The sequence below is a fragment of the Pseudomonas sp. P1_A1 genome (assembly GCF_056406935.1).
Map to the genome: position 1 here is coordinate 32332 of NZ_JBFTZE010000013.1, position 56399 is coordinate 88730.

General features: G+C 59.1%; 56 protein-coding genes, 4 tRNA genes and 1 pseudogene (1 of these 61 running past the window's edge). 25 read left to right on the plus strand and 36 right to left on the minus strand.

From position 1 onward, the window contains the following. The first annotated feature begins 88 nt into the window (after positions 1-88). The 4 genes from acs (at position 89) to AC1D2Q_RS19410 (ending at position 6560) form a co-directional block, all read left to right on the plus strand. Complete coding sequence (gene acs / locus AC1D2Q_RS19395) at positions 89-2026, plus strand: acetate--CoA ligase (RefSeq protein ID WP_477814228.1); 1938 nt, start codon at positions 89-91, stop codon at positions 2024-2026. A gap of 163 nt (positions 2027-2189) precedes the next feature. After that, a complete protein-coding gene (locus tag AC1D2Q_RS19400; RefSeq protein ID WP_477814229.1) occupies positions 2190-3206 on the plus strand; it encodes a class I SAM-dependent rRNA methyltransferase in 1017 nt (338 codons plus the stop codon). Between the two features lie 61 nt (positions 3207-3267). Continuing rightward, positions 3268-6264: a DUF748 domain-containing protein gene (locus AC1D2Q_RS19405; RefSeq protein ID WP_477814230.1), complete on the plus strand. Its 2997-nt coding sequence runs from the start codon at positions 3268-3270 to the stop codon at positions 6262-6264. Continuing rightward, entirely contained in the window at positions 6264-6560 is a 297-nt protein-coding gene (locus tag AC1D2Q_RS19410; protein WP_019582868.1) for a DUF2845 domain-containing protein, read from the plus strand. Before AC1D2Q_RS19405 ends, AC1D2Q_RS19410 begins: the two co-directional genes overlap by 1 nt. A 173-nt stretch (positions 6561-6733) precedes the next feature. Here the strand turns inward: AC1D2Q_RS19410 and AC1D2Q_RS19415 are convergent, their stop codons facing one another. Further along, entirely contained in the window at positions 6734-7090 is a 357-nt protein-coding gene (locus AC1D2Q_RS19415; RefSeq protein ID WP_477814231.1) for a BON domain-containing protein, read from the minus strand. Between the two features lie 322 nt (positions 7091-7412). Continuing rightward, entirely contained in the window at positions 7413-7823 is a 411-nt protein-coding gene (locus tag AC1D2Q_RS19420) for a pilin (protein WP_477814232.1), read from the minus strand. 226 nt (positions 7824-8049) lie between these two features. Here AC1D2Q_RS19420 and pilB point away from each other — a divergent pair, with 226 nt between their 5' ends. Genes pilB through yacG form a run of 5 tightly spaced genes read left to right on the plus strand, consistent with a single transcriptional unit; the run spans position 8050 to position 12661 of the window. Further along, positions 8050-9750, plus strand: a complete 1701-nt coding sequence (gene pilB, locus AC1D2Q_RS19425; RefSeq protein WP_477814233.1) for a type IV-A pilus assembly ATPase PilB — start codon at positions 8050-8052, stop codon at positions 9748-9750. 2 nt (positions 9751-9752) lie between these two features. Beyond that, the gene (locus AC1D2Q_RS19430; RefSeq protein WP_477814234.1) at positions 9753-10970 is read left to right on the plus strand and encodes a type II secretion system F family protein; all 1218 of its coding nucleotides are present in this window, start codon (positions 9753-9755) and stop codon (positions 10968-10970) included. 1 nt (position 10971) lies between these two features. Then, positions 10972-11844 (plus strand): prepilin peptidase, encoded by an 873-nt coding sequence (locus AC1D2Q_RS19435; protein ID WP_477814235.1) that lies wholly within the window; start codon positions 10972-10974, stop codon positions 11842-11844. Continuing rightward, the gene (coaE, locus tag AC1D2Q_RS19440; RefSeq protein ID WP_026346004.1) at positions 11841-12464 is read left to right on the plus strand and encodes a dephospho-CoA kinase; all 624 of its coding nucleotides are present in this window, start codon (positions 11841-11843) and stop codon (positions 12462-12464) included. The genes AC1D2Q_RS19435 and coaE overlap by 4 nt, the downstream gene beginning before the upstream one ends. After that, a complete protein-coding gene (gene yacG, locus AC1D2Q_RS19445) occupies positions 12461-12661 on the plus strand; it encodes a DNA gyrase inhibitor YacG (RefSeq protein ID WP_477814236.1) in 201 nt (66 codons plus the stop codon). The genes coaE and yacG overlap by 4 nt, the downstream gene beginning before the upstream one ends. A 9-nt stretch (positions 12662-12670) precedes the next feature. Here yacG and AC1D2Q_RS19450 read toward each other — a convergent pair whose 3' ends face one another. Both AC1D2Q_RS19450 and AC1D2Q_RS19455 read right to left on the minus strand, forming a co-directional pair. Next, a complete protein-coding gene (locus AC1D2Q_RS19450) occupies positions 12671-12886 on the minus strand; it encodes a hypothetical protein (RefSeq protein WP_477814237.1) in 216 nt (71 codons plus the stop codon). A gap of 63 nt (positions 12887-12949) precedes the next feature. Further along, a complete protein-coding gene (locus AC1D2Q_RS19455; RefSeq protein WP_477814238.1) occupies positions 12950-13639 on the minus strand; it encodes an energy-coupling factor ABC transporter permease in 690 nt (229 codons plus the stop codon). Between the two features lie 339 nt (positions 13640-13978). On the opposite strand from AC1D2Q_RS19455, the gene AC1D2Q_RS19460 reads away from it, so the two are divergent. After that, a complete protein-coding gene (locus AC1D2Q_RS19460) occupies positions 13979-15082 on the plus strand; it encodes an AI-2E family transporter (RefSeq protein ID WP_477814312.1) in 1104 nt (367 codons plus the stop codon). 22 nt (positions 15083-15104) lie between these two features. Continuing rightward, positions 15105-15539 carry an ion channel gene (locus AC1D2Q_RS19465; RefSeq protein ID WP_477814239.1) on the plus strand — a complete coding sequence of 145 codons (435 nt, stop codon included), beginning with the start codon at positions 15105-15107 and terminating at the stop codon, positions 15537-15539. A 26-nt stretch (positions 15540-15565) separates the two neighbouring features. On the opposite strand, the gene AC1D2Q_RS19470 is transcribed toward AC1D2Q_RS19465, so the two are convergent. Next, on the minus strand, positions 15566-16033 hold the full coding sequence (locus AC1D2Q_RS19470; RefSeq protein WP_477814240.1) for an FAD/FMN-containing dehydrogenase: 468 nt from the start codon (positions 16031-16033) through the stop codon (positions 15566-15568). A gap of 128 nt (positions 16034-16161) precedes the next feature. On the opposite strand from AC1D2Q_RS19470, the gene AC1D2Q_RS19475 reads away from it, so the two are divergent. From AC1D2Q_RS19475 to AC1D2Q_RS19490, 4 genes are all read left to right on the plus strand, one after another. Further along, a complete protein-coding gene (locus AC1D2Q_RS19475) occupies positions 16162-16788 on the plus strand; it encodes a DUF1780 domain-containing protein (protein WP_007938395.1) in 627 nt (208 codons plus the stop codon). 161 nt (positions 16789-16949) lie between these two features. Beyond that, positions 16950-17123, plus strand: coding sequence for a DUF3094 domain-containing protein (locus tag AC1D2Q_RS19480; protein ID WP_032830895.1), 174 nt, complete (start codon positions 16950-16952; stop codon positions 17121-17123). A gap of 60 nt (positions 17124-17183) precedes the next feature. After that, entirely contained in the window at positions 17184-18482 is a 1299-nt protein-coding gene (locus tag AC1D2Q_RS19485; protein ID WP_477814241.1) for an NAD(P)/FAD-dependent oxidoreductase, read from the plus strand. Between the two features lie 340 nt (positions 18483-18822). Continuing rightward, positions 18823-19224 (plus strand): HvfA family oxazolone/thioamide-modified RiPP metallophore, encoded by a 402-nt coding sequence (locus tag AC1D2Q_RS19490; RefSeq protein WP_138866324.1) that lies wholly within the window; start codon positions 18823-18825, stop codon positions 19222-19224. A 62-nt stretch (positions 19225-19286) separates the two neighbouring features. Here the strand turns inward: AC1D2Q_RS19490 and AC1D2Q_RS19495 are convergent, their stop codons facing one another. From AC1D2Q_RS19495 to rluD, 9 genes and pseudogenes are all read right to left on the minus strand, one after another. After that, positions 19287-20150 carry a methyl-accepting chemotaxis protein gene (locus AC1D2Q_RS19495; RefSeq protein ID WP_477814313.1) on the minus strand — a complete coding sequence of 288 codons (864 nt, stop codon included), beginning with the start codon at positions 20148-20150 and terminating at the stop codon, positions 19287-19289. Then, positions 20142-20912, minus strand: a pseudogene (locus tag AC1D2Q_RS19500) (MCP four helix bundle domain-containing protein); the annotation flags it as partial. The gene AC1D2Q_RS19495 and the pseudogene AC1D2Q_RS19500, both read right to left, overlap by 9 nt. A 150-nt stretch (positions 20913-21062) precedes the next feature. Continuing rightward, positions 21063-21139, minus strand: a tRNA-Pro gene (locus AC1D2Q_RS19505). A 95-nt stretch (positions 21140-21234) separates the two neighbouring features. After that, positions 21235-21310, minus strand: a tRNA-Lys gene (locus AC1D2Q_RS19510). A 5-nt stretch (positions 21311-21315) separates the two neighbouring features. Further along, positions 21316-21392: transfer RNA gene (locus AC1D2Q_RS19515), tRNA-Pro, on the minus strand. Positions 21393-21401: 9 nt separating this feature from the next. After that, positions 21402-21477, minus strand: a tRNA-Asn gene (locus tag AC1D2Q_RS19520). A 317-nt stretch (positions 21478-21794) separates the two neighbouring features. Then, positions 21795-24359: an ATP-dependent chaperone ClpB gene (clpB, locus tag AC1D2Q_RS19525; protein WP_477814242.1), complete on the minus strand. Its 2565-nt coding sequence runs from the start codon at positions 24357-24359 to the stop codon at positions 21795-21797. 130 nt (positions 24360-24489) lie between these two features. Continuing rightward, positions 24490-25212, minus strand: coding sequence for a peptidoglycan editing factor PgeF (gene pgeF, locus AC1D2Q_RS19530; protein WP_305410183.1), 723 nt, complete (start codon positions 25210-25212; stop codon positions 24490-24492). Next, the gene (gene rluD, locus AC1D2Q_RS19535) at positions 25209-26171 is read right to left on the minus strand and encodes a 23S rRNA pseudouridine(1911/1915/1917) synthase RluD (RefSeq protein ID WP_007901932.1); all 963 of its coding nucleotides are present in this window, start codon (positions 26169-26171) and stop codon (positions 25209-25211) included. The genes pgeF and rluD overlap by 4 nt, the downstream gene beginning before the upstream one ends. A 151-nt stretch (positions 26172-26322) precedes the next feature. Here rluD and AC1D2Q_RS19540 point away from each other — a divergent pair, with 151 nt between their 5' ends. From AC1D2Q_RS19540 to AC1D2Q_RS19555, 4 genes are all read left to right on the plus strand, one after another. Continuing rightward, positions 26323-27339, plus strand: a complete 1017-nt coding sequence (locus AC1D2Q_RS19540) for an outer membrane protein assembly factor BamD (protein ID WP_477814243.1) — start codon at positions 26323-26325, stop codon at positions 27337-27339. 136 nt (positions 27340-27475) lie between these two features. After that, positions 27476-27709 (plus strand): PP0621 family protein, encoded by a 234-nt coding sequence (locus AC1D2Q_RS19545; protein ID WP_019581254.1) that lies wholly within the window; start codon positions 27476-27478, stop codon positions 27707-27709. Beyond that, entirely contained in the window at positions 27699-29288 is a 1590-nt protein-coding gene (locus tag AC1D2Q_RS19550; RefSeq protein WP_477814244.1) for a sensor histidine kinase, read from the plus strand. Before AC1D2Q_RS19545 ends, AC1D2Q_RS19550 begins: the two co-directional genes overlap by 11 nt. Then, positions 29285-30631 carry a sigma-54-dependent transcriptional regulator gene (locus tag AC1D2Q_RS19555; protein WP_477814245.1) on the plus strand — a complete coding sequence of 449 codons (1347 nt, stop codon included), beginning with the start codon at positions 29285-29287 and terminating at the stop codon, positions 30629-30631. The genes AC1D2Q_RS19550 and AC1D2Q_RS19555 overlap by 4 nt, the downstream gene beginning before the upstream one ends. A 126-nt stretch (positions 30632-30757) precedes the next feature. Here AC1D2Q_RS19555 and thiO read toward each other — a convergent pair whose 3' ends face one another. The 7 genes from thiO to AC1D2Q_RS19590 are packed head-to-tail and all read right to left on the minus strand — an operon-like array spanning position 30758 to position 37559. Beyond that, a complete protein-coding gene (thiO, locus tag AC1D2Q_RS19560; RefSeq protein WP_477814246.1) occupies positions 30758-31858 on the minus strand; it encodes a glycine oxidase ThiO in 1101 nt (366 codons plus the stop codon). A gap of 56 nt (positions 31859-31914) precedes the next feature. Further along, a complete protein-coding gene (locus tag AC1D2Q_RS19565; RefSeq protein ID WP_019581258.1) occupies positions 31915-32316 on the minus strand; it encodes a type IV pilin protein in 402 nt (133 codons plus the stop codon). A gap of 13 nt (positions 32317-32329) precedes the next feature. Next, a complete protein-coding gene (locus AC1D2Q_RS19570) occupies positions 32330-35452 on the minus strand; it encodes a pilus assembly protein (protein ID WP_477814247.1) in 3123 nt (1040 codons plus the stop codon). Then, positions 35439-35918 carry a pilus assembly PilX family protein gene (locus AC1D2Q_RS19575; RefSeq protein ID WP_086945905.1) on the minus strand — a complete coding sequence of 160 codons (480 nt, stop codon included), beginning with the start codon at positions 35916-35918 and terminating at the stop codon, positions 35439-35441. Before AC1D2Q_RS19575 ends, AC1D2Q_RS19570 begins: the two co-directional genes overlap by 14 nt. An 11-nt stretch (positions 35919-35929) precedes the next feature. Continuing rightward, the gene (locus tag AC1D2Q_RS19580) at positions 35930-36643 is read right to left on the minus strand and encodes a PilW family protein (protein ID WP_018925892.1); all 714 of its coding nucleotides are present in this window, start codon (positions 36641-36643) and stop codon (positions 35930-35932) included. Continuing rightward, on the minus strand, positions 36640-37089 hold the full coding sequence (gene pilV / locus AC1D2Q_RS19585) for a type IV pilus modification protein PilV (protein ID WP_477814248.1): 450 nt from the start codon (positions 37087-37089) through the stop codon (positions 36640-36642). The genes AC1D2Q_RS19580 and pilV overlap by 4 nt, the downstream gene beginning before the upstream one ends. Next, entirely contained in the window at positions 37086-37559 is a 474-nt protein-coding gene (locus AC1D2Q_RS19590; protein WP_477814249.1) for a GspH/FimT family pseudopilin, read from the minus strand. Before AC1D2Q_RS19590 ends, pilV begins: the two co-directional genes overlap by 4 nt. A gap of 131 nt (positions 37560-37690) precedes the next feature. On the opposite strand from AC1D2Q_RS19590, the gene AC1D2Q_RS19595 reads away from it, so the two are divergent. Next, positions 37691-38248: a GspH/FimT family pseudopilin gene (locus AC1D2Q_RS19595; protein WP_477814250.1), complete on the plus strand. Its 558-nt coding sequence runs from the start codon at positions 37691-37693 to the stop codon at positions 38246-38248. On the opposite strand, the gene ispH is transcribed toward AC1D2Q_RS19595, so the two are convergent. The 6 genes from ispH to murJ all read right to left on the minus strand — a co-directional run bounded on the left by ispH (position 38217) and on the right by murJ (position 45655). Next, positions 38217-39164 (minus strand): 4-hydroxy-3-methylbut-2-enyl diphosphate reductase, encoded by a 948-nt coding sequence (ispH, locus tag AC1D2Q_RS19600; protein WP_018925888.1) that lies wholly within the window; start codon positions 39162-39164, stop codon positions 38217-38219. The genes AC1D2Q_RS19595 and ispH overlap by 32 nt on opposite strands. Before the next feature lie 90 nt (positions 39165-39254). Then, entirely contained in the window at positions 39255-39692 is a 438-nt protein-coding gene (gene fkpB, locus AC1D2Q_RS19605; RefSeq protein ID WP_177318289.1) for an FKBP-type peptidyl-prolyl cis-trans isomerase, read from the minus strand. 7 nt (positions 39693-39699) lie between these two features. Continuing rightward, positions 39700-40212: a signal peptidase II gene (lspA, locus tag AC1D2Q_RS19610; RefSeq protein ID WP_019581266.1), complete on the minus strand. Its 513-nt coding sequence runs from the start codon at positions 40210-40212 to the stop codon at positions 39700-39702. Beyond that, positions 40205-43036, minus strand: coding sequence for an isoleucine--tRNA ligase (gene ileS / locus AC1D2Q_RS19615; RefSeq protein ID WP_019581267.1), 2832 nt, complete (start codon positions 43034-43036; stop codon positions 40205-40207). The genes lspA and ileS overlap by 8 nt, the downstream gene beginning before the upstream one ends. Next, the gene (gene ribF, locus AC1D2Q_RS19620; RefSeq protein WP_305410191.1) at positions 43037-43987 is read right to left on the minus strand and encodes a bifunctional riboflavin kinase/FAD synthetase; all 951 of its coding nucleotides are present in this window, start codon (positions 43985-43987) and stop codon (positions 43037-43039) included. 129 nt (positions 43988-44116) lie between these two features. Next, positions 44117-45655: a murein biosynthesis integral membrane protein MurJ gene (murJ, locus tag AC1D2Q_RS19625; RefSeq protein WP_477814251.1), complete on the minus strand. Its 1539-nt coding sequence runs from the start codon at positions 45653-45655 to the stop codon at positions 44117-44119. A 387-nt stretch (positions 45656-46042) separates the two neighbouring features. On the opposite strand from murJ, the gene rpsT reads away from it, so the two are divergent. Then, positions 46043-46321 carry a 30S ribosomal protein S20 gene (gene rpsT, locus AC1D2Q_RS19630; protein WP_007901883.1) on the plus strand — a complete coding sequence of 93 codons (279 nt, stop codon included), beginning with the start codon at positions 46043-46045 and terminating at the stop codon, positions 46319-46321. Positions 46322-46442: 121 nt separating this feature from the next. Here rpsT and AC1D2Q_RS19635 read toward each other — a convergent pair whose 3' ends face one another. From AC1D2Q_RS19635 to rplU, 5 genes are all read right to left on the minus strand, one after another. Further along, entirely contained in the window at positions 46443-46907 is a 465-nt protein-coding gene (locus AC1D2Q_RS19635; protein ID WP_007938427.1) for a CreA family protein, read from the minus strand. Positions 46908-46919: 12 nt separating this feature from the next. Then, entirely contained in the window at positions 46920-48038 is a 1119-nt protein-coding gene (gene proB / locus AC1D2Q_RS19640; RefSeq protein WP_477814314.1) for a glutamate 5-kinase, read from the minus strand. Between the two features lie 137 nt (positions 48039-48175). After that, positions 48176-49399, minus strand: a complete 1224-nt coding sequence (gene cgtA, locus AC1D2Q_RS19645; protein ID WP_018925882.1) for an Obg family GTPase CgtA — start codon at positions 49397-49399, stop codon at positions 48176-48178. A gap of 195 nt (positions 49400-49594) precedes the next feature. Further along, positions 49595-49852 carry a 50S ribosomal protein L27 gene (rpmA, locus tag AC1D2Q_RS19650; protein WP_003228360.1) on the minus strand — a complete coding sequence of 86 codons (258 nt, stop codon included), beginning with the start codon at positions 49850-49852 and terminating at the stop codon, positions 49595-49597. A gap of 33 nt (positions 49853-49885) precedes the next feature. Next, the gene (gene rplU / locus AC1D2Q_RS19655) at positions 49886-50200 is read right to left on the minus strand and encodes a 50S ribosomal protein L21 (protein ID WP_007901869.1); all 315 of its coding nucleotides are present in this window, start codon (positions 50198-50200) and stop codon (positions 49886-49888) included. A 240-nt stretch (positions 50201-50440) separates the two neighbouring features. On the opposite strand from rplU, the gene AC1D2Q_RS19660 reads away from it, so the two are divergent. From AC1D2Q_RS19660 to AC1D2Q_RS19670, 3 genes are all read left to right on the plus strand, one after another. Further along, positions 50441-51409, plus strand: a complete 969-nt coding sequence (locus tag AC1D2Q_RS19660) for a polyprenyl synthetase family protein (protein WP_019581270.1) — start codon at positions 50441-50443, stop codon at positions 51407-51409. A 157-nt stretch (positions 51410-51566) separates the two neighbouring features. Beyond that, entirely contained in the window at positions 51567-51908 is a 342-nt protein-coding gene (locus tag AC1D2Q_RS19665; RefSeq protein WP_007938431.1) for a zinc ribbon domain-containing protein YjdM, read from the plus strand. 207 nt (positions 51909-52115) lie between these two features. Beyond that, positions 52116-52373, plus strand: a complete 258-nt coding sequence (locus tag AC1D2Q_RS19670; protein ID WP_018925879.1) for a PA4570 family protein — start codon at positions 52116-52118, stop codon at positions 52371-52373. Positions 52374-52434: 61 nt separating this feature from the next. Here the strand turns inward: AC1D2Q_RS19670 and AC1D2Q_RS19675 are convergent, their stop codons facing one another. The 3 genes from AC1D2Q_RS19675 to AC1D2Q_RS19685 all read right to left on the minus strand — a co-directional run bounded on the left by AC1D2Q_RS19675 (position 52435) and on the right by AC1D2Q_RS19685 (position 54097). Next, positions 52435-53052, minus strand: coding sequence for an FKBP-type peptidyl-prolyl cis-trans isomerase (locus AC1D2Q_RS19675; protein ID WP_007938433.1), 618 nt, complete (start codon positions 53050-53052; stop codon positions 52435-52437). Positions 53053-53181: 129 nt separating this feature from the next. Beyond that, positions 53182-53475 carry a DUF6482 family protein gene (locus tag AC1D2Q_RS19680; protein WP_477814252.1) on the minus strand — a complete coding sequence of 98 codons (294 nt, stop codon included), beginning with the start codon at positions 53473-53475 and terminating at the stop codon, positions 53182-53184. 133 nt (positions 53476-53608) lie between these two features. Then, positions 53609-54097, minus strand: a complete 489-nt coding sequence (locus tag AC1D2Q_RS19685; protein WP_007938436.1) for a TIGR00645 family protein — start codon at positions 54095-54097, stop codon at positions 53609-53611. 160 nt (positions 54098-54257) lie between these two features. Between AC1D2Q_RS19685 and AC1D2Q_RS19690 the strand changes: the two genes are divergently transcribed. Next, entirely contained in the window at positions 54258-56087 is a 1830-nt protein-coding gene (locus tag AC1D2Q_RS19690; protein WP_477814253.1) for a hypothetical protein, read from the plus strand. Positions 56088-56093: 6 nt separating this feature from the next. On the opposite strand, the gene AC1D2Q_RS19695 is transcribed toward AC1D2Q_RS19690, so the two are convergent. After that, on the minus strand, positions 56094-56399 hold the 3' portion of the coding sequence (locus AC1D2Q_RS19695; RefSeq protein ID WP_019581273.1) for a PA4575 family protein. The gene runs 36 nt beyond the window's last position; 306 of the gene's 342 nt are visible here — the last part of the coding sequence; the start codon falls outside the window, past its right edge — the gene reads right to left on this strand; its stop codon occupies positions 56094-56096.

Below are 56399 nucleotides of genomic sequence, written 5' to 3' on the forward strand. Positions count from 1 at the left end.
ACCAGGATCAAAAGATCGCAGCCTTCGGCAGCTCCTACACGGGGTCGCGCAGCTTCCTCTTGTCGCAAAACAAGAATAAGGAACCGTCATGTTCGATATCAGCACGTTCCCCAAGGCCGATGCCGTCCGCCGGGCTGCACAGTTGAGTCAGGACGACTATAAACGCCTGTACCGTGAATCCATTGAACATCCCAGCACCTTCTGGGCCGAACAGGCCACACGGTTCCTCGACTGGAGCACACCGTGGCAAACCGTCCAGCGTTACGACCTGAAAACCGGTGAAGCGAGCTGGTTCGCCGGCGGGAAGTTAAACGTCAGCTATAACTGCATCGACCGTCACCTGGAAAAGCGTGGCGATCAAACCGCGATCATCTGGGAAGGCGATGACCCCGCCGAATCCACGCAAATTACCTACAAAAAACTCCATCACAACGTCTGTCGACTGGCCAACGTGCTCAAAAGCCGTGGCGTGAAGAAAGGCGACCGCGTGTGCATCTACATGCCGATGATCCCCGAAGCCGCCTACGCCATGCTCGCCTGTGCGCGGATCGGCGCGATTCATTCGGTGGTGTTCGGCGGATTCTCCCCGGACTCACTGCGTGACCGGATCCTCGACGCCGACTGCCGCACCGTAATCACCGCCGATGAAGGCGTGCGCGGCGGTAAATTCGTGCCGCTCAAACAGAACGTCGACAAGGCCCTGCAAAGTTGCCCGCACGTCAGCAGCGTGATCGTGGTAGAGCACACCCAAAACCCGGTGAATTGGGTTGAAGACCGCGACCTCTGGTATCACCAGGCCCTGCGCGATGTCGGTGATGATTGCCCGCCAGAGCCGATGGACGCCGAAGACCCGCTGTTTATCCTCTACACCTCCGGCAGCACCGGCAAACCCAAAGGCGTGCTGCACACCACCGGCGGCTACTTGCTGCAAGCGGCGATGACCTTCAAATACGTGCTCGACTATCGCGACGGTGAAGTCTTCTGGTGCACCGCCGATGTCGGCTGGGTCACCGGCCACAGCTACATCGTCTACGGGCCGTTGGCCAACGGCGCGACCACGCTGATCTTCGAAGGCGTACCGAGCTATCCCAGCACCTCGCGCTTCTGGCAGGTGATCGACAAGCACCACGTGAACATCTTCTACACCGCCCCGACCGCCCTGCGCGCGTTGATGCGTGAAGGCCCCGGGCCATTGAAGGAAACATCCCGCGAGAGCCTGCGATTACTCGGCACCGTCGGTGAACCCATCAACCCGGAAGCCTGGGAGTGGTACTTCAATACCGTCGGCGAACAGCGTTGCCCGATTGTCGATACCTGGTGGCAGACTGAAACCGGCGGCATCATGCTCAGCCCGCTGGTCAGCACTCAACGGGTCAAACCCGGTTGTGCCACCCAACCGATGTTCGGCGTACAACCAGTGTTGCTTGATGAACACGGCAAGGAAATCAAAGGCGCCGGCAGTGGCGTGCTGGCGATCAAATCCAGCTGGCCGGCGCAGATCCGCAGCGTCTACGGCGATCCGAAACGGATGGTCGAAACCTACTTCAAGCCCTACCCCGGCTACTACTTCACTGGCGATGGCGCACGCCGCGACGAGGACGGCGATTACTGGATCACCGGGCGTATCGACGACGTCATCAACGTCTCCGGGCACCGCGTCGGTACGGCCGAAGTGGAGAGCGCCCTGGTGCTGCACGACAGCATTGCCGAGGCCGCCGTGGTCGGTTACCCCCACGACATCAAAGGCCAGGGTATCTATGCCTTTGTCACCCCCATGAATGGCATCGACCCCAACGATGATCTGAAGAAAGAACTGCTGGCCCACGTCATCAAGGAAATCGGCAGCTTCGCCAAACCGGACTTGATCCAGTGGGCCCCGGCCCTGCCGAAAACCCGTTCGGGCAAGATCATGCGACGGATCCTGCGCAAGATCGCCTGCAACGAACTGGACAGTCTCGGCGACACCTCGACCCTCGCCGACCCGAGCGTGGTGCAGGGCTTGATCGACAAACGCCTGAACCTGTAAATCACTCGTGCATCCGCCGTTTTCGGCGGTGGTGGTCAAGGCGTAGCATTGGCCATCGAGCGCTAGCCCCCTCTCATGATCGTTCCCATACAGAGCGTGGGAACGATCAGCCCATAGCTGTTAAACTCCCGCGCCCCCAATTCCCTCCAGCAAGGCGCCCAGCATGTCTTCCTTGAATCAGGCGCTGTGCGCCGCCCTTGATCGTCGCCAGGACCTGCTCGCCGAGCTGCATCAGCAAGGCACCGATTGCTATCGCCTGTTCCACGGCAGCCAGGAAGGTGCCGGCGGGTTGACCATCGACCGCTATGGCCCGCAACTGCTGGTGCAAAGCTTTCATCAGTCACTAGAGCGTGACGCCCTGCTGCAATTGCACGAAATCGTCAATCAACAGCTGGGCCTCGATAGCCTGCTGGTCTACAACGACCGCTCCCGCGGCAATTCGCGCATCGACCGCGAAGACACCGTCTACCGCGCCGATGAAGCCGCCCTGCAAGATTTGATCGGCCACGAATGGGGGCTGAACTACCGGGTTCGCGGGCGCCACGCCGGCCAGGACCCATTGCTGTTTCTCGACCTGCGCAACGCCCGTGGCTGGGTCAAGGCGCACAGCAAAAACAAAAGTGTGTTGAACCTGTTTGCCTACACCTGTGGCGTCGGTCTCTGCGCTGCGGCCGGTGGTGCCAGCGAGGTGTRCAACCTGGACTTTGCCGAAGGCAACCTGGCGGTCGGCCGCGAGAACGGTCTGCTCAACCCGCAATTGCCGACCATGGCGTTCATCCAGTCCGATTACTTCCCGGCGATTCGTCAATTGGCCGGCCTGCCGATCAGCCAGCGTCGCGGGCAAAAACTGCCGAGCTATCAGCGCCTGGAGCCGCGTCAATACGATCTGGTGCTGCTCGATCCACCGGCCTGGGCCAAGAGTGCTTTCGGCACGGTCGACCTGTTGCGCGACTACCAGAGCCTGCTCAAACCGGCGCTGCTGACCACTGCCGACGATGGCGTGTTGATCTGCTGCAACAACCTGGCGAAGGTCAGCATGGACGATTGGCGCGAACAGGTGCTGCGCTGCGCAGAGAAGGCCGGGCGCCCGGTGCGTGAGTGGACAGCGCTGACACCCGGCAGCGACTTTCCGTCGATGGATCAACAACCGCCGCTGAAAACGCTGATCCTGCAGCTCTGAAAATCCACACTAATAATCAGACAATTCCTATAAAGCGTGATTGCTTCGGAACCGCAAACGCATGCCATACTCCAAGGCACTCCGATTCCGACAGATGAAGCCACACATGCCCAAAGGATTGACTCGCGCTATCGGCGCCTTGTTAACAGCCCTGGCTCTATACAGCCTGTTGGGGTTTCTGATTTTGCCGGGCATCGCGTTGCGAGTTGCCAACCAGCAATTGGCCAACTACGCCACGACGCCCGCGACGATTCAGCGAATCGAACTCAACCCGTTCAGCCTTGAAGTGACTCTTTGGGGTTTGGTCATCGGCGAGCCGGGCAAGGAACAAGTGGGCTTCGAACGCCTGTACGCCAACCTGCAGATCGACAGTCTGTGGACCAAGGCGCTGCACCTGTCCGATATCGAACTGGACAAATCCAAGACCGAAATCCGCTTTAGCAAGGACGGCACGCTCAACCTGCTCGGGCTGTTCAAAATCCCCGCCAGCGAACCGACCCCGGTCGACCCGAACGCCAAACCCTTCCCGCTGCGGGTGGAGCGGATCAAACTGGCCGGCGGCTACGTGCACTTCGAAGATGCCCGGCCCAGCGAGCCGATCGAATTCCTCTACGACAAACTCGATTTCGAGCTGAAGAACCTCAGCACCCTGCCCGACGACAACGCCGACATGACCCTGGTCGCGGTCGGCCCGGCTGGCGGGCAGATCGACTGGACCGGCAATTTCAGCCTGACCCCGATCGCCTCTGAAGGTAAGCTGAAAATCACCGATGGCAAGATGAAATCTTTCTGGCCCTACGTGCGCGATGCTGTGCCACTGGTCCTGGAAAACGGCGTCCTGAACCTGAGCACCGACTACAAACTCAATCTGAACAAGGGCACTGAACTGCTGCTGAGCAACGTCGCCGTCAGCATCGCGCCTTTCGCCATCAAGGCTCCGGACGGCCGACCGCTGGCGAAGCTCGAACGGCTGGACATTAGCGACACCACCGTGGACCTGGCCAAGCAGCAAGTGGTGGTCGGCAAGATCCGCAGCCAGAAACTGGAAACCTGGGCCGCCCTCGAAGCCGATGGGCAACTCGATTGGCAAAAACTGTTCGCCAGCCAGCCGTCCAAACAGGCGGCCAAAGCCAACGCCGAACCCACCAGCACACCCGCGGCAGCCGATTCACCGAAGCCCGAACCGACTGCGCCGAGCAAGCCCTGGCAGGTACTGCTCAAAGACGTGCAACTGCGTAATTATCAGGTGCACCTGGCCGACCGCAAGGCACAACCCGCCGTAGCGCTGGAGCTCGGCCCGCTGAACCTGGACCTGCAGAATTTCGACAGCCTCAATGGCTCCCCTTTCAACCTCAAGCTCGATACGGGCGTGGGCAAGCAAGGCAAGATCATGGCGGACGGCACGGTCAATCTGGCCCCGATCAGCGCCAAACTGAACGTGCAGACCAGGGATATCGACCTGCGCGTCGCCCAGTCCTACATCAACCCGTTCATTCGCCTCGAACTGCGCAGCGGCATGCTGGGCAGTGATCTGGCGGTCGACCTGAAGAGCACCGAGCCGCTGGCGTTCAGCGTCACAGGTAAAGCCCAGATCGATCAGTTGCATACCCTCGACACCCTGAAAACCCGCGACTTCCTCAAGTGGCAGCAGTTGGTGCTCGAAGGCCTGAACTATCAGCACGGCGACAGCCTGTCGATCGATAAGGTCAACCTGTTCCAGCCCTATGCGCGCTTCATGATCAACGATGATCGCACCACCAACATCGATGACCTGCTGATCCCGCAACCGGCCGACTCCGGCGCCGCACCGACCAAAACCGCCGCAGCCAAACCGGCAGCCGGAAAAGAAAAACCGCTGGGCATCCACATCGGCGGCATTGCCATCAATGACGGTTCGGCAAACTTCGCCGACTTCAGCCTGACGCCGAACTTCGCCACGGCCGTCCAACAACTGAACGGGAACATCGGCACCATCGACAGCCGCCACGTAAAACCGGCCAGCGTCGACGTCAAAGGCAAGGTCGACCGCTATGCGCCGGTGACCATCAAGGGCTCGGTCAACCCGTTCGACCCGATGGCCAGCCTGGACATCGCCACCAGTTTCAAACGGGTGGAACTGACCACCCTGACGCCCTATTCCGGCAAGTTCGCCGGTTACCGCATCCGCAAGGGCCGGCTCAATCTGGATCTGCATTACAAGATCACCAATGGTCAGCTCCTGGCCGAAAACAAAGTGGTGGTCGAGCAGCTGCAACTGGGTGAAAAAGTCGACAGTCCGGATGCAGTAAGCCTGCCGCTGAAACTGGCGATTGCCCTGCTCAAGGATGTCGATGGGAAGATTTCCATCGAACTGCCGGTGAGCGGCGACCTGAACAACCCACAGTTCAGCATCATGCCGATCATCTGGCAGACCCTGCGCAATCTGATCGTGAAGGCGGCCGCGGCGCCGTTCAAAATGATTGGCGGGCTGGTCAGCGGCGGTGGTTCAGAGGACCTGGGTACCGTGGCGTTTGCACCAGGTTCAAGTGACTTGAACAAGGAAGCCGAAGCGACATTGATCAAACTGTCCCAGGCGCTCAAGGAACGTCCGGCCCTGCGCCTGGAAATCGAAGGCACTGCCGCCAAGAGCAGCGACGGCCCGCTGCTCGCCGAGCAACGCCTGGAACGGGAATACCAGTACAACTACTACAAAATGCTCCAGCGCCGCGGTGACAAAGTGCCGGCCCAGGCCTCCATGCTGGAAGTGCCGGACAGCGAGAAAGGCCCGCTGCTCGAAGGAATCTACCGCACGCGCCTCAAGATCCAGCCGCCCGCGGAATGGAAGGATCTGGGCAAGGAAGAACGCAACAAAAAAATGCGTGAAAGCGTGATCGGTTTCTGGAGCTCCAGCGAGGTTCTGTTGCGTCAGCTGGGCCAGGAACGGGCCAGCAGCATCAAGGACTATCTGGTGGACAAAGGACAGTTGGCCGATGACCGTGTGTACTTCATCGACGCCAACCTCGGTGAGGCCGAAAGCGATGGCCGCGTGGTGACGGCCATGCATCTGGATGCCGAGTGATGGGCGCGCAATGGCTTATGAGCCTGGCCCTGGTATTGGCTGCCGGCCAAGCCGCGGCGGCCGATACCCTGCGCTGCGGCAGTCAATTGATCAGCGTCGGGGACAGGTCCAGCGAAGTACTGCAAAAATGCGGAGAGCCCGTCGCCCGCGACCTGCTTGGCTACAAGCGCAGCGCCAATCGACGGGAAGAGTTTCAGGTCGAGGAATGGACCTACGGGCCCAACAGCGGGATGTACCAGTACCTGCGCTTTGAAGGAAACCGGTTGGTTCAAATCACCAGCAAACGCGGTAACTGAACTCGCTCCCACAGTTTTTTGCGTTGCTCCCAATAGAACAGGCCCCGACACGAATGTCGGGGCCTGTAACGGCCACGTCCATATGGCCTTTCGCATGAACTCTCAAAAAGCGACAGACGTATGACCTGGCCCGCCTGCCGCATCTTCTCCCGGTCCAGGCGAGAAGCCTTGCCTTACTCGGCTTTCAGGCCATCAGCGGACACCGCTTTGACGCCTTTGATTTTCTTGGCGATAGCCACGGCGGTTGCTTTCTGAGCGTCAGTCACCGCAACGGTAGAGGACAGCGACACGACGCCTTTGTTGGTTTCGACTTTGATATCAGTGCCTGGAATGCCTTTTTCGGTCACCAGGTCTGCTTTGACTTTGGTCGTGATCCAGGTATCGGAAGTAGCCTCTTTGGCTTTGGTCACCTCACCGGCGGCCAGCGTCATGGGAGCCTGGGTGGTCTGGGTGGTCTGTGCAAATGCAGCGCTGGTCATGGTCAAGGTCAGCGCGGTAGCAGTAGCGGCAGCGATAGCGAACTTCTTCATACGAGTAACTCCTGTTCTTCTGGAAAGTCTGCTGCGTGTCGTCTTGTCAGCAGGGTTACCAGAGAGAGTGCGAACGCTGTGCCAACTGCTCGATAAAAAATAAATACATATAAATCAATAATTTAGCAACAATGACAATTTTCGAAATCATGCAAAATGCATGACTCTGAAATTATCGACATGCAACATGCGGGTTTAACGCGGGCCTGAAGTCGTGAATTGCCGGTGGTTTTCGCGATCATCCAAATCGCTCCCAAATGCCCCATAAAAAAAAGCCCCGCGTCGTGAGAAGCGGGGCATTGTTTATGCCTGGTGATAGGGCTCAGGCGCCGGTGCAGCCTTTAGGGGCGTACTCCTGTAGAACCGTCGTGGCGCATGTCCAGCCACCGGCGAGGGTACGCGAAAGCGTAATGGTTTTGCTGAGCACAGGCCCTGGAGCATTGAGGATCGTGCAGCCAATAGTGCCCACACCGCTAGAGGCGGTACCCGATGCCGTAATTGTGCAATTACCTGTAGTCGCCGTACCGCCGATCAGGGCGAGGGTAGGATCGGTACCTTGATTGATAATGTCTTCAAAAGGGACTTTCAGTGCCGAGATTTCTGCCAGCGCTGCGGTAACCTTCGCTCGCGCCTGGTACTTCGAGTACTGCGGCAACGCAAACGTCGCCAGAATCCCGATGATCGCCACCACGATCAGCAGTTCGATCAGGGTAAAACCATTTTGATTTTTCATAGACAGGCTCCATGCATGAGTCGAAATCTCATGATCTGTAGAGGGTACAGCACAGCTCATGCCAAGTCGTATGCGCCCCTGCAGACTGGGCTCGGGATCACGACAAAGACCTTTCCTACTCCCAGGATCCGCACTTTCTGACACTTTTTGTCACCTCACCTCGGCTGGTTTGGCTCCACTGCTTGACTAGGCTATAAGTCATTAACCGCCTGTGTCCGGAATCCCAATGAATGACATTGCCCTTAGCGGTCTGGCCAAGCAATTGGTGCTGGCCGAGCTGATCACTGATCAAAGTGCGCAACAGGCTTATCAGCAAGCCCAACGCGATCGAGTCTCACTGGTCAGTTATCTGGTGCAAAACAAACTGCTGAAAAGCTGGCAGGTTGCCGAGGTGGCTTCGGAGCATTTCGGCATGGCCCTGCTGGACCTCAACTGCCTGGACAAAGACACCCAACCCAAGGGGCTGGTCAGCGAAAAACTGATCCGCCAGCACCACGCCCTGCCCCTCTGGCGACGCGGCAACAAACTGTTCGTGGGGGTTTCCGATCCGAGCAATCAACAGGTCATCAACGACATCCAGTTCAGTACCGGGCTGAATACCGAAGCCATCCTGGTCGAAGAAGACAAGCTCAGCGACGCCATCGAAAAATTCTTCGACAGCCACGCCACCGGCCTGGAAGAGATGGCCGATGTCGACCTCGACGGTCTGGACATCGAGTCGGTCGATGACCAGAAACAGGACGTCATCGCCGGACAGGACACCGATGACGCGCCCGTGGTGCGCTTCGTCCACAAGATGTTGCTCGATGCGATCAAGAGCGGTTCTTCCGACCTGCATTTCGAACCCTACGAGAAATCCTACCGCGTGCGGATGCGCACCGATGGCATCCTGCATGAAGTCGCCAAGCCACCAACGCAACTGGCCAACCGCATTGCTTCCCGGCTCAAAGTCATGGCCAGTCTCGACATCTCCGAGCGGCGCAAACCCCAGGACGGGCGGATCAAGATGCGCCTGTCCAAGAGCAAGTCCATCGACTTCCGGGTCAACACCCTGCCGACCCTGTGGGGCGAAAAAGTGGTGATCCGGATCCTCGATCCGTCCAGCGCGCAAATGGGCATCGATGCCCTCGGCTATGAGCCGGAGCAGAAAGACCTGTACATGGCCGCCCTCAAGCAACCACAGGGGATGATCCTGGTGACCGGGCCCACCGGTTCAGGCAAGACCGTGTCGCTCTATACCGGGCTGAATATCCTCAACACCGTCGACATCAACATCTCCACTGCCGAAGACCCGGTGGAAATCAACATGGAGGGCGTCAACCAGGTCAACGTCAATCCCAGGCAGGGAATGGATTTCGCCCAAGCGTTGCGCTCGTTTCTGCGCCAGGACCCGGACGTGATCATGGTCGGCGAAATCCGCGACCTCGAAACTGCCGAAATTGCCATCAAAGCCGCCCAGACCGGGCACATGGTGCTTTCCACCCTGCACACCAACAGCGCCGCGCAAACCCTGACCCGCCTGCACAACATGGGGATTCAGGGCTTCAACATCGCGACCTCGGTCAGCCTGATCATTGCCCAGCGCCTGGCGCGCAAGTTGTGCAGCCATTGCAAGAAACCCATCGAGATTCCCCGCGAGGCGCTGCTCAAGGAAGGCTTCCCCGAGGAACGCATCGGCTCGTTCACGATCTATGAACCGGTCGGTTGCGATCAATGCAACGCTGGCTACAAAGGGCGAGTGGGGATTTATGAAGTGGTAAAGAACACCCCTGACCTGCAACGGCTGATCATGGCCGAAGGCAATTCACTGGAGATCGACCTCCAGATGCGCAAGGACGGCTTCAACGACCTGCGCACCTCGGGCTTGCTCAAGGCCATGCAAGGCATCACCAGCCTTGAAGAAATCAACCGGGTCACGAAGGACTGAATATGGCGGTCAAAGCAGCGAAAATCAGCGTGTATGCCTGGGAAGGCACGGATCGCAAAGGCGCGAAAATGACCGGCGAGTTGACCGGACAAAATCCCGCGCTGATCAAGGCCCAGTTGCGCAAGCAGGGCATCAACCCGGGCAAGGTGCGGAAAAAATCCGCGGCCATTTTCAGTGCTGGTAAGCGCATCAAACCCTTGGACATTGCCCTGTTTACCCGGCAGATGGCGACCATGATGAAAGCCGGCGTACCACTGCTGCAATCGTTCGAGATTATCGGCGAAGGCTTCGATAACCCGAACATGCGCAAGCTGGTGGACGAGGTGAAGCAGGAAGTCGCCGCCGGTAACAGCTTCGCCGCGGCGCTGCGCAAAAAGCCCCAGTATTTCGATGAGCTGTACTGCAACCTGGTGGACGCCGGCGAGCAGGCCGGTGCCCTGGATACCCTGCTGGAACGGGTGGCGACCTACAAGGAAAAGAGCGAAAGCCTCAAGGCCAAGATCAAGAAAGCCATGACCTACCCGCTGGCCGTGGTGTTCGTCGCGATCATTGTGACCGGCATTCTGCTGGTCAAGGTTGTGCCGCAGTTCGAGTCGGTATTCTCGGGGTTCGGCGCCGAACTGCCGGCGTTCACCGTGATGGTCATCGGCTTGTCGGAGTTCATGCAGGACTGGTGGTGGATGATACTCGGCGTGCTGGCTGGGGGGATCTTCGGCCTGCGCCATGCCTTCAAGAATTCCCCGGGCTTTCGCGACCGGACGGACACCTGGCTGCTGAAACTGCCGTTGGTTGGCGCGCTCATGTACAAGTCCGCCGTGGCCCGATACGCCCGTACCCTGTCGACGACGTTTGCCGCCGGCGTGCCACTGGTCGAAGCCCTGGAGTCAGTGGCGGGCGCGACCGGCAACATCGTGTTCAAGCGAGCGGTGTTGCGCATCAAGCAGGACGTTTCGACCGGCATGCAGCTGAATTTTTCCATGCGCACCTCCGGCATATTTCCGACCATGGCGATCCAGATGACGGCCATTGGCGAAGAGTCAGGCGCGCTGGACGACATGCTCGACAAGGTCGCGAGTTTCTACGAGGCCGAGGTGGACAACATGGTCGATAACCTGACCAGCCTGATGGAGCCATTCATCATGGTGGTGCTGGGGGTTATCGTCGGCGGGCTGGTGGTTGCAATGTACCTGCCCATCTTCCAACTCGGCTCAGCGATCTGATATGTCCTTGAACGATTTTCTGAGCCTCAATCCGCTGGCCTTCGTGATTACCGCAGGGCTGATCGGCCTGCTGATCGGCAGTTTTCTTAACGTGGTGGTCTGGCGCCTGCCGAAAATGCTTGAGCGTGAATGGCGCCTGCAGGCCCATGACGTACTGGACTTGCCAGCCGAAGCCCCCGGCCCCACTTACAACCTGATACTGCCCCACTCCGAGTGCCCCCACTGTGGCCATCGGATTCGAGTGTGGGAGAACATTCCAATACTCAGTTATCTGTTTTTACGCGGGCGATGCTCGAACTGCGCGGCGCCGATCAGTAAACGTTACCCGCTGACCGAACTGGCCTGCGCCCTGCTGTCGGCGTTCGTCGCCTGGCATTTCGGTTTCGGCTGGCAGGCCTGCATGGTGCTGGTCCTGAGCTGGGGACTGTTGGCGATGAGCCTGATCGATGCCGAACATCAACTGTTGCCGGACGTACTGGTGATGCCGTTGATGTGGCTGGGATTGATCCTCAACAGCTTCGGGCTCTTCGTATCACTGCATGACGCGTTCTGGGGCGCGGTGGCCGGCTACATGGCGCTGTGGACGGTGTTCTGGCTGTTCAAGCTGATCACCGGCAAGGACGGCATCGGCTACGGTGACTTCAAGCTCCTGGCGATGCTAGGCGCCTGGGGCGGCTGGCAGATCCTGCCCATGACCATTCTGTTGTCATCGCTGGTAGGGGCCATTCTCGGGATGATTTTGCTGCGCCTGCGGGATGCGAAAACCTCGACGCCGCTACCCTTTGGACCCTATCTGGCCATTGCCGGCTGGATTGCCTTGCTCTGGGGTGGTCAAATAACCGGCTTCTATTGGCAGTTTGTCGGTTTGAAATGAATACCCCTGTGGAAAAACCCTGGATTCTCGGCCTGACCGGCGGCATCGGCAGCGGYAAAAGCGCGGCCGCGCAGCACTTCATTGACCTCGGTGTGCACGTGGTGGACGCCGATCATGCGGCTCGCTGGGTGGTCGAACCCGGCCGCCCGGCACTGGCAAAAATCGCCGAGCACTTTGGCCCCGGCGTGTTGCAAGCCGATGGCCAGCTGGATCGTGCGGCCCTGCGCAAGCTGATCTTCGAGGTACCGGAAGAACGCCGCTGGCTCGAAGCGCTACTGCATCCGTTGATCGCCGAGGAAATCGCCCATCATCTGGCCAAGGCACAATCGCCTTACGCGATTCTGGTTTCGCCGCTGCTGATCGAGTCCGGGCAGTACGCCATGACCCAACGGGTCCTGGTGATCGATGCCCCGGAACAGTTACAGATCGAACGCACCCTGCAGCGTGACCAGACCAGCGAACAGCAAGTCCAGGCGATCCTCAAGGCTCAGTCCAGCCGACAGGACCGCGTGAGCCATGCCGACGATGTGGTGGTCAACGACCGCGACCTCGCCTGGCTGCACAGCGAGGTCGAACGCCTGCATCACTTTTACCTTACTTTGCGTGGAGGCCAGTCATGAGCCAAACCCCGACCGTCGATTGCCCAACCTGTGGCGCCCCTGTCGAATGGAGCCCCGAGAACAAATATCGGCCGTTCTGTTCGGACCGTTGCAAACTGATCGACCTGGGCGCCTGGGCGTCGGAAGAACACAAGATCCCGGTGAGCCCGGATGCCGAAGACGAGTTGTTCAGCGAAGACTTCGACCCGCGTCACTGATCCCAGCCATCAGGGCCGCATAAAGCCATAGTCCTGGCCCTCGTCGAGGTTCTCGGCGAGAAACCGCAACTCATCGGCCAGGTCTTCAGTATTGCGCACTGCCTTGCTCTGCTGCACCACTGCACTGAGCAAGGCGCGCAGGCTCAATCCCGGATCGAAGCCCACCTCTTGCGCCACATCCAGACTCTGACGCAACTCCTGCCTGGCCCACTCATAGACACTCATTTCGATGCTCCTGAACGTTTTCCGAAGCATGGATTCGTCAACGTTTTTTGGATTTGATGTGGATCAAGATTTGGGATCGTCATCTTTCCAGGGCGCCGATAGATAGCGCGTGCGATTGAACGTTTCCAGCCATTCGGGGCAGAACACCACCAGTGCGCTGACCACCATGCCGTTGATGAACGCCTCCGGAAAAATCAGCAACCACAGGTAACCGACAAAGTCTTCCAGCCAGTACGGCATGGCGAATCGCTCGTCGTACCACAGCAGCGTGAGCGCCAGGATCAGGCATAACAAGGCCGACAACGCGGCAGCCAAAAAACCGGAGCAAAAGATGTACACGAAGGGATTACGCGGCTGTGCACGCTCCACCAGGATCGCGCAGCATTCGGTGACCAGCACCGGTAGCAGGATCAGCAGCGCTCCGTTTACGCCGACAGCGGCCAGGTCCTGACGCCCGAGCAACACCAAGCCCACTTGCGCGACCAACCCGCCGACAATCGCCAACGGCCAATCCAGCAATAACGTCACGGCCGTCATGCCGATGAAGTGATAGGACACGCCGGTATCGAAGTCCCGCCGCACCAGCCACAGCATGAACAGCGCGAACACCGTACCGAACAACAGATGCTGGCGGCGGCTGTCGCTGAACAGCTCGACCCATGGCGCTCGTGCAATTGCCCAGATCAGCACCGGAACATAGATCAGCCACCCCACCGTCAGGGTTTCGGATGAGAGTAACTCGGCACCGATCATGGCTGGGCACACTCCCTTGTCTTGCCAGAAGAGAACAGGTCATCAGTCTACACCGCCCTTCGACTTTGCTCTGGAGAGGCGTGGGGGGCATATCCGTTGCTGCGGTAATGGCGATGGCGGCCACCGCACCGGGCAAGGCAAGGCAAGGCAAACACCATGAAGTTCAGTTGCAGCGGCAGGCTGATCCCCAGAGATCGCTATCCGTTTTGTGCAATGCCCGGAACCGGGCGTTGGGCGGGGAAAGAGAGTCTTGAATCAGAGCAACCTGTGGCGAGGAGCACGTCTATGCTGGACTTACCCAGCTCATGCCTTTGCTCCTATCTACAGGAGGAAAAATCAATGGTTCCCACGCCCATTTCCGAGAAGGCTTTCTCCCGCGGTCTGCTCGATGTACTGATTCGTGCCGGGTTGATTGCCGTTCTGGTGGTTTTCTGCTTCCAGATATTCAGTCCATTCCTCGATCTGATGCTGTGGTCGATCATCCTGGCAATCACCCTCTACCCATCGCACGTCAGGTTCAAAGGCGTGCTGGGAAACAAGGATGGGCTCAGCGCGACGCTGATTGTGCTGATCGCCATCTGCATCCTTATGGTGCCTGCCTATTTGTTGGGAACCTCGATTGCAGACTCCGTGGAACGGGCGATGAGCATGGTCAAAAATGACAGTTTCCATATCCCCCCTCCGTCCGATGCAGTAGCCGGCTGGCCACTCGTGGGCAAACCTCTTCATGGCTTATGGACACAAGCTGTCACCAACCTGCCCGACCTGCTACAGAAGTTCATACCGCAAATCAAAGGTGTCAGCCTCTCCCTGCTGAGCAAGCTGGCAGGGGCCGGCATGGGGCTCCTTTTATTCATCTTCGCGCTGATTATTGCCGGTATTTTTTTAGCCTATGGTGAAAATGGCCACCGCAGCGCAGTGCAAATCGCTTCGCGCTTCTGCGGCCCGGTCAAGGGACCGAAAATCACTGAGCTGTGCACCGCGACCATCCGGGCAGTGGCGTTGGGCGTCGTCGGCATCGCCTTCATTCAGATGCTGTTGGTCGGTATCGGCTTTGTGTTCATGGGCATCCCCGGCGCAGGTCTTCTCGCCTTGGCGGTGCTGCTTATTGGCATCATGCAATTACCGGCCACCCTGATTACCCTTCCGGTCATCGTCTACGTCTTCGCGAGCGAAGGTGCCAGTACGGCGACCATCGTGTTTGCCATCTATGTCTTCGTTGCGGGCCTGGTCGATAACGTCCTCAAGCCGTTGCTGCTGGGTCGAGGTGTTGATGTGCCAATGCCGGTGATACTGATCGGTGCCTTGGGCGGCATGGTCACGAGCGGTATCCTCGGCCTGTTTATCGGCCCCGTAATACTGGCGGTCGGCTATCGGCTGTTCTGGCAATGGGTGGACGATCAAGCGCAAGAACCCGGGAGAGACCACCAGGGACCGACCTGACACGTCTGCCGAGGATATCGCCATGCTGTTGAATCTACTGGCCGGCGTTCCCGTGATGTTGTTCTGCCTGCTCATGCAAGCCGTTTTCGTGACTATATGTTTGCGTCATTACGTGCATTTCAGGCATGCCCAACCCGCTCGTGCATCGCAATGGCTTAATATCCTGTTGCTGTCGATGGTGATGCTGCTGATGTTGCTCGGTAATTTCGTGCAAATCGCCATCTGGGCCACGCTGTTCATGCTGCTCAACGAATTCGACGAGTTCACCACCGCGCTGTATCACTCGGCAGTCAATTTCGCCACGCTGGGCTACGGAGACATCATCATGTCCTCTCGCTGGCGTCTGCTTGGCCCATTGGAGGCAGCCAACGGTATTCTGATGTTTGGTGTCTCCACCTCGGTGATGACCGCTGCGGTGATGGATGTCATAAAGCACAACACGGACAGGCTACAGTAGCGTCAACGCCCATAGGCATGCGCCGATCATGGCAGGGCCTTCTCCAGCGCCTCGCGCAATTGTGCCGCCGTGGCGTATTCGTGCTCACCCACCAATTGACCGTCCTTGAGCTGCAGCCACAGCACTTTATCCACGGCACCGGGGTAACGGGGTGCCACGCGACCATCACGGTCAAGCATCACTCGATAGGAATAATCGCGCATGGCCGGTACTGCGAACATTTTCGCGATCAGTCGAGGCATGCGCTGGATATCCGCGACAAATACCGCGTGCCGAGCCTCCAGGTAGCCCTTGGGCTGGCCCTGCAAAGCGGCGTCGACCAGTTTGGCGGCGTCCATGCTACGCGCCACCAGCAGCGTCCGAGTCTGGTTATCGAGCGTGAAGGCCTGATCGAACTGATCAAGCAAGGTCCACGGCGCCAGGCGCTCGCCAACCTCCAGCGCCTGGGCCCAAAGAGGCAGGAGACTGAGCAATAACACCGGCCAATATTTCACGTTCTATCCTCGTTCGAGCGCATATGCGTAATGGCCATCAGTCTACACCGCCCGTTCCGGGTGCCCAGTGCCCCTGTTTACCATTTCGCGCTTTCTGCTTGTCGTAAATGAACGCTAAGCTTGGGCCTATGGATGACTCAGATTATTTACGCCTGCTGACCATCGCGGCCGAGCAAGCCAACACGTTCCTTTCCAATGCCCGCAAATGGGAGCGCGAGCGTTGGGTTTGCCAGCGCCTGCTGCAAGGCCTGAACATTCCCTATCGCGCCGATGAGTTTGCCCCCGCCGGAGAGCCGCCGGACGTGCTGTTTCGCGACGCGAATTTCGAGGTGTTCTTCGTGCTCGACGAGGGCCGGCGCCTCAACGATGAATGGCGTGATGAGCTGCAACGCCGGCGCAGCGCGTTTTCCCTGAGCCAGCTGGTGCGCCGCGAGGCCAAGCCCCGGCGCATCCCGGCCAATGAGTTCCTGCTGAGACTGGCGCCGACCTTGCGCAAAAAAGCCCACAACTACAAAGAACGCGGCATGGACCTGGGGGATCTGGACATCATCGCCTTCGCCAGCCTCAAGCGCGAAGTGCTGGATCTCAACAGCCACTTCCCACCGCCCACCGAATACCTGCGCCAGGGCTGGCGCTCGTTGTCGCTGGTCGGCCCGACCTTCGCCCGCGTACTCTTCGCCCACCCGGATGCCCCGGATTTCCTGCGCAGCAACCTGGGACGCAGCATCGTCTTCGATGTCGGGATCAGCTTGTGAGTCCCGCCACATATAGCGGCAACCCTGCACAGGATGGCGCAATCACTGGCCGAATGTTACAAAGCGCAATCGTTCGCCCGAACCACATGCACCGTTCAACGCTTGCAGACAATCTGCTGTAACGTCTGCACATTCAGCAACGTCTACCCGACGAGGCCTTTATGACCAGCCGCCTGAACCCCGACGACCAGAAGCATGTCGAAGAATACCTGCACCTGTCCCAGCACCGAGTCGAGCGCCGGCCTTTCCGGCCGTGGATGCTCCTGGTGGTGGTGCTGGCAGTGACCATTGGCCTGGGCCTGTTGAGCCGACTGATCAGTTATCTGACGCTATGAGCTGCATCGCGCTCGCTCGGGTAATTGCACCGATTTCTTTTAGCCTTGCGAGATATCCCCATGACTCATCGTATTGTCATCGTTGGCGGCGGCGCCGGCGGTCTGGAGTTGGCTACCCGTCTGGGTAAGACTCTGGGCAAGCGCGGCACGGCCAGTGTGATGCTGGTCGACGCGAACCTGACCCACATCTGGAAACCGCTGTTGCACGAAGTGGCCGCCGGATCGCTCAACTCTTCCGAAGACGAACTCAACTATGTCGCCCAGGCAAAATGGAACCACTTCGAGTTCCAGCTGGGGCGCATGAGCGGGCTCGATCGCGCGCAGAAAAAGATCCAGCTGGCCGCCACCTACGACGACGCTGGCCTTGAACTGGTACCCGCGCGCGAAGTGCCTTACGACTCGCTGGTGATCGCGGTCGGCAGCACCACCAACGACTTCGGCACTCAAGGCGCGGCGCAACACTGCCTGTTCCTCGACACCCGCAAACAGGCCGAGCGCTTCCATCAGCAACTGCTCAATCACTACCTGCGTGCGCACGCCGGGCAAACCGACACCGTGCAACAGATCAGCGTGGCCATCGTCGGCGCCGGTGCCACCGGGGTCGAACTGGCAGCGGAACTGCACAACGCCGCCCATGAACTGGCGGCTTATGGCCTGGACCGGATCAAGCCGGAAAACATGCACATCACCCTGATCGAAGCCGGGCCACGGGTTCTCCCGGCGCTGCCGGAGCGGATCGGCGGGCCTGTGCATAAAACCCTGGAGAAACTCGGGGTTAACGTCATGACCAATGCCGCAGTCAGCGAAGTGACCGCCGACAGCCTGATTACCACCGACGGCCAGGTAATCAACGCCAGCCTCAAAGTCTGGGCCGCCGGGATTCGTGCACCGGGTTTCCTCAAGGACATCGATGGCCTGGAGACCAACCGCATCAACCAGCTGCAAGTGCTGCCGACCCTGCAAACCACCCGCGACGAGAACATCTTCGCCTTCGGTGACTGCGCGGCCTGCCCGCAACCGGGCAGCGACCGCAATGTGCCGCCCCGCGCCCAGGCGGCCCACCAACAGGCTTCGTTGCTGGCCAAATCGCTGAAACTACGGATCGAAGGCAAGGCCCTGCCAGAATACAAATACACCGACTATGGCTCGCTGATTTCGCTGTCGCGTTTTTCGGCTGTGGGTAACTTGATGGGCAACCTGACCGGCAGCGTGATGCTCGAGGGCTGGCTGGCGCGGATGTTTTACGTGTCGCTGTACCGCATGCACCAGATGGCGCTGTATGGCGCGTTCCGTACGGCGATGTTGATGCTGGGTAGCAAGATTGGGCGTGGGACCGAGCCGCGGCTCAAGCTGCACTAAATTTTCGGCGTCTGTCAGGGCCTCATCGCGGGCAAGCCACGCTCCCACAGGATCTGCGTCGTACGCAAATATGCGGCCAACAAAGATCAACTGTGGGAGCGTGGCTTGCCCGCGATGCAGGCGCCTCGCTCTACCCCGTGCACACTTCTGTGTCTCACTGTATCTCCCCCCACGATTTCACCCCTTCGCTTACAAACTCCCTCCTTGCGCGACACAGTAGCGATACACCACGCCCGCTAAATGGCCACGCCCGAGCAAGGCATCGCCTGCTTCGGACATCGCCGCACTTACGTGGCGTCCTTTATCGAACGGTTGTGTCGTGCAACCCAGGAGATTCGTAATGTCCCGTACCACTACTCTCAGCAAAAACACCGTTGGCCTGCTTGGCGCTGTCCTGGCTGGTGGCCTGATGTTGTCCGGCTCCGTATTCGCCGCACAGCCACTGACCCAGGGCTACATGGTCGCCTCAGCCGAAACTTCGGTAAAAACCCCAGAAGGCAAATGTGGCGAAGGCAAGTGCGGCGATGCCTCGATGGCCAAGACCGACACCGATGGCGATGGTCAGGTGTCCCGTGCGGAGTTCCTGAAAGTGGCGCCCAAGGGCGACTTCGACAAGATCGACACCAACCACGATGGTCAAATATCGGAACAAGAGGCTTTCGACAATGTGAAAGCCAGCTACGAAGCCAATGGCAAACAAATGCCAAAAGGCTTGTTCGAGCACCTGAAAGACAACAGCTAAGCCAATGAAGACCATGCCCTGCTTCTGCATCGAGAAGCGGGGCTTTTTTTCGTCCGGCGGATTTACAACTGAAACCGCTGCACCATGGTCCGTAACGAATTGGCCAACTGCGACAGCTCATGGCTGGAGGCGCTGGTCTGATCGGCGCCGGCAGCGGAGCGTACCGACAAATCGCGAATGTTCACCAGGTTGCGATCAACTTCACGCGCCACTTGCGCCTGCTCCTCGGCGGCGCTGGCGATCACCAGGTTGCGTTCGTGGATCTGGTGAACCGAAGCGGTGATGGTCTGCAGCGCTTCGCCCGCATGCTCCGCCAACGCCAGGGTGCTGGCTGCCCGCGAGGAGCTGGCTTGCATGGAGTCCAGCGCCTGGGTTGAGCCAGTACGCATGCCCTGAACCATTTGTTCGATTTCCTGAGTCGACTGTTGCGTGCGGTACGCCAGGGCACGCACTTCGTCGGCAACCACCGCGAAACCTCGACCACTTTCGCCCGCACGCGCCGCTTCGATGGCCGCGTTGAGAGCCAGCAGATTGGTCTGCTCGGCAATGGCACGAATCACATCCAGCACTTTGCCGATGTCCTGGGACTGATTGGCCAGCGATTGCACCAAACCGCCCGTCGTCTGCACATCGCTGGCAAGGGCGCTGATGGCACTCACGGTTTCGCTCACTCGCTGCTGACCAACGTGTGCCGACTCACTGGATTGGCGCGTGGCATCGGAGGTAGAAACCGCATTGCGTGCGACCTCCTCTACCGCCGTGGTCATTTCGGTAACGGCCGTTGCCGCTTGTTCAATCTCGTTGTTCTGCTGTTGCAGGTTCTGAGTACTGTCGAGGGTGACCGCGTTCAATTCATCGGCTGCCGTCGCCAATTGCGCCGCCGAACCGCTGATGCCCTGCAAGGTGTCACGCAGGTTGTGTTGCATGGTCGCCAGCGCCTTGAGCAAGCGGCTCACTTCGTCGTTGCCATGGGTCTCGATGGGGCGGGTCAGATCGCCTCGTGCCACGTTTTCCGCAGCGTTCAACGCCTCTGCCAAGGGTTTGACGATGCTGCGGGTCAACAGCATCGCAAGGCCGACCGTGGCCAGCGCCGCGAGGACAATGAACAGGCTGACGATCATCCGGGAGTTGGCATAGTGCTCTTGGGATTTCTGGCTCTCGGCGGCCACTTGCCGGGTGAACAGTTCCGCCAGATCGTTGAGCTGTTTGCCCGAACCGTCGACAACGGTCTTCATGTCGACCAGCAGTAGTTTGGTCAGCTCGTCACGCCTCCCTTGCTCAGCGAGGGTGAAGGATTGGGCGATGCCGCTGCGGTAGGCGGCGAAGGTTTTTTTGAACTGGTCATACAACTCCTGGCCCTCAGGGGTGGTGACCAATTTGTCATAAGCGGCGATTTTCTCGCTCAACTCCTTGTCGCGCGTGTCCATTTGGCTGCGGTAAGTGGCGATGTTCTTCGGATCTTGATCCAAGGCCATGCGCAGGGAAATGGTACGGATGCGCAGCATGAGCTCGCGGATCTCGTCACCGCCGCGAATGCTCGGCAACCATTGGGCCTCCACCGCCACCTCGCTGTCGCGAATGCTCGACATCTGCCCCAGTGCAAATACCCCGAGCAATGCCACCAGTACCGCGATCAAGGCAAAACCCAGCGCGGCGCGAGGGGCAATATTCAGCTGACGAAGAAACATAACGAGCGCCTTTGTTTTTATTGGCTGGAGTGGAGGCCCTGTCCGTGCCCCGTTAGCTCGTTATCGGCAAGTTGTACGATGACTTGAAGCGATCTGCTTTTTCGCAGATAAAAAAAATCCCCGTATCTTTCGATACGAGGATTTTTAATATGGTCGGGGTAAGGGGATTCGAACTCCTGACATCCTGCTCCCAAAGCAGGCGCGCTACCGGACTGCGCTATACCCCGGTAAAAAAAAGGCACCTTTGAAAGGCGCCTTCTGCGAACAGAGCTTTTGGCGTCTGATCTTAAGATTCGATTCCAGCGTTAACTGGTTTCAAAAATGGTGGGTCGTGTGGGATTCGAACCTACGACCAATTGGTTAAAAGCCAACTGCTCTACCAACTGAGCTAACGACCCAAAAATGGTCGGGGTAAGGGGATTCGAACTCCTGACATCCTGCTCCCAAAGCAGGCGCGCTACCGGACTGCGCTATACCCCGGTTTGAAATTGGCTCCGTGACCAGGACTCGAACCTGGGACCCAATGATTAACAGTCATTTGCTCTACCGACTGAGCTATCACGGAACTACACATTTCAATTACAACTGGTATTTCAATTTACAACTGTGAAGCTTGCTTCACCTCTTCGACTCGTTCGCATCGCTGCGTTCGTGTGTCTGAGGCGCGCTATTCTACAATCTTAAGCACCTCTGTCAACCCCCTAAATTGCTTTCAAGTTAATGATTTGCAACTTATTTCAGATTCCTGCTTGGGGAGCAGAAACCCTCTCGAGGTGACTTACTGCGGGGCGCACTTTACAAGCATTTTCCTTTGAGTTCAACAGCCTATCGAAAAAAAGGCCTCGCTATGCGAGGCCTCTTTCAATTTGCTGCCGCAGTGGATCAGACGAAGACGATTTCGTCGTGCTCCACCACACCTTTGGCGGTCTCTCCGGGCATGAAACGACCCGACAGAATCAGCTGTGCCAGCGGGTTCTCGATCCAGCGCTGAATCGCCCGTTTGAGCGGCCGTGCGCCATAGACCGGGTCGTAACCGACGGCGATCAGCTTATCCATCGCTTCCGGACTCAGCTCAAGCTTCAGCTCGCGCTCGGTCAGACGGCTACGCAGGCGACCCAACTGGATCTCGGTAATGCCGGCGATCTGATCCCGAGCCAGCGGCTCGAAAATCACCACTTCGTCGACCCGGTTGATGAACTCCGGCCGGAAGTGCGTGGAAATCGCATCCATCACCGCCGCACGCTGCGCCTCACGATCACCGACCAACTCCTGGATCTGCACCGAGCCCAGGTTGGAGGTCATGACGATCACGGTATTTTTGAAATCCACCGTGCGGCCATGGCTGTCAGTCAAACGGCCATCTTCGAGCACTTGCAGCAAGATGTTGAACACATCCGGGTGGGCCTTCTCGACCTCATCCAGCAGGATCACCGAGTAAGGCTTGCGACGCACCGCCTCGGTCAGGTAACCGCCCTCCTCATAGCCCACGTAGCCTGGTGGCGCGCCGATCAGACGAGCCACGGAATGCTTCTCCATGAACTCGGACATGTCGATCCGTACCATCGCCTCTTCAGTATCAAAGAGGAACTCGGCCAGCGCCTTGCACAACTCGGTTTTACCGACACCGGTCGGGCCGAGGAACATGAACGAACCGCTCGGGCGATTCGGATCGGACAACCCGGCACGGGAACGCCGCACTGCGTTGGAGACGGYGATCACTGCTTCGTCCTGACCGATCACACGTTGGTGCAACAGGCTTTCCATCTTCATCAGTTTTTCGCGCTCGCCCTCGAGCATTTTCGCCACGGGGATGCCGGTCCACTTCGACACGACTTCAGCGATCTCTTCTTCAGTCACCTTGCTGCGCAACAACTGGTTTTCGCTTTTACCGTGCTGGTCGACCATTTGCAGGCTGCGCTCCAGGTCCGGGATTACCCCGTATTGCAGCTCGGCCATGCGGTTCAGGTCGCCTTTACGGCGCGCGGCTTCCAGTTCCTGACGGGACTGTTCGATTTTCTGCTGGATCTGTGCCGAACCCTGGACCTCGGCTTTTTCCGAGTTCCAGATTTCTTCAAGGTCCGAATACTCACGCTCATGACGGGCGATTTCTTCCTGCAGTTTTTCCAGACGTTTCTTCGCCGCGTCGTCGCTTTCTTTCTTCAGCGCCTGGGATTCCACCTTCAGCTGAATCAGACGACGTTCCAGACGGTCCAGCACTTCCGGCTTGGAGTCGATTTCCATGCGGATGCGGCTGGCGGCTTCGTCGATCAGGTCGATGGCCTTGTCCGGCAGTTGGCGGTCAGTGATGTAGCGATGACTGAGCTTGGCCGCGGCGATGATTGCACCGTCGGTGATTGCCACCTTGTGGTGAACTTCGTAGCGCTCTTTCAGACCACGCAGGATGGCGATGGTGTCCTCTTCGCTCGGCTCGTCCACCAAGACCTTCTGGAAACGCCGTTCGAGGGCCGCGTCCTTCTCTATATATTGGCGATACTCGTTGAGCGTGGTCGCACCGACGCAATGCAGCTCACCGCGAGCCAATGCCGGTTTGAGCATGTTGCCCGCGTCCATCGAGCCTTCGCCCTTGCCGGCGCCGACCATGGTGTGCAATTCGTCGATGAACAGAATGATCTGCCCTTCCTGCTTCGACAGTTCATTGAGCAGGGACTTGAGGCGTTCTTCGAACTCGCCGCGGTACTTGGCACCGGCAATCAGCGCCCCCATGTCCAGGGACAACAGGCGCTTGCCTCTCAGGCCATCCGGCACTTCACCGTTGATGATGCGCTGGGCCAGGCCTTCGGCGATGGCGGTTTTACCCACGCCAGGCTCGCCGATCAACACCGGGTTATTCTTGGTCCGGCGTTGCAGAACCTGAATGGTGCGGCGAATTTCATCGTCACGGCCGATCACAGGATCGAGCTTGCCCTCTTCAGCGCGCTTGGTCAGGTCGATGGTGTATTTATCCAGCGCCTGCCGAGATTCTTCCTGGTTGGCGTCATTGACCGCCTCACCGCCGCGCAGATTGTTGATTGCGTTTTCCAGCGCCTTTTTGCTCACGCCCTGGCCGAGCAGCAATTTGCCGAGCTTGCTGTTCTCGTCCATCGCGGCGAGCAGCACCAGTTCGCTGGAGATGAATTGGTCACCCTTCTGCTGAGCCAGGCGATCGGCCTGGTTGAGCAGGCGTGCCAGATCCTGCGACATGTTCACGTCACCGGTCGGGTTCTGGATTTTCGGCAACTGATCGAGCGCTTTGGTCAGCTCTTTACGCAGGCTGTTGACATCGAAACCCACCTGCATCAGCAGGGGTTTGATCGAACCACCCTGCTGTTCAAGCATGGCCTGCATCAAATGCGCCGGTTCAATGGCCGGATGATCGAGGCCGACAGCCAGGGATTGGGCGTCGGACAAGGCTAACTGCAGCTTGCTGGTTAAACGGTCTATACGCATGGGTTCACCTTCCTTTTGAGCAGGCCGGACCTATAAACATCCCGAATAAAGAAACCTGCCAGATACCGCTATAGATGTGGTCGATTCTGGGAGATTCAAGCGTCGTGCAGTTGATGTAGATCAGAGAAGTCTAGCGTTCGAGCCAGATCAGGGAGGCAAACCGGCCGGTGCGAGGACTGCGGCGGTAAGAAAAGAAACGCGGATCGGTCACTGTGCAGAAACCACCGCCATAAACAGCGGTGACACCGCGAGCGGCCAGACGCAAACGCGCCAGTTCATAGATGTCGGCCATGAACTTGCCGGCATTCTGGCTCGGCACGAAGGCTTTGGCGGCTTCAGGCAATTGCTGGACGAAGGTTTCGCGCACTTCCGGGCCGACTTCAAAGGCTTGAGGGCCAATGGCCGGGCCGAGCCAGACCAGTACGTCTTCGGGCGGTACAGCCAGACTGTCGAGGGTCGCTTCCAGCACACCCGCCGCCAGCCCGCGCCAACCGGCATGGGCGGCAGCGACGCGGGTGCCGGCACGGTCGCAAAATAGCGCAGGAAGGCAGTCGGCGGTCATCGCTGTGCAAGCGATACCGGGTGTTGCCGTCCAGCTGGCGTCGGCAGTGGCTACCAGGTTTGGGTCCGCTTGGGCCACGACAATGCCGTGAACCTGTTGCAACCAAGCCGGTTGAATCGAAAAACGATCGGTGAGACGACGGCGGTTTTCGGCGACGGCTTGAGGGCTGTCGTCGACGTGATCGCCGAGGTTGAGGCTGTCGAACGGCGCCAGACTGACGCCGCCCGCACGGGTGGTAACGCAGGCTTTGACGCTGGCCGGCGCAGGCCAGTCAGGCGTCAGCCAGGTCATCCGATGAACGCCTCGCGGTCTTGCTTGAGCAGCGACAGCAACCAGACGAAATCATCCGGCAGTGGCGATTCCCAGCTCATGCGTTTACCGGTGGTCGGATGATCCAGCTCCAGGAATCGCGCATGCAGCGCCTGACGCGGGAAATTCTTCAGGGATTCGACCATGGTCACGCTGGCGGCCGGTGGAATACGGAAACGACCGCCGTAGGCAGGATCTCCGACCAACGGGTAGTTGATGTGCGCCATGTGCACGCGAATCTGGTGCGTACGACCGGTTTCCAGCTTCACTCGCACGTGAGTGTGGGAGCGGAAACGCTCGAGCACGCGGTAGTGACTGACGGCTTGCTTGCCACCTTCCATCACCGCCATGCGCTGGCGTTGCTGGCCGTGACGACCGATCGGGGCGTTGATCTTGCCGCCGGCCGTCACCACACCGATCACGATGCACTCATAGATCCGGCTGACGCTACGGCTCTGCAATTGCGTGACCAGCTGTGTCTGCGCCTGAATGGTCTTGGCTACCACCATCAGACCGGTGGTGTCCTTGTCCAGGCGATGCACGATACCGGCGCGGGGCACATTGATGATGTCCGGCACGTGGTGCAGCAAGGCGTTGAGCAAGGTGCCGTCGGCGTGACCGGCGGCCGGATGCACCACCAGGCCCGCAGGCTTGTTGATCACCAGGATGTCGTCGTCTTCATAGACGATGTCCAGCTCGATGTCTTGAGCGATCCATTCGCCCTGAGCTTCCTGCTCGGCAGTCAGTTCAAGAATGGCGCCACCGTGAACGATGTCTCGCGGGCGGATAACCGCCCCATCCACAGTCAGGCGGCCGTCTTTGATCCAGGCGGAAAGGCGCGAGCGCGAGTGCTCAGCGAATAATTGTGCGGCGACTTGATCGAGGCGTTGGCCGCCCAATTCGGACGGCACCTCTGCGCGAAGTTCAATTTTATCGGACATGCTCAGACTAGGCGTCGGCACAGCCTTTGGTTTCGGCTGCGCGCTTGTGGTTAAATACGGCGTCTTTTGCCCCGAGGCTTTTCAACGGGGCACTCATCATAACAGGACGGCCCCGCCCAAGACAGCGGCCGTCATAGGGACGCAAGCCGCCATGCAAGTGAAACACCTGCTGCTGATCGCCATCCTCGCATTGACCGCTGCTTGCTCATCGAAGGAAGTCGTAGACGAAAACCTGAGCGAAGTCGAGCTGTACCAGCAGGCTCAGCACGATCTGGACAACAATAGCTACACCAGCGCCACAGCCAAGCTGAAGGCCCTGGAGTCGCGTTATCCGTTCGGTCGCTATGCCGATCAGGCTCAACTCGAACTCATCTACGCCAACTACAAGAACTCCGAGCCTGAGGCTGCAAAGTCCGCCGCCGAGCGATTCATTCGCCTGCACCCGCAGCACCCGAACGTCGATTACGCCTACTACCTCAAGGGCCTGACCTCTTTTGACCAGGACGTCGGCCTGCTGGCGCGCTTCCTGCCACTGGACATGACCAAGCGTGACCCGGGCGCGGCCCGCGACTCCTACAACGAGTTCGCCCAGCTGACCAGCCGCTACCCGAACAGCCGCTACGCGCCGGACGCCAAGCAGCGCATGATTTACCTGCGCAACCTGCTGGCGGCCTATGAAATCCACGTTGCCGACTACTACCTGACCCGTCAGGCCTACGTTGCCGCCGCCAATCGTGGCCGTTATGTAGTGGAAAACTTCCAGGAAACCCCATCGGTCGGTGACGGCCTGGCAGTGATGACCGAAGCCTACCAGCGTCTGCACCTGGACGATCTGGCTGCGACCAGCCTCGAAACCCTGAAACTCAACTACCCGAACCACCCGAGTCTGGTGGACGGTCAGTTCGTGCCATCGGTAGCCGAAGCCGACAACCGTTCGTGGCTGAGCAAGGCCACCCTGGGCCTGATCGAATCCCGTCCGCCGCTACCGCCAGGCGAAACCCGCGCCAACCAGGACGTGCAGAAGCAGTTCCAGGATGCCAAGGACGCGATTCCGAACGAGCTCAAGCCTAAAGATGAAAACGGCGATGTGATCGAAGAACCGGAACCCGAGTCCAGCAACACCGACCGTTCCTGGTTCAGCCACATGACCTTCGGCCTGTTCGACTGACGCGGGGATGTTGCACCGGGAAGGCGCCTTTCGAGGCGCCTTTTTTATTGCCGGATTTTTGGGTGAGCGTATTGCGCTGTGCGCTTGACCCGTCCTTGGCTAAACTGCCAATTCATTAATCAAAAAGCAGCTAACCATGCTTCGTCTATTGTTCTGGATCGCCCTGATTGCCGCTGCCGTATGGTTCTGGCGCAAGTTCAAGGGCCCGACGTCGGTCGCCAATATGCCGCGCGAGCAAGATGCTCCGCCCATGGTTCGCTGTGCTCATTGCGGCGTACACCTGCCCCGCGACCGCGCGTTGAAACTCGAACAACAGTGGTATTGCAGCCAGGCTCACCTTGAGCAAGGCCCGGGCCCCAGTGATCGCTGAGACGCCCAGCCCAGGCAACAAACAGGCCCAGCGACTGCTGCGCCTCTATCACCTCTACCGCTTAAGCGTCGGCATCACCCTGGTGCTGTTGATCTCCAGCAACATGGACAACCAGTTGCTGAAGTTCGCCAATGACGACCTGCTGCGCAACGGCAGCTGGTTGTACCTGGTGCTGAATATCCTGCTGGTGGTCTTTCTGGGGAACACCCGGCGCCCCGCGCAGTTGTTCAGTCTGGCGCTGGTTGATGTCCTGCTGCTGTGCGGCCTTTTCTACGCGGCAGGCGGCATGGCCAGCGCCATCGGCAATTTGCTGATCGTGTCAGTGGCCATCAGCAATACCCTGCTACGCGGGCGTGTCGGTCTGCTGATCGCAGCGGTCGGTGCCCTTGGCATCGTGGGTTTGAGCTTCATCCTGAGCTTCAGCCATCCCGCCAGCCCCGGTGATTACCTGCAAGTCGGCACCCTCGGCGCCCTGTGTTTTGCCGCGGCGCTGCTGGTGCAAGGCTTGACCCGACGACTGGAAGTCAGCGAGAACCTGGCCGAGCAGCGGGCCAGCGAAGTGCTCAGCCTGGAAGCGCTCAACGCACTGATCCTGCAACGCATGCGCACGGGCATTCTGGTGCTCGACGACCAGCGCCGGGTGCAACTGGCCAATCACAGCGCCTTGACCTTACTGGGGCAGGAAAAACTGGACGGCCAGTTGATCGACGATTACTCGATACCGTTGGTCGAGCGGCTCCAACTGTGGCTCAACAATCCAACGTTGCGCCCGCAAAGCCTGCAGATCGCCAGCAACGGCCTCGAGCTGCAACCAAGCTTCATTGCCCTGGACCAAAGCCCGCACCACCAGACGCTGGTTTTTCTCGAGGACCTCGCCCAAATCGCCCAACAGGCCCAACAACTGAAACTCGCCGCCCTAGGTCGCCTGACCGCCGGGATTGCCCATGAGATCCGCAATCCACTGGGCGCCATTAGTCATGCCGCGCAGTTACTGCAGGAATCCGAGGAACTGAACGGTGCGGACCGGCGTCTGACGCAGATTATTCAAGACCAATCTCAGCGCATGAATCGGGTAATCGAAAACGTCCTGCAACTGTCCCGTCGCCAGCAAACCGTACCGCAACGGCTTGATTTAAAGCCGTGGCTGCAGCACTTCGTCGCCGAAACCCGCGAAGGAGCGAGCGAACGTCAGCAGATTCACCTACGAATCAGCTCGGGAGACTTCAAAACCCTGATGGATCCGGATCAGCTGACCCAGATTCTCGATAACCTGTTGCGCAATGCCTGGCGCCATAGCGCCCTCAAGCATGATCGGGCGCAGGCCTGGCTCGAGTTGTTTGTCGACCCCGACAGCCAGCTGCCGACCCTGGAAGTCCTGGACGATGGCCCCGGCGTTGCACCGGACCAGCGCACGCACTTGTTCGAACCGTTCTTCACCACCAGCAGCCAGGGTACTGGCCTGGGGCTTTATCTGTCCCGTGAGCTGTGCGAAAGCAATCAAGCCCGCCTAGACTTCAAATCACGCCAAGGCGGCGGCTGCTTTCGCATCACCTTTGCTCACGGACGGAAACAAAGTTGAACACGAGCCCACGGCAAAAAATCCTGATCGTCGACGACGAGCCGGATATCCGCGAACTCCTGGAAATCACCCTGGGACGGATGAAACTCGACACCTTCAGCGCCCGCAACCTCGCAGAAGCGCAGGCGCTACTGGCACGGGATACGTTCGATCTGTGCCTGACCGACATGCGCCTGCCTGACGGCACCGGTCTGGCGCTGGTGCAGCACATCCAGCAGCGCTATGCGCAAGTGCCGGTGGCGATGATCACTGCCTACGGCAGCCTGGAGACAGCAATAAATGCCCTCAAGGCCGGCGCCTTCGACTTCCTGACCAAACCGGTCGACCTCACCCGCCTGCGCGAACTGGTCATCAGCGCCCTGAGCTTGCCAGCGCCAGGCGGCACCAGCAGCGGCATCGACCGTCGGCTGCTGGGCGACTCGCTGCCAATGCGCAACCTGCGCAAACAAATCGACAAACTGGCCCGCAGCCAAGCCCCGGTCTACATCAGTGGCGAGTCCGGCAGCGGCAAGGAACTGGTCGCTCGACTTATCCACGACCAAGGCCCGCGCGCCAGCCGACCGTTCGTCCCGGTGAACTGTGGGGCAATCCCGTCGGAATTGATGGAAAGCGAGTTTTTCGGCCATCGCAAAGGCAGTTTCAGCGGCGCCATCGAAGACAAGCCCGGGCTGTTCCAGGCAGCCCATGGCGGTACGTTGTTCCTCGACGAAGTGGCTGACCTGCCGCTGGCAATGCAGGTCAAACTGCTGCGGGCCATACAGGAGAAAGCCGTTCGCAGCATCGGTGGCCAGCAGGAAACCGTGGTCGATGTGCGCATCCTCTGCGCCACTCACAAAGACCTCGATGCCGAAGTCGCCGCCGAACGCTTTCGCCAGGACTTGTACTACCGCCTGAACGTGATCGAGCTGCGAGTACCGTCCTTGCGCGAACGCCGCGACGACATTGAGCTTCTGACCAACAATATGCTCAAGCGACTGGCGGCCAGCACTGGCCAGCCCCCCGCAAAACTCCACCCACAAGCCCTCGAAGCGCTGAAAAACTATCGCTTTCCTGGAAACGTGCGGGAATTGGAGAACATGCTCGAACGGGCTCACACCTTGTGCGAGAACAAACAGATCGAAGCCAGCGACCTGCGCCTGGCGGAAGGCAACTGCAACCCGGACGACGGTGTGCCAGACCTGACACAGATCGATAATCTGGAAGCCTATCTGGAAAACGTCGAACGCAAACTCATCCTCCAGGCCCTGGAAGAAACCCGCTGGAACCGCACGGCGGCGGCCCAGCGATTGAATCTGTCATTTCGGTCGATGCGTTACAGGCTGAAGAAATTGGGTTTGGATTGAGGGCTCCTTCGCGGGCAAGTCGGATCGCCGCACCGCTCGCTCCTACAGGACATGAGTCCTATACGGATCTTGTAGGAGCGAGGCTTGCCGGCGAAGGCGATCTGACCGACGACAAAGAATGTGCGTTCATATACGTCCGGCTGGCGCATACGGCGCAGGGTCGATAATCGGCGCCCGTCCCAGCATCACATCGGCAAACAACTGACACGACGCCGGCGCCAGCACCAGCCCGTTACGGTAATGCCCGCAGTTGAGCCAGAGCCCGTCATATCCCGGCACCCGACCGATATAGGGGATTCCTTCAGGCGACCCGGGCCGCAACCCCGCCCAATGCCCCACCACCTCGGCATCCGCCAACGCCGGAATCAATTCCACCGCCGATGCCTTCAGGCTTTCCAGCGCCGTGTCGGTTGGCGTCTTGTCGAAGCCCTCATGCTCCAGCGTACTGCCGATCAGAATGTGCCCGTCGCGCCGGGGGATGGCATAACGCCCCTTGGCCAGGACCATGCTCGGAAGGAAGTCCGCTGCGCACTTGTAGAGAATCATCTGGCCCTTGACCGGCTCGACCGGCAGCTCCAGGTCCAGTTTTTTCAACAAGTCACCGCTCCAGGCCCCCGCCGTCAAAACCACCTCATCACCCCGAATGGCCCCCATCGAGGTCTGTACCCCGACCACCACAGAACCTTCCCGGATAAATTCGCTGACCTCGCATTGTTCATGGATCGTCACGTTCGGCAGCGCCAGCAAAGCGGCCTTGAGGGACTTCACCAGCCGTGGATTACGCACATTGGCCACATCGGCCATGTAGATCGCCCGCGAAAAACCGGCACCCAATACCGGCACTGCATCGTGGGCCGCAGAGATATCCACAGCCCGCAGCGGACGGTTCTCCCGTTCGGCCCAGGCGAGTGCTTCGGCCTCGTCATCCAGGTCCAGCCAATACAACCCAGTGGTGTGCACTTCAGGATCGACACCGGTGGCAGCGAACAACCGCTGGGCCAGTTGTGGATAAAAATCCTGGGACCAATGAGCCAGTGCAGTGACCGCCGGGCTGTAGCGCCATGGGTAGAGCGGCGAAACGATCCCGCCACCGGCCCAGGAAGATTCCTGACCAACGTTCGAGCGGTCCAGCAGCACCACGCTCTGCACTTCGGACGCGAGATTGAACGCCGTCAGCAGGCCAATCACCCCGCCACCGACAATCACTACTTGCTGTTGACTGCTCATGTTCTGATCCAACCGTTCAATAGACAGAGGGCGCAAAAGGCGCCCGAAAAAGGAACTCAGCGACCCCAGCAATCCTTGGTGGCCAGGCCGGACGCGGCATTGACCATACTCCTGACACCGGTATTGGTGAGAGTGAAATCACCGCACTTATCGCTCGCCATGGTCGAACCGGCCTTGCGTGTTGCCGTCAGCAGAAAGGTCTGATCAGTCAGGGTCGGGGTGATGGTGTAGAAATCATTGCCAGCGCTGAGGCCGGTGGCATTGGTGTAGACATTATTCTTCGAATAGAAGCGCTCGAGGATCTGCGCCTGCTCGGAAAGCAACCCGGCGACTTCAGTACGGCGGCCCTTTTTTACGTACTCGGTGAGGCTCGGATAGCCAATGGTAATGACGATCCCGATGATCGCAATCACGATCATGATTTCGATCAGGGTAAAACCTCGGTTGGATCTGCGCATGCCTCACTCTCACTTACTGTATTTGTCGCCACATGATGCGACGGCCGCTGCCGCCACCGGATTTTTCCACCAGAGTGGTCACGCCACCACCGGAGTCGTTCACAATCTTGCGGGTTGCGTCGTTGACGACTGCATTCAGGGTCGGGATACCACCGGTGAAGATCACCCCGCTGGAAATCGTGTCAGTGCCGTCGACCTTCCCGTCAGCATTGGTGTCGAGCACCGCATAATTGAGCATTTTACCGCTGAACGCATCGAGTTCGACCAGTTTGCCGGTACCGAAGCTGGCACAGGGGTCCACGGTATCCACGCTGAGCGTGGTAAAAACAATTCGCCCCGACACCAGGCTGGCCTGATAGATCACCCGCTCCCCCGTCAGCACATTGTTGTATACCAGGGGCAAGTACCAGCCTTTCTTGGCCGGGTAGGTCACCTCGTTCTGGCTGGTGGTGATGAATTGCCCGGTACTGCCCGAAAACACGCCGGTCACCGCCTGCGCCTGCAAACTGGAAACGGTGATTTGTCCTGCGCCCCCCTCAGCATCCCATACCGCGTAGAACGCCTGTAGATCCTTGTTGGTCTTGTCGGCAACCTCATTGAATTTGCCGGTGCCAAAAAACACCTCCTTGCCGCCCAACACGTGATCCGCCAGCAACGGTTGCGCGGTAATCGGCTGGGTCGCGCCACCTGCTGTGGTGAACAACGGCTTTCCGGCAAACGCCAAGCCCCAGGTGTCAGGGGTGGTGCCACTCAAATCGAACTTCCACAACCGCCCTTTCAGATCGCCCCCATAAGCAGCCTGCACCACATTCTGCGAGTTGACCCTGAGCTTCACCGACGACAGGCCGTTGGTGGTTTCGGTACTGTCGACCACGATTTTCTTGATCAGCGAGCCGTCGCGAATATCCACCACATATAACGCTGCCACCCCGGAGTTGCTGCCATAGCCGTTGGAGATAAACGCGGCCCAGCGACCGTCGGCCAAGCGTGCCACTTCGGGGCGCGCATAGGCATAACCCAGATCATTGAAAACGTTCGCTGTACTGGCCGTGGCCGGCGCACTGATTTCCCACAGTGCTTTAGTTTCGTTACCGGCCGATGCGTCGAACAATTGCAGCGCATAGAAGGTTTTTCCGCCCGCCCCCGTTCCGCCAATCGCCAGGGTTTTCCACGCACTGTTGAGCTGGGCATCGAACACGCCGATCTGACCATCGACCAGAAACTTGTGGCTCACACCGTTGATGTAAGTGGGATCGGCGATGTCGTTCAGCGATGGCAGCGCGCTGGAGGGCATGTAGGCATAACGCCTGACACCGTTGGTCGAGTTGATGATGTTTACAAAACCGTCGTTGGCATTCACCACCAGGCTGGCATTCATGTTGGCGGCTTTGGTGGTCAGGTAAGTGCTGTAGCTGGTGTCTGCCACCAGATCGGACGCGGTTTTGTCCGTGGGTGAGGCCAGCACGAGTGGCGAATTGATGATATCGCCGAGCAATACACTGCGAACTTTCAGCCCGGTTTTGTTGATGCCTTTGCTCCACTCCACCAGATCGTTGCCGTTGATGCCAGTGGGCAGGCCCTGGTTGAGGGCTGTCTGCTGCGCCGCAGAGAAATTGCTGTAAGCAAGGGTGACCGCGGCGTTGGTTTGCGTGTTCCAGGACTGGTAGGTCGGCGCAGTGGCGCCGGGCACGATGGTGGTGTCGGTCGTCCACAGCACAGCGGCGGTGTTAACCGCGCCCGCCGACGTGAAGCCAAAGGACTTGATCGTACCCCGCCAGTCCTTGGGATCGTAGCTGGTCTGGAAATAGCTCGAGTCGCTGGTCAGGGTCGTGCCGCTGGCCACGCCACTGCCACCTGAGCCGGCCTTGGAAGTGATGTCGCTCAGGGCTGCAGACAATGCATTGTTAAGTCCCGCACTGTCGCTCGCCTGGTAGTACTTGCCCTGCCCGTAGGTCGCGGCATCCGCCAACATCTGGTTTGCAGCGGTGAAACCCACGGTATAGGTGTTCATGTACTGCCTGGGAAAATCCACCGCGTCCCAGCTTTTGCCCGTGGCATCGGTTCCCGTGGAGCGCATGTCGATGTCGAAGGCGAACTTGGCAATGTCATCCAGGTAGAGAGTGTCGCCCTCATCGTCGCCTGAGGGGTCGGCACCATCGTTACTGCTGATCCCGTCCCAGTTCGGTAACCGGCTGCCTCCCAGCGGATCGTCGGTCGGAAAGGTTCGGTCGTAGGTCGGTAGACCATCGGTGATCACCACCCCGTAGTTTTTCTGGCAACGGTACTGAATCGGACTGGTATAGGTGTCGGGCGTTGAGTTGTTGTACGGCGCCATGCCACGAAAATAACGAGTGATCTCGTAATAGGCTTCCGCCAGCGGCGTATTGGCTTGCGCGCTCAACTCGTCGATCCCGGCGATCAGTGAGGTGTAATTGGTATCGGCCTGAGCCTGGGTCACAGTGCCGCTGACCGCCGATAAATCGCTGATCGAACGGGCGATGTAACCGCCGTCATTCTTATGGTTGCCGACCGCCAGGTTGAACGTCGACAGACCGATGCGTAGCGAACGGTTATTGGCCACCAACGTCTTGGAAACGTTGCGCGCCACATTCATCCGGTAATCATTGGGAATCGAGCCGTCGGTGAAGTCCCGGTCAGTATTGTTGGCCAGGCTGATCAGGTAAGACAAATAATTCGCCGTATACCGCGTGTCCTCGCTTCCCACCGGATCGGGAAGCTTCAGGCAAAGCGAATCCAGACCGAGAAGGCTGTTTTTATAAAAACCGTACCATCCGGCCTTCGAGCATGTTCCATGAGTCAAACTCGACAAGGCGATATTGTTATCGGTCATGTCCAGGTCGCGGCCTTTCAGGCACGTACCATTGGAGAGGCAAATAGTCACCGGGGTGCGTGCGACCGTCGGGTCGAAGCCGGCGGCCCAGATAATGTTGTTCATACTCCCCGAGTCATCGAGCAGCAGCATCACATTGGGAGGCACGGCGGCGGCGCTCAACAGCGGCGAATCCGAGGGCGTGAAGGCGTAGGTCGGCGCGGCCAGATAAAGGCTCAAGGCCGCGCCGCAGAGCAGCTGCAATAACCAACGACGCCAGCCTGTGCGGGTCTCAGTACTTCGCATAAATACTCTCCACCACACTGCGTGAGCTGCCCGCGATGCCCACGGCGGTCACCCGGTAAAGGGTTGCCGACGTGTTGCTCGGCACGTTCACGGCAGTCAGGGTAGTGCCGATGTTCTGCACTCCATAAAACCCGCTACCGGAGGCGATCCAGTTCACCCCCGAGGTGGAGTTGAACCCGGCGGCGGTGATGACCGACGCCTCGGCCGGGGGTGCGCACTGGCTGGTGCCACTGCAGACCGGCAATGAGTAGGAGTTCAGTTGCACCGCGCTTTCACCGACCCGCAACGCCGCTTCCGCCCCTTGGAACGACTGGTTGCGCAGGATCACGCTGCTGGTCATTTTCTCCTGCAACGTGGCGCTCTGCATCGATGAGAGACCGATCAATGTCAGCACCAGGAGAAACACCAGGCTGACCAACAGCGCCATGCCGCGCTGGGCGTGAGATGTCATGGGCGCACGACTCATCGGCCCTCCCCTCATTGCAACCGGTTGCGCAAGGCGGCAACCACGTTGAAGGTTTGATTGCGGACCCGGTTGTTCGGGTCAGTGAGGGTCAGCGTCAGCCGCACACTGCGGATTCGCGCCGGATCGGACGGATTACTGCTGTAACTGGAGGCGGCTGTATCCGTGGCCGAACTGGCGATGCCGAAGCTCACGCCAAAGGCACTGACGTTGTTTACCAGCACCGCCTGAGTCGGCGTGCCAGTGCCGGAGCCCATCAGCAGTTGGTTGTTGCTGAAGCTGTAGACCAGCCGCCGGATCGGAAACGCCAACTGCCCCGATGCCGGCGTGCGTAAACCGGTGTAGGCCGTCGCAGTATTTCGGCAGTCGGAAACCACCGTCCAGGTCGGCACTCCGCCACTGCCGCCGACATCTGCGGTGACCAGAGTCAATTTGAGATTGGCATTGTCCCAACTGATCGGCGTGAGCAGGCTGGCATTGAAGTCCCCCGCCGAGCTGGCGTCGGTAATCGTACCCAGGCAACCGAACATGCCGACCATGCGAATTTCCTGAATCATCTTGCTCAGGACGAACCGCGCATCTTCCTGCATGCCGGCAGCGGTGTTCTGGCTGACGTAGGTGTTTTTGGCGGCGATGAAAATCTGCGCCACGCCCAGGACCACGATCAGGCTCAACGCCAGGGCGATCAGCAATTCGATCAGGCCGAAACCTCTGCTGGTTCTGTTCATGGTGTCGTCGCCGGATCAACGGTGGCGCGGCTGGTGAGGACGAAACTGCGGCGCGAATCGGCGATATTGGCGGCCCGGGAGTCGTCCCAGGTAATGGTGATGGTGTACACCCGCTGGTTGCGGACGATGCTGCCGGTGGCTGTGGCGCCGCCGAAATTGACGATATTGGTGGTGAAGTCGTAGAGGTCCTGATCCCGGGCCACGTTCAGGTTGCCCGAGGTCGGTGGCGTGACGGTGTAATCGGCGCCGGAGTTGGCGCGGATGCGGTCCATCATGTCGTAGGCGATAAAACTCGCCTGGCTGGTCATCCGTGAGCTGTCGGTGTACTTCAGCGCATTGAGCTGAATCGCCGCCGCGCCCAACAGACCCACAGCCAGCACCAACAACGCGACCAATACCTCGATCAGCGTCATGCCCTCCTGTGCACGCTTGCTCCAACCCCTCATCCGCAACTTCCACCCAATAGAATTCGTCCGTTCAAACACACATTCAGCGTCCTGCTTTGCGCTCCCAGCACATAGCTGATCACCACCGCCGTGGACGGCGCTGCCAAGCCGCCGAGATTGTTGAAATCAATCGCGGTCACTCCTGAGGTTAGCGTCAGAGTTGCTCCGCTGCTCATCGCTGGAACAACCCGCAATACATTGGCCGGATTGCCAGTACCGTCATAAACGCTCAGCTCGCCGGTCCAGACACTGCCGCCGGCCGTCGGGCGAACCCGAGTGGTGAAGCCCCGATCAATCGCCTCAAGCCGCGCGAAATTGAGTGCCCGTTGCAAGTCGCCGACCTCGGTGTCGGCCTTGTTGCTTTGCACCGAGCGGGTGAACGCCGGAACGGCCAGTGTAATCAGGACCAGAAACACCGCGAGCGTGATCAGCAGCTCGATCAGCGTGAAACCTTTTGTACGATGATCCATCAGTGCCCTCCGTTTCCGTCGGCTATACCTGCTTCTACACGCTAGAACATTCGACCGACAGATGTACGGTTGTTTTGCCATTACTCGCGCAAGGATCGCGCGGGCCGCAGCACTCCATGGAGGGAGATGACATGCATCAGCAAGGTTTCAGCCTGATCGGACTGCTCATGGGACTGACGATTGTCGGGATTGTTCTGCACTTGGTCAGTCCGGCGTTCGCTGCACTGACGGAATCGAACCATCGGGAGCAGGCGGCGCAGTCGCTGATCAGCGGGATCCGGCAGGCCAGAACCCTGGCAATCACCCGCAACCAGAACGTGGTCATTCATGGCATCAACGGCGATTGGAGCCAGGGCTGGCGGATCATTCTGGACATCAGCGGCAAAGGGCCAGAGGACAGCAGCAATCCGCTATTGGTCGAGCGCGCAGGTGATGCACGAACGCCGATTGTCGGTAATTGGTGGGTCAGGCGTTTCGTGCGGTTCAGCAGTCTGGGCCAACCGCTGATGCCCGGGCGGGCATTTCAGGCAGGGACGCTACATATTTGCTCGGCTCGCGAGCCGGTCAGCCAGCTCCAGGTGGTGCTGGCGGCGAGTGGTCGAGTGCGCCTGGCCAACCGTAAGGCTGAGCAGGCGCTGTGTCGAAAAACGAAAAGTATTACAGCAACGAACGCACGCGCAGCTCTTTAGGCATGGAGAAGGTGATGTTCTCCTCGCGACCGGCCAGCTCATCGGCGCCGGTGGCACCCCAGGCCTGCAGTTGCTGGATCACGCCACGCACCAGCACTTCCGGAGCAGAGGCACCGGCCGTGATGCCAATACGCTCGACGCCATCGAACCAGCTCTTTTGCAGGTCTTCGGCACCGTCGATCAGGTAGGCCGGGGTGGCCATGCGTTCGGCCAATTCACGCAGACGATTGGAGTTGGAGCTGTTCGGGCTGCCGACCACCAGCACCACGTCGCACTCGTCCGCCAGTTGCTTGACAGCGTCCTGACGGTTTTGCGTGGCGTAGCAGATGTCGTCCTTGCGCGGACCGCCAATCGCCGGAAAGCGGGTACGCAGGGCGTCGATCACGCGACTGGTGTCGTCCATGGACAAGGTGGTTTGGGTAACGAAGGCCAGCTTTTCAGGGTTGTTCACCTGTAACTCGGCGACGTCTTTCTCGTCTTCGACCAGATAGATCGCGCCGCCATTGCTGCCATCGTACTGGCCCATGGTGCCTTCGACTTCCGGATGGCCAGCATGACCGATGAGGATGCATTCACGGCCGTCACGGCTGTAACGCGCGACTTCGATGTGCACCTTGGTCACCAGCGGGCAGGTCGCGTCGAACACCTTCAAGCCACGACCTGTGGCTTCGGTGCGCACGGCCTGGGAAACACCGTGGGCGCTGAAGATCACGATCACGTCGTCCGGCACCTGATCCAGTTCCTCGACGAAGATCGCCCCACGGGCACGCAGGTCTTCGACGACGAATTTGTTGTGGACCACTTCGTGGCGCACATAGATCGGCGGCCCGAAGACTTCCAGGGCGCGATTGACGATTTCGATCGCCCGGTCCACACCGGCGCAGAAGCCACGGGGGTTGGCGAGTTTGATTTGCATGCTGTGCCTCGTGTCTTGCGCGCAAGAAATAGCGAAAACAGTGAAAAACCAACTGTGGGAGATTCTATGGTTGAGGGGAAACCCTCAACTTTACAGCGCCTTGACGTTGATGATCTCGACGTCAAAGGTCAAGGTTTTACCGGCGAGCGGGTGATTGAAGTCGATGGTCACTTGCGCGTCATCGAATTCCTTCACCACGCCTGGCAGCTCGGTATTGGCGGCATCGTTGAAAATCACCAGCAATCCTGGCGACAGTTCCATGTCCTGGAACTGCGAGCGAGGGATGATCTGCACGTTTTGCGGGTTAGGCTGGCCAAAGGCGTTTTCCGGCTCGATGGACAGGCTGCGCTTGTCGCCGGCCTTGAAGCCGAACAGCGCGGCTTCGAAGCCTGGCAACAGGTTGCCGTCGCCGACCTTGAAGGTCGCCGGGGCTTTGTCGAAAGTGCTGTCGACGGTGTCGCCGTTCTCCAGGCGCAATGCAAAGTGCAAGGTGACTTCCGTGTTCTGGCCGATACGTTGTTCAGCCAATACCTGTTCAGTCATGAACGGTTTCTCCGGTCTTCTTACTTTTGAACATATCCAGCGCGAGCATTACGGCACCGACAGAAATGGCGCTGTCAGCAAAGTTGAACGCCGGGAAATACCAGCGGTTCTGCCAGTGCACCAGAATGAAATCGATCACATGGCCCAAGGCAATGCGGTCGTACAGATTGCCCAGCGCGCCACCCAGCACCAGGGCCAGCGCAATCGCCAGCCAGGTGTCGTTGCGCCCCAGGCGCTTGAGCCAGATCACCAGCACCGCACTGACCACCACCGCGATCAAGGCAAACAACCAGCGCTGCCAGCCGGAGCTGTCAGCCAGGAAGCTGAACGCCGCCCCGGTGTTGTAGGCCAGGGTCCAGCTGAACAAATCGGGGATCACCACGATTTGCTGGTACATCTCGAGCTTGCCTTCGAAGTAGAACTTGCTGGCCTGGTCAATGACCAGGACCAGCAAACTCAACCAGAGCCAGCTCAGCCGTCCGAAACGGCCAGCCGCATTAGGCATAGTGACGAACCTCGCCCGCGCCGCTGATGTTGTCGACGCAACGACCGCAGATTTCCGGATGCTCAGGGTTCACGCCGACGTCTTCACGGCAGTGCCAGCAACGGGCGCACTTGGCGTGAGCCGACTTGACGATCTTGAGCTTCAGGCCGCTGACTTCGGTGACCACGGCATCGGCCGGTGCCTGCACCAATGGCGCAACACTGGCGGTCGAAGTGATCAGCACGAAACGCAGTTCGTTGCTCAGCTTGGCCAGGTCGGCGCTCAGCGCGTCTTCGGCGAACAGCGTCACTTCGGCTTGCAGGTTGCCACCGACGGCCTTGGCTGCACGCTGGATTTCCATTTCCTTGTTGACCGCAACCTTGACCGCCATGATCCGGTCCCAGTAAGCGCGATCCAGCTCGAAGCCTTCCGGCAGTTCGCTCAGGCCTTCGTACCAGGTGTTGAGCATCACAGACTCGTTACGCTCGCCCGGCAGGTATTGCCACAGCTCGTCGGCGGTGAACGCCAGGATCGGCGCGATCCAGCGCACCAGCGCTTCACTGATGTGGAACAGCGCGGTCTGGCACGAACGACGGGCCTTGCTGTCAGCGCCAGTGGTGTACTGACGGTCCTTGATGATGTCCAGGTAGAAACCGCCCAACTCCTGCACGCAGAAGTTGTGGATCTTGGAGTAAACGTTCCAGAAACGGTATTCGCCGTAGTGTTCCTGCAGCTCGCGTTGCAGCAACAGCGTGCGATCCACGGCCCAACGGTCCAGGGCGAGCATTTCTTCGGCCGGCAGGAGGTCGGTGGCCGGGTTGAAACCGGTCAGGTTGGAAAGCAGGAAGCGCGCGGTGTTACGGATGCGCCGGTAGGCGTCCGCACTGCGTTGCAGGATCTGCTCGGAAACCGCCATCTCACCCGAATAGTCGGTAGACGCTACCCACAGACGCATGATGTCGGCGCCCAGGGTGTCGTTGACTTTCTGCGGCGCGATCACGTTGCCCAGGGACTTGGACATTTTGCGACCGGATTCGTCGACGGTAAAACCGTGGGTCAGCAGTTCGCGGTACGGTGCGTGGTCGTCGATGGCGCAACCGGTCAACAACGATGAGTGGAACCAGCCGCGGTGCTGGTCCGAGCCTTCCAGATACAGGTCGGCACGTGGACCGGTCTCGTGACCCATCGGGTGCGAACCGCGCAGGACGTGCCAGTGCGTGGTGCCCGAGTCAAACCAGACGTCCAGGGTGTCGCTGATCTTGTCATACAGCGGTGCTTCTTCACCGAGCAGCTCGGCGGCGTCCATCTTGAACCAGGCTTCGATGCCTTCGACTTCGACGCGCTGGGCGACGATTTCCATCAGTTCGACGGTGCGTGGGTGCAGTTCGCCGCTTTCCTTGTTCAGGAAGAACGGGATTGGCACGCCCCAGTTGCGCTGACGGGAGATGCACCAGTCCGGACGGTTGGCGATCATCGAGTGCAGGCGCGCCTGGCCCCAGGCCGGGACGAATTTGGTGTCTTCGATGGCTTTGATTGCGCGTTTGCGCAGGGTGTCGCCCGCTGCAGGCTCTTTGTCCATGCCGATGAACCACTGCGCGGTGGCGCGGTAGATCAGCGGGGTCTTGTGACGCCAGCAGTGCATGTAGCTGTGTTCGATGGTGGTGGTGTGCAGCAGCGCGCCGACTTCGGTCAGTTTGTCGACGATGGCCGGGTTGGCCTTCCAGATGAACTGGCCGCCGAAGAACTCCAGCGATGGCACATACACGCCGTTGCTTTGTACCGGATTGATGATGTCGTCGTTGACCATGCCGTACTTCTTGCAGGTCACGAAGTCGTCTACGCCGTAGGCTGGCGAGGAGTGAACCACGCCGGTGCCCGCGCCCAGCTCAACGTAGTCGGCCAGGTAAACCGGCGACAGGCGATCGTAGAACGGGTGACGGAAGTTGATCAGTTCCAGCGCTTTACCGGTGGTGGTGGCGATCACCGAACCTTCCAGGCTGTAGCGGGCCAGGCAGGATTCGACCAGCTCTTCAGCCAGTACCAGCAGCTTGTCGCCGACGTCGACCAGTGCGTAGTTGAACTCCGGGTGAACGTTCAGCGCCTGGTTGGCCGGGATGGTCCACGGGGTGGTGGTCCAGATCACGATCGAAGCAGGCTTGGCCAGCGATGGCAGACCAAACGCGGCAGCCAGTTTGGCTTCGTCGGCGATCGGGAAGGCCACGTCGATGGTCGCGGACTTTTTGTTTTCGTACTCGACTTCCGCTTCAGCCAGGGCCGAACCGCAGTCAAAGCACCAGTTCACAGGCTTCAGGCCCTTGAACACGAAGCCACCCTTGACGATTTCCGCCAGGGCGCGGATTTCACCGGCCTCGTTTTTGAAGTCCATGGTCTTGTACGGGTTGGCGAAGTCGCCCAACACGCCCAGACGGATAAATTCGGACTTCTGGCCTTCGATCTGCTCGGTGGCGTAGGCACGGCACAGTTCGCGGGTCTTGTCGGCGCCCAGGTTCTTGCCATGGGTCACTTCGACTTTGTGCTCGATCGGCAGACCGTGGCAGTCCCAGCCCGGAACATAAGGTGCGTCGAAACCCGACAGGGTTTTCGAGCGGATGATCATGTCCTTGAGAATCTTATTCAGCGCATGACCGATGTGAATCGTGCCGTTGGCGTACGGAGGACCGTCGTGCAGTACGAACTTCGGACGATCCTTGCCAATCTCGCGCAACTTACCGTACAGGCCAATGCTGTCCCAGCGCTGCAGAATCTGCGGTTCGCGCTGAGGCAGGCCGGCCTTCATTGGGAAGGCGGTGTCCGGAAGGTTTAGCGTGGCTTTATAGTCGGTCATTTAAGGCTCTTCATTAGCGATTGGCGCTAGGTGCGACAGGGCACGGGCGGCGGCGATATCCGCATTGATCGCCGTCTTAAGCGCCTCCAGAGAGGCGAAACGCTGCTCTTCACGCAGCTTGTGGTGGAAAACCACTGTCAAACGCCGGTCATACAGATCGCCGGCAAAATCTAAAAGGTGCACTTCGAGGTGGGCTTTGCCATCCCCTTCGACCGTTGGCCGCACACCAATATTGGCGACGCCTGGCCAGGTCTTGCCATCGATGTCGACGCTGACCAGGTAAACCCCGCTCAACGGCACACGACGACGTTTGAGTTGCACGTTGGCCGTGGGCGTACCCAACTGGCGCGCCAGCTTCTGGCCATGCAGGACCCGACCGGCAATCCGGTACGGGCGACCGAGCAGTTGCTCGGCCAAGGCGAAATCGGCGGCGGCCAGGGCATTGCGGACCTGAGTGCTGCTGACACGAATGCCGTCCAGCTCGACGGTCTGCGCCGCTTCGACGGTAAAGCCCTGAAGGACGCCGGCCTGTTGCAAGTAGTCGAAATCCCCCAGCCGATCGCAGCCAAACCGGAAATCGTCACCGACTTCCAGATGCTGCACGCCGAGGCCGTCCACCAGAATGGTATCGACGAACGCCCTGGCGCTGAGTTTGCTCAGGCGATGGTTGAAAGCCAGGCACAACACCCGGTCTACACCCTCTTCGGCCAGCAGCTGCAGTTTGTCCCGCAGGCGGGCCAGACGGGCCGGAGCGGTGTCCGGAGCGAAGAACTCCCGCGGCTGCGGCTCGAAAATCACCACGCAGCTGGGCACGCCCAACTCGAGCGCACGCTCTCGCAGCCGGACCAGGATAGCCTGGTGGCCACGGTGAACACCGTCAAAGTTGCCAATAGTGGCGACACAGCCCCGATGCTGGGGGCGCAGGTTGTGGAGGCCTCGAACCAGCTGCATAACGCGCTTCTTGCTCATAAAGTGGTCGATTATAACCACACCCGGCGGCCGACGACAGGTAACACCGTAACCCAAAGTAATCGAGCCGACAAAATTGCCGGCTCGCCCATGATTATCGAGATAACGTCTTCAGCTCAAGGCCTTGCGATTGAAGTCGCGCAAACGGAAGCCCATCAACAGCAACATGCCGAAATACGCCACGACGCCTGCGGTTACCAATACACCCAGACGCAGCAGCCGCTCGAGCATAGGCCCCTGCCCCCAGGCCGGCATAAAGTGCATCGCACCCAGCAATACTGCTGACATCACCGCTACCGCCACCAGCAATTTGAGCCCGAACTTCGCCCAGCCCGGTTGCGGCTGATACATCTGCTGCTTGCGCAGTTGATAAAACAGCAAACCGGCGTTGATGCAGGCACCCGCGCTGATGGCCAGGGCCAGGCCAGCGTGCGCCAGCGGACCGATCAGCACCAGGTTGAACAGCTGAGTGACGACCAGGGTGAAAATCGCGATTTTCACCGGCGTGCGGATGTTTTGTTGCGCATAGAAGCCCGGCGCCAGCACTTTAATCACGATAATCCCCAGCAAGCCGACAGAATAAGCGATCAGCGCGCGCTGGGTCATGGCCGCATCGAAAGCACTGAACTGGCCGTACTGGAACAGCGAAGCCGTCAGTGGTTCAGACAGAATCCCCAGCGCCAGGGAACACGGCAACACCAGCATGAAGCACAGGCGCAGCCCCCAATCGAGGATTCGCGAGTATTCGTGGCGATCCTGGCTGGCATAGGTCTTGGCCAGCGTCGGCAACAAAATCGTGCCCAACGCCACACCCAGCACGCCGGATGGCAATTCCATCAGGCGGTCGGCGTAATACATCCATGACACGGAGCCGGCCACCAGAAACGAGGCAAAAATAGTATTGATGATCAGCGAAATCTGACTCACCGAAACGCCGATGATCGCGGGCAGCATCTGTTTCATGACCCGCCAGACACCGCTATCGCGCAGGTTCAAACGCGGCAGTACCAGCATGCCGATTTTTTTCAGGTGCGGCAGTTGATAGAGCAGCTGCGCCAGCCCACCCACCAGAACGGCCCAGCCCAGCGCCATCACCGGCGGATCGAAGTACGGTGTCAGGAATACCGCAAAGATGATCATGCTGACATTGAGCAGGGTCGGCACGAAGGCCGGCACCGAGAAGCGGTTCCAGGTGTTGAGGATCGCCCCGGCCAGCGACGACAGGGAGATCAGCAATATATAAGGGAAAGTGACCCGCAGCAGATCGGTTGTCAGCTGGAATTTTTCCGGAGAATCGACGAATCCCGGTGCCGTGGCCCAGATGACCCAAGGGGCGGCGAACATACCCAACGCAGTGACCAGCGCCAGTACCAGTGTCAGCAGGCCTGAGACGTAGGCAATGAAGGTTCGCGTCGCCTCCTCGCCCTTCTGGCTTTTGTATTCGGCAAGAATCGGCACAAAGGCCTGGGAAAATGCCCCTTCAGCGAAGATCCGCCGCAGCAGATTGGGCAGTTTGAAGGCGATAAAGAAGGCGTCAGTCGCCATTCCGGCACCAAACGCACGGGCGATTAGAGTGTCACGAACAAACCCCAACACCCGGGAAAGCATCGTGATAGAGCTGACAGCGGCCAACGATTTGAGCAGATTCATTGAAAGAGTTTGTGCCTGTCGATAAACAGCAGGCGAACAACGCGCCCACTTATGCGATACTCCGCGCCGCAACAGCACAGAGCCAAAGCTCGCGAGTTTACAGGTCGCGCGCCGGAAAGAAATATCCAGCGCACCGTCCCCTTGAAAACGTAGCGAGCGAAGGCAAGACAAGGCGAAAGCAGGCGAGAAAGCGGAGTTGACTTTAGTCAATGAGTATTTCGAGTCTGCTTTCAACGCTGTATTGCCGAGCGCAGTAGTTTTCATGGGGCCGGAACCGGCCACTTAGCGGAACGTCTCTTCCGCCCTTGACAAGACATCAACTCATCGGCATGATTCGCGGCCTATTTTGTTTGCTATTTCCTAAAAAGTCTTTCGAGGAGCTCGACGGTGGCCAACACACCTTCCGCCAAAAAACGTGCAAAACAGGCTGAGAAGCGTCGCAGCCACAACGCCAGCCTGCGTTCCATGGTTCGTACCTACATCAAGAATGTAGTTAAAGCCATCGACGCAAAAGACGCTGCTAAAGCTCAAGCTGCTTACGTTCTGGCCGTGCCAGTTATCGACCGTATGGCCGATAAAGGCATCATCCACAAGAACAAAGCTGCTCGCCATAAGAGCCGTCTGAATGGCCACGTCAAGGCCCTGAACGTTGCCGCTGCTGCCTAAGCGACGCGCTCGTTAAAAAACCGACCTCAGGGTCGGTTTTTTATTGCCTGCGATTTAGCAGGTGATACGCAAAAAAATGTGGGAGCGAGCCTGCCCGCTCCCACATTGGATCTGTGCCCGATTACTGAGCGTGCGTCCACGGCAGAATCGGAATCGCTGTCACCGCATTCTGCGGACTGCCCTCGATCAAGCGATCGCTGTAGACCAGATACACCAGCGTATTACGCTTCTTGTCGAGGAATCGCACCACCTGCATAGTCTTGAATACCAGCGAAGTGCGCTCCTTGAACACCTCCTCGCCATCCTTGAGCTCACCCTTGAAGTTGATCGGCCCGACCTGGCGACATGCAATAGACGCCTCAGCGCGATCCTCGGCCAATCCAAGACCACCTTTCACGCCACCCGTCTTGGCGCGCGACAGGTAGCAGGTCACTCCCTCCACTTTCGGATCATCAAACGCCTCGACAACGATACGGTCGTTCGGGCCGACGAATTTGAACACCGTCGACACTTGGCCTATTTCCTCGGCCGAGGCCAGCAACGGCATCGCCAACAACAAGCCCAACAATCCTTTTGCCACACGCATTCAGGTATTCCTTCAGACCAGAATCAGGTTATCGCGGTGAACCAGTTCCGGCTCCGCCATGTAACCTAACAGACCGACAATCGCCTCAGACGACTGACCGATGATTTTTTGTGCTTCCAGGGCACTGTAGTTAGCCAGGCCACGGGCGATTTCACGACCGTCCGGCGCCACACAGACCACCATTTCGCCGCGACGGAAGCTGCCCTGGACCAGCTTTACACCTACCGGCAGCAAACTTTTGTTGCCCTGAGACAGCGCAGTCACCGCACCCGCGTCCAGCACCAGCGTGCCGCGAGTTTGCAGATGCCCGGCCAGCCACTGTTTGCGGGCCGCCAGCATGCCGCGCTCAGGCGACAGCAAAGTGCCGATACGCTCGCCAGCCTTGAGGCGATCCAGCACTCGCTCAATACGCCCACCAACGATAATGGTGTGCGCACCGGAGCGCGCCGCCAGACGCGCAGCGCGCAATTTGGTCTGCATGCCGCCACGCCCCAGCGCACCGCCAGTGCCACCAGCTACCGCATCGAGCGCCGGATCATCGGCCCGCGCCTCGTAAATCAGCTTGGCGTCGGGATTGTTGCGTGGATCAGCATCGAACATGCCATCGCGATCGGTGAGGATCACCAGCAAATCGGCCTCGACCAGATTCGCCACCAGCGCCGCCAACGTGTCGTTGTCGCCGAAACGGATTTCGTCAGTGACCACCGTGTCGTTCTCGTTGATCACCGGGATCACTTTCAACTCGACCAGCGCGCGCAGAGTACTGCGAGCGTTCAGGTAGCGCTTGCGGTCGGACAAGTCGTCGTGAGTCAGGAGAATCTGGGCGGTATGCCGACCATGTTCGGCGAAGCTCGACTCCCAGGCCTGCACCAGCCCCATCTGACCAATGGCGGCAGCCGCCTGCAACTCGTGCATCGCACTGGGTCGTGAGGTCCAGCCCAGACGGCTCATGCCCGCCGCCACCGCCCCGGAGGACACCAGCACCAGCTCAACGCCCGCCTGATGCAGGGCAACCATCTGCTCGACCCAGACACCCATTGCTGCGCGATCCAGGCCCTTGCCGTCCGCCGTCAGCAAAGCGCTGCCGATCTTCACGACCCAACGCTGCGCACCTGTCACCTTGCTCCGCATCATCTTCAACCTTAGCTTGAGGGCAGCGCGACCTGGCACTGCCCGTGACGTTATTCGTGGTTCTTCGTGACCAACAGTCGATTTCCAGATACTAAAACGCCGCTCCAGTGAGCGGCGCTTAAGTTTATCGCAACGAATCAGTCACGCACGTAAATGATTTCCGGACCGTCTTCGTCATCCACATCTTCTTCGTCCCAATCGTCGTCACCGATATCATGGACCGACTTCACGCCGCTGCGGCGCAGAGCACGCTGATCGTCCAGCGCCTGCAACTGAGCGCGAGCTTCATCTTCGATGCGCTGATCGAGCTCAGCCAGCTCTTCCTTGTAGGCGGGGTCGTTAGCCAGGCGATCGGCGCGATCTTCCAGGTAACGCATGATGTCGTGACAAAGACGCTCGGTGCCCTGCTTGGCGATCGCCGAGATCACATAGACCGGACCGGTCCACTCCAGACGATCAACGATTTCCTTGACGCGAGCATCGTGCTCTTCTTCAAGGATCTGGTCGCACTTATTCAGCACCAGCCAGCGATCACGCTCGGCCAGGGACGGACTGAACTTGGTCAGCTCGCTGACGATCACTTCAGCGGCATCCGGCGCACTGGTGTCATCCAGCGGCGCCATGTCGACGAGGTGCAGCAGCAGACGCGTACGCGACAAGTGCTTGAGGAAGCGAATCCCCAGGCCCGCGCCGTCGGAAGCACCTTCGATCAGGCCCGGAATATCCGCGACCACGAAGCTCTTCCAGCGATCGACACTGACCACACCCAGGTTCGGCACCAACGTGGTGAACGGGTAGTCGGCGACTTTCGGCTTGGCGGCCGACACCGAGCGAATGAAGGTACTTTTGCCGGCGTTCGGCAAACCGAGCAGACCGACGTCCGCCAACACCTTCATTTCCAGTTTCAGGTCGCGCTGCTCACCCGGCTTGCCCGGCGTGGTCTGGCGCGGCGCGCGGTTGGTACTGGATTTGAAACGAGTGTTACCCAGACCGTGCCAGCCACCCTGAACCACCATCAGCTTCTGGCCGGCCTTGGTCAGGTCGCCGATGACTTCCTGGGTGGCAGAGTCAATCACTGTGGTACCGACCGGCACCCGCAGAATCAGATCCTCACCTTTTTTGCCGGTGCAGTCGGTGCTGCCACCGTTGGAACCGCGCTCGGCATCGAAGTGCCGGGTGTAACGGTAGTCGACCAGGGTGTTCAGGTTTTCGTCGGCCATCATGTAGATGGAACCGCCATCACCACCGTCGCCGCCGTTCGGGCCGCCGTTTTCAATGAATTTTTCTCGACGGAAACTCATGCAACCGTTGCCACCGTCGCCGGCCTTTACTCGAATCGATACTTCATCAACAAACTTCATAACAAAACGCCTCTCGCCATACGGACGAGCCGAAAAACAACCAAGACATAAGACTCTTGCAAAAATGAGCGCAGCGACCTCAATCAACGACCGCCAATACAGCGCTGGAGCCCATCACAAACAGCTTTGCAAGAGACTCACCCCACAAACGAAAAAGCCCCGTCGCAAGACAGGGCTTTTCCAGCGATCGCGCAATTAAGCTGCGACGACGCTCACGTAACGACGACCGAAGGCGCCTTTTACTTCAAACTTGATCACGCCTTCGATTTTCGCGAAGAGGGTGTGATCTTTACCCATGCCAACGCCGTAGCCAGCGTGGAATTGGGTGCCGCGCTGACGCACGATGATGTTACCGGCCTTGATGACCTGGCCGCCATACATCTTCACGCCAAGGCGTTTGGCTTCTGAGTCGCGACCGTTACGGGTACTACCACCAGCTTTTTTGTGTGCCATGAGTTCAATTCTCCTAGTGAGGAATTAGGCTGATTAAGCCTGAATACCGGTGATTTTGATCTCGGTGTACCACTGGCGGTGGCCCATACGCTTCATGTGATGCTTACGGCGACGGAACTTGATGATGCGGACTTTATCGTGACGACCTTGGGAGATCACTTCAGCCACAACGGTAGCGCCAGGAACAACTGGAGCGCCGATATTCACGTCGTCGCCATTGGCAACCAACAGAACGCGATCAAAAGTTACGGATTCGCCGGTAGCGATTTCCAGTTTTTCGATCTTCAGGTATTCACCTGGAGCAACTTTGTACTGCTTGCCACCAGTAACGATTACTGCATAAGACATGGTATTTCTCCGATAATCCTGCTCACCCAGCTCTTTATAAGAAGAGGTATTGGCTGGCATGGCTGCATAAGGCTGGAAGGCCAGTTTGCAATTGCGTAAGGCAGGTGCTGCCCAGGAAGTTCAGGGTGCGCGATTGTACGCAAGCTACTCTGGCGTTGCAAGTGGCCGTCCATCGCGCCTTGACAGGCCCGGACGTGGGTCCTAGCATGCCGCGCAACCCTTCTGGAGCAACTGTCGCTGATGCAACCCCAAGCTTTCTACCGCGCGGTGGCGGACGATTTTAACGCCGTCGACGGCATCATCAAGAAGCAGCTGACTTCCCGAGTGCCGCTGGTATCGAAAATCGGCGACTACATTACCTCGGCTGGCGGTAAACGCCTGCGTCCCTTGCTCGTGCTGCTGTGCGGCAAGGCACTGGGCCGCGAAGGCGATGACCTGCGCCTGCTGGCCGCGACCATCGAGTTCCTGCACACCGCCACCCTGCTGCACGACGACGTCGTCGACATGTCCGGCATGCGCCGTGGCCGTTCGACCGCCAATGCCATGTGGGGCAACGCGCCGAGCGTGCTGGTGGGCGACTTCCTGTATTCGCGTTCTTTCGAAATGATGGTCGAACTGGGCTCCATGCCGGTAATGAAGATCCTTTCGCAAGCCACGCGCATCATCGCTGAAGGCGAAGTGTTGCAGCTGTCGAAGGTCCGCGACGCCAGCACCACCGAAGAAACCTACATGGAAGTCATTCGCGGCAAAACCGCGATGCTCTTCGAGGCTTCGACCCACAGCGCCGCAGCACTGGCCGGCGCCTCGCTGGAACAGAGCGAAGCGCTACGCACCTTTGGTGATCACCTGGGCGTGGCCTTCCAACTGGTCGACGACCTGCTGGACTACCGTGGCGATGCCGAGACACTGGGCAAGAACGTCGGTGACGATCTGGCCGAGGGCAAGCCGACGCTGCCGCTGATCTACACCATGCGCGAAGGCACTCCGGAGCAAGCTGCACTGGTTCGTCAGGCGATCCAGAAAGGTGGCATCGAAGACCTGGAAAGCATTCGCGAAGCGGTCGAAGCTTCCGGCTCGCTGGATTACACCGCGCAACTGGCCCGCGACTACGTGGCCCGTGCGATCAAGTGCCTCGACGCCCTGCCCGCCAGCGAATACCGCGATGCGCTGGTGGAATTGAGTGAGTTTGCGGTCGCTCGCACGCACTGATACTCACAGCAAAATCAAAAGATCGCAGCCTTCGGCAGCTCCACATGGGTACACCAAGGAGCTGGCGAAGGCTGCGATCTTTTGTTGTTCGCTCCCTCCTGCGATAAATCCCTATATAATGTGCGCTTTTTAGCCATCCTGAATCCAAGGAGCTTTAGTGAGCACGTTGCCACCCTGCCCGAAATGCAATTCCGAATACACCTACGAAGACGGCGCACAGCTGATCTGTCCGGAGTGCGCCCATGAGTGGTCCGCCAACGGCGAAGCCGAAGTAGCGTCCGACGATACCGTGAAAAAGGACTCGGTCGGCAACGTCCTGCAGGACGGCGATACCATCACCGTGATCAAGGACCTCAAGGTCAAAGGCACTTCCCTGGTGGTCAAGGTCGGCACCAAGGTCAAGAACATCCGTCTGTGCGATGGCGACCACGACATCGACTGCAAGATCGACGGCATCGGCCCGATGAAACTCAAATCCGAGTTCGTCAGAAAAGTCTGAGCCTTTGGTACTCCATCCCGCGCCTGGCGTGGGATGGTGCTTCGCCCTTCCCCGCGCCACCCAGCATGTCCTCGCAATAGCCAAACGCCAGCCGTTTTGACCTTACGCAATCCTTACCCGATAAAAAACGCAAACCGCCAATAGGCCCTTGCTATTTAATGAATAGGAATTATTCTCATTGAACCCCATTCAATGGAGATGAGACCCATGACTTATTTGATCGATGCCTGGCTGGACCGCCCACATCCCTACCTCAGAATCCTGCATCGGGAAACCGGGGAAGTCTGTGCGGTGCTTGAAGAAGAAGCCTTGAACGAGCTACAGGATCAGGGTGATCTGGACGTCAACGGCCTGAGTTCCAGTGAGCCGGTGGTACTCAAGGAACTGGTGCGCAATCTGTTTCTGTTTTGCTATGCCCGGGCGTTGCGCCCGAGTCATGACCTGAATACCAAGTTCGAGGTATGAAGATCATTTGTAAAAATGCCGGAGCTGGCCCTGCAGGAGCGGGCCAGCTCCAACACCGGGATTACAGAACGTCGAGCAGTTCGACGTCGAATACCAGTACGCTGTGCGGCGGAATGCTGCCAACGCCTTGAGCGCCGTAAGCCAGTTCGCTCGGCACGTACAGACGCCATTTGCTGCCGGCATTCATCAGTTGCAGGGCTTCGGTCCAGCCAGCGATAACGCCGCCTACCGGGAATTCTGCAGGCTGGCCGCGCTCGTAGGAGCTGTCGAACACAGTGCCGTCGATCAGAGTGCCGTGGTAGTGAGTGCGCACTTGATCTTCACGGGTTGGCTTGGCGCCTTCACCTTGAGTCAGCACTTCGAATTGCAGGCCCGAAGCCAGAGTAGTGATGCCTTCACGCTTGGCGTTTTCAGCCAGGAAAGCCAGACCTTCGCCAGCAGCAGCTTCAGCCTTGGCAGCCGCTTCGGCTTGCATGATCTCGCGGATCACCTTGAAGCTGGCGGACATTTCTTCCTGACCCACACGGCTTGGCTTGCCGGCGAACGCGTCGGTCAGACCCGCCAGGATCGCGTCCAGGCTCACGCCCGGTGGCGGATTGTCACGCAGCTGGTCGCCCAACTGACGGCCAATGCCGTAGCTGACGCGGGTTTCGTCGGTGGACAGATTTACTTCGGACATGACACTGCTCCGCTGTGCGGACGGCCCTGGAACTTGCCGTGCGTGCACAGCGCATCCCGGAGCGCCCGGAATCAAAAGGGCGAGCAGACTAGCACAGATGCAGCCACGTTGATGAGCGGTTCAGCCCTGTTACACAGACCGGAAGGTGCTCGGGACTTGCGGGCTTTCCTCGGCGCTGGCACCGCACATTTCATCATGAGCCGGGGTATATACAACGTTGAATGACTTGGGACAGGCGTGAAGCACTTCACGCGCATGCTCGACCGAGCGCAGCCGCAATGTCTCGCCGTGGGCATCGAGCACTCGATGCGCCACGCCGTGCATCCGAGCCTCCAGCACGTAGAACACGCCTTCCATCGAGATCAGGTTCAGCTCATCGATCTTTCCGGCGATGGCATACGCATTCAACTCTTGCAGGTTCATGAGCGCACCTCACGCAGTGGAGAGCCAGGGTTCTTACAGGGATATGCCTCGACGCGCCAAAGTACAAGCCACAAACGACACCGCCCGTCTGTTTCGCAACAGACGGGCGGTGTGGTAAAGCAATAAGGGCTGATCAGTGCTTGGTCAACTTGTCCAGATAACCCATGGCAAACGCCGACACCACGAAGGTCATGTGGATGATCACGTACCACTGCAAATGCTCGGGATCGACGTTCTTGGCGTCCATGAAGATCCGCAGCAGGTGGATCGACGAAATCGCCACGATGGAAGCCGCGACCTTCATCTTCAACGAAGACGAATCCATGGTGCCCAACCAGTTGAGCTTCTCCTTGCTGTCGTCGATGTCCAGTTCGGAAACGAAGTTTTCGTAACCGGAGATCATCACCATCACCAGCAAGCCGCCCACCAGCGCCATGTCGATCAGCGACAGCAGCACCAGAATCAGATCCGACTCGGCCATCGAGAACACGTTAGGGATGACGTGGATGACCTCCTGGAAGAATTTCAGCGCCAACGCCAGCAAGCCCAGCGACAAACCGAAATAGATCGGCGCCAGTAACCAGCGGGAGGCATACATTGTATTTTCGATAAAGCGTTCCATTGAATCTCACACAAGGGGCTGGAAATGGCGGCGAGTATAACAGCCGCCTGTTACACCCAGAAACCGCCGGAAAATCCGCAACCTGCGTGTGTGTGACAAAGTTTTTCTGCTAGTGTCCAGATCAATGACAGGTCAGCGACATCGGACAGGAAAACTGGAAATGGATGTGCGATTGCCTTTAACGAGTGCCGGACTTTGCCTCGCATTGCTGCTCGGTGGTTGTTCACCCAGCGATGAGAAACGCCAGGTCAGCCTCGAAGAAAAGACCGCGCAGTTCGAAAAGTCTCTGGAGGCGATCAAGGATCCGAAACTCAAGGACGTCGTGACCGAACTTGGCGGTTCACTGCTGCTGCTCGAGCGTGCGCAACTCAAGCTCGACAGTAAACCGGTGGTCACCGAATACGGCGAAGATGCCCTCGCCGTATTCAAGCACTACCCCACGCCCCAGGCGCTGGTCGACACTTACATCAACGGGCTGTTCGTGCTGCACAAGGAGTCCAGCTCGGATTACCTGACCGATCTGCAACCGGTATTCCCCCTCCACTTCAACACCCCTGGCGCATTCCTTTTCCCTCACGACCTGGAATGGCAATCGGTGACCCTCAGCAACAAGCGCGTCATCGCGTTTCAGCCGGAATGGTCGGAAACCGATCCCGGCATTCAGCTGAGCCCGTCGAGCTCCAACCTGACCAACCCCGATGATTTGACGGTGACCTACCCCTTCATTGAAGGCCTGGATGTGGACAAGAAGCACCTGCCACAACCGGTGAGCCTGCAAGGCAAGGTGGAGGTCATCGCCCCACGCCGAATCTACAGCTTCGACCTGACAAAAAAGGACGTCGGCCAGACGCGCACCAATGACAACCTCAGTGTCACGCTGCTGAAGCTTGAAAAAAACCATGCCGAAATCGAATTCAGTAACAGCGCACCACCGGCCCCCGAGGTTCGCGATACACCGCCCAACCCGCTGATCGTTCAGGCCAGGGACACCACCGGGCAATTCCTCTCGCGCTCGGGCGCGATCAATGAAACCGCCGCGCAAATTGCGTTCTATCAAAAACAACTGACGCAAATGCAACAGCAGAAAGCCTGGAGCGAAGCGTTCGAAAAGCAGCTCGAGGACGACCAGCGTGCCTTTGAAAAACAACAAACCCGACGGTACGCCAAGGTGTACTTCAACGGACCGATCGACACGCTCGAAGTCAGCCTGCTGGATTTCTCGGCGGTCACGGTGACCCGCAAGAACCTGGACCTGCCAGTACGCCGCTTCGACCCGCACACGACGGAAAAAACCATCCAGCCACTGGCCTTGCCCGTAGTGGTATACGACGACCAGGCCGCGACCTGGCTCAAGGGTGCGACGCTGGACGAGAGCCAACTGAAAAAAAGCATCAGTATCAGCCAGTCGGTCGATGATCCGAGCGCCGCGCGCATCGATTTCGATCACCCCAGAAGTTTCAATGACGAACTGCTCGGCACCTCGTTCAATCCCGGCGAAAGTCCCGTGACGTTCTTTACCCAAGACAGCAATGGCCGGCGCGACGGGCCGATCGAGCTGCCACCGGAGGCGTATCAGGTCGACCCGCTACGCGGCAGCATCACCTACGACCTGAATCTGTTTGCAGAAACTCCGGCCTACGCGGTGGGCTCCATGCCGCTGTTCCTGGCGACTGTCGACAAGCAAACCTACGACGCCCACCAACTGCCCAAGGGCCTGGCGCTCAAAGGGAATGAGTTGGTGGTCGATCTGAAGCTGTTCCCCGACCAGGACTGGCGCTTTTTCGCCAAGGACGACAGTGGCAACTATCTGAAGGAGATTCTTTCGGTCAGTCACGACGCGAACGCGCAAGGCCCGGGGTTATTCGCAGTGCATTACTTCTACGGCCAGCCCACACGTCTGGAAACTTATCAGCGAACCAACCTCACCACCGTGCAATACGGTTTCGAGGTCAAACTCGACAAGACCGAGCCAGGTAACCTGGATCAATAGCCTGGATCAGCCTTCAGGTCGAAACCCGGGACCGGCAAGGTTGTGGAAACGGCCACCGTTGATCTCTCGCAACTGGGCTTGCAGGTGCAGGCACCAGATTTGCGGGTCATCGGCCAGCTCGTAGCCATGCAGAGTCAGACTTTCGACGATGGTGTCGAGGATCGATTCAGCCACGACCGGCCCACGGAACGGGCCTTGAGCCTTGATGGCTGAAGGTTGCTCGCCGGCCATTCCGGCGGCAAAAAGCAAGGTCCACATGCCCGTATCTCCCGCCAGCGGGCGGATAGCACATTCGATACGGGTCACAAGGCC

What these genes read in the sequence shown, in the direction of transcription:
- yacG (WP_477814236.1), top strand. Translation starts at nt 12,461, where the DNA reads ATGAGCCAAACCCCGACCGTCGATTGCCCAACCTGTGGCGCCCCTGTC.
- AC1D2Q_RS19475 (WP_007938395.1), top strand. Translation starts at nt 16,162, where the DNA reads ATGGATGACTCAGATTATTTACGCCTGCTGACCATCGCGGCCGAGCAA.
- rluD (WP_007901932.1), bottom strand. Translation starts at nt 26,171, where the DNA reads ATGTCCGATAAAATTGAACTTCGCGCAGAGGTGCCGTCCGAATTGGGC.
- rpmA (WP_003228360.1), bottom strand. Translation starts at nt 49,852, where the DNA reads ATGGCACACAAAAAAGCTGGTGGTAGTACCCGTAACGGTCGCGACTCA.
- AC1D2Q_RS19495 (WP_477814313.1), bottom strand. Translation starts at nt 20,150, where the DNA reads ATGCAACACAACCTGCGTGACACCTTGCAGGGCATCAGCGGTTCGGCG.
- AC1D2Q_RS19410 (WP_019582868.1), top strand. Translation starts at nt 6,264, where the DNA reads ATGGGCGCGCAATGGCTTATGAGCCTGGCCCTGGTATTGGCTGCCGGC.
- ribF (WP_305410191.1), bottom strand. Translation starts at nt 43,987, where the DNA reads ATGCAGCTGGTTCGAGGCCTCCACAACCTGCGCCCCCAGCATCGGGGC.
- pilB (WP_477814233.1), top strand. Translation starts at nt 8,050, where the DNA reads ATGAATGACATTGCCCTTAGCGGTCTGGCCAAGCAATTGGTGCTGGCC.
- rplU (WP_007901869.1), bottom strand. Translation starts at nt 50,200, where the DNA reads ATGTCTTATGCAGTAATCGTTACTGGTGGCAAGCAGTACAAAGTTGCT.
- AC1D2Q_RS19595 (WP_477814250.1), top strand. Translation starts at nt 37,691, where the DNA reads ATGCATCAGCAAGGTTTCAGCCTGATCGGACTGCTCATGGGACTGACG.
- pgeF (WP_305410183.1), bottom strand. Translation starts at nt 25,212, where the DNA reads ATGACCTGGCTGACGCCTGACTGGCCTGCGCCGGCCAGCGTCAAAGCC.
- AC1D2Q_RS19685 (WP_007938436.1), bottom strand. Translation starts at nt 54,097, where the DNA reads ATGGAACGCTTTATCGAAAATACAATGTATGCCTCCCGCTGGTTACTG.
- AC1D2Q_RS19690 (WP_477814253.1), top strand. Translation starts at nt 54,258, where the DNA reads ATGGATGTGCGATTGCCTTTAACGAGTGCCGGACTTTGCCTCGCATTG.
- ispH (WP_018925888.1), bottom strand. Translation starts at nt 39,164, where the DNA reads ATGCAAATCAAACTCGCCAACCCCCGTGGCTTCTGCGCCGGTGTGGAC.
- AC1D2Q_RS19635 (WP_007938427.1), bottom strand. Translation starts at nt 46,907, where the DNA reads ATGCGTGTGGCAAAAGGATTGTTGGGCTTGTTGTTGGCGATGCCGTTG.
- AC1D2Q_RS19420 (WP_477814232.1), bottom strand. Translation starts at nt 7,823, where the DNA reads ATGAAAAATCAAAATGGTTTTACCCTGATCGAACTGCTGATCGTGGTG.
- AC1D2Q_RS19485 (WP_477814241.1), top strand. Translation starts at nt 17,184, where the DNA reads ATGACTCATCGTATTGTCATCGTTGGCGGCGGCGCCGGCGGTCTGGAG.
- thiO (WP_477814246.1), bottom strand. Translation starts at nt 31,858, where the DNA reads ATGAGCAGTCAACAGCAAGTAGTGATTGTCGGTGGCGGGGTGATTGGC.
- acs (WP_477814228.1), top strand. Translation starts at nt 89, where the DNA reads ATGTTCGATATCAGCACGTTCCCCAAGGCCGATGCCGTCCGCCGGGCT.
- cgtA (WP_018925882.1), bottom strand. Translation starts at nt 49,399, where the DNA reads ATGAAGTTTGTTGATGAAGTATCGATTCGAGTAAAGGCCGGCGACGGT.
- AC1D2Q_RS19590 (WP_477814249.1), bottom strand. Translation starts at nt 37,559, where the DNA reads ATGGATCATCGTACAAAAGGTTTCACGCTGATCGAGCTGCTGATCACG.
- AC1D2Q_RS19415 (WP_477814231.1), bottom strand. Translation starts at nt 7,090, where the DNA reads ATGAAGAAGTTCGCTATCGCTGCCGCTACTGCTACCGCGCTGACCTTG.
- AC1D2Q_RS19430 (WP_477814234.1), top strand. Translation starts at nt 9,753, where the DNA reads ATGGCGGTCAAAGCAGCGAAAATCAGCGTGTATGCCTGGGAAGGCACG.
- AC1D2Q_RS19460 (WP_477814312.1), top strand. Translation starts at nt 13,979, where the DNA reads ATGGTTCCCACGCCCATTTCCGAGAAGGCTTTCTCCCGCGGTCTGCTC.
- AC1D2Q_RS19660 (WP_019581270.1), top strand. Translation starts at nt 50,441, where the DNA reads ATGCAACCCCAAGCTTTCTACCGCGCGGTGGCGGACGATTTTAACGCC.
- pilV (WP_477814248.1), bottom strand. Translation starts at nt 37,089, where the DNA reads ATGAGGGGTTGGAGCAAGCGTGCACAGGAGGGCATGACGCTGATCGAG.
- AC1D2Q_RS19465 (WP_477814239.1), top strand. Translation starts at nt 15,105, where the DNA reads ATGCTGTTGAATCTACTGGCCGGCGTTCCCGTGATGTTGTTCTGCCTG.
- AC1D2Q_RS19675 (WP_007938433.1), bottom strand. Translation starts at nt 53,052, where the DNA reads ATGTCCGAAGTAAATCTGTCCACCGACGAAACCCGCGTCAGCTACGGC.
- AC1D2Q_RS19435 (WP_477814235.1), top strand. Translation starts at nt 10,972, where the DNA reads ATGTCCTTGAACGATTTTCTGAGCCTCAATCCGCTGGCCTTCGTGATT.
- AC1D2Q_RS19405 (WP_477814230.1), top strand. Translation starts at nt 3,268, where the DNA reads ATGCCATACTCCAAGGCACTCCGATTCCGACAGATGAAGCCACACATG.
- AC1D2Q_RS19540 (WP_477814243.1), top strand. Translation starts at nt 26,323, where the DNA reads ATGCAAGTGAAACACCTGCTGCTGATCGCCATCCTCGCATTGACCGCT.
- AC1D2Q_RS19670 (WP_018925879.1), top strand. Translation starts at nt 52,116, where the DNA reads ATGACTTATTTGATCGATGCCTGGCTGGACCGCCCACATCCCTACCTC.
- lspA (WP_019581266.1), bottom strand. Translation starts at nt 40,212, where the DNA reads ATGCCTAATGCGGCTGGCCGTTTCGGACGGCTGAGCTGGCTCTGGTTG.
- AC1D2Q_RS19680 (WP_477814252.1), bottom strand. Translation starts at nt 53,475, where the DNA reads ATGAACCTGCAAGAGTTGAATGCGTATGCCATCGCCGGAAAGATCGAT.
- AC1D2Q_RS19450 (WP_477814237.1), bottom strand. Translation starts at nt 12,886, where the DNA reads ATGAGTGTCTATGAGTGGGCCAGGCAGGAGTTGCGTCAGAGTCTGGAT.
- AC1D2Q_RS19565 (WP_019581258.1), bottom strand. Translation starts at nt 32,316, where the DNA reads ATGCGCAGATCCAACCGAGGTTTTACCCTGATCGAAATCATGATCGTG.
- AC1D2Q_RS19580 (WP_018925892.1), bottom strand. Translation starts at nt 36,643, where the DNA reads ATGAACAGAACCAGCAGAGGTTTCGGCCTGATCGAATTGCTGATCGCC.
- AC1D2Q_RS19545 (WP_019581254.1), top strand. Translation starts at nt 27,476, where the DNA reads ATGCTTCGTCTATTGTTCTGGATCGCCCTGATTGCCGCTGCCGTATGG.
- AC1D2Q_RS19490 (WP_138866324.1), top strand. Translation starts at nt 18,823, where the DNA reads ATGTCCCGTACCACTACTCTCAGCAAAAACACCGTTGGCCTGCTTGGC.
- ileS (WP_019581267.1), bottom strand. Translation starts at nt 43,036, where the DNA reads ATGACCGACTATAAAGCCACGCTAAACCTTCCGGACACCGCCTTCCCA.
- murJ (WP_477814251.1), bottom strand. Translation starts at nt 45,655, where the DNA reads ATGAATCTGCTCAAATCGTTGGCCGCTGTCAGCTCTATCACGATGCTT.
- AC1D2Q_RS19480 (WP_032830895.1), top strand. Translation starts at nt 16,950, where the DNA reads ATGACCAGCCGCCTGAACCCCGACGACCAGAAGCATGTCGAAGAATAC.
- AC1D2Q_RS19575 (WP_086945905.1), bottom strand. Translation starts at nt 35,918, where the DNA reads ATGAGTCGTGCGCCCATGACATCTCACGCCCAGCGCGGCATGGCGCTG.
- proB (WP_477814314.1), bottom strand. Translation starts at nt 48,038, where the DNA reads ATGCGGAGCAAGGTGACAGGTGCGCAGCGTTGGGTCGTGAAGATCGGC.
- AC1D2Q_RS19570 (WP_477814247.1), bottom strand. Translation starts at nt 35,452, where the DNA reads ATGCGAAGTACTGAGACCCGCACAGGCTGGCGTCGTTGGTTATTGCAG.
- AC1D2Q_RS19455 (WP_477814238.1), bottom strand. Translation starts at nt 13,639, where the DNA reads ATGATCGGTGCCGAGTTACTCTCATCCGAAACCCTGACGGTGGGGTGG.